Source organism: Exiguobacterium sp. s166, assembly GCF_018618855.1.
In the GTDB taxonomy this organism is placed as follows: domain Bacteria; phylum Bacillota; class Bacilli; order Exiguobacteriales; family Exiguobacteriaceae; genus Exiguobacterium_A.
Genome location: NZ_JACSMU010000004.1, coordinates 172,046 through 229,716 on the forward strand (window position 1 = coordinate 172,046; position 57,671 = coordinate 229,716).

Here is a 57,671-nt window from a genome sequence, read left to right on the forward strand (position 1 = left end):
TGAAGTCGATCGGTTTGTCATCAACGGCCGGACGGAAGGTCGCGTCAAACTGATTGCTGATAAACGCGGAAAACTGATTGGTGCCCATGCAATCGGCGAGCAGGCCGGCGAATGGATGCAGGAAGTCGTTTATGCGATGGCGCGCAAAGATAAGGTCGGTCAGTTATCCCGTGTCGTTCATCCGTACCCGATTCGTGGGGCGGCGGTCCAACGTGCGGCTGATTTATACTGGCGTGAACGTCTCTTTGACGGTCCATTGCCAAAATGGTTAAAACGATACTTTGATTGGAAACAAGGAGAATAATACATGCAACAATCTGCTAAAAAACGTAATTTCGTTCCGGTCGTCATTCTTTTGACGCTCGTCATCAATCTGTTGGTCGCTCTGTTGTTTTTTGCGCCGCCTTTACAAGTCGGTGACGGGTTTGACTGGACGCTGCTTCCTTTTTTAAATGCCATCTTTAACAGCTTTACCTTTATGTTGTTACTCGGTGCCTGGATTTCGATTCGCCGGGGAAACCGGATCAATCACCGCCGTTTCATCGGTGGTGCCATGACGACGACGACATTATTCTTGATTTCGTACGTGACGTATCATGCGGTCAGTGAATCGACGAAATTCGGCGGAGAAGGATTCGTTCGTCCCGTCTATTTCTTTATTCTCATTTCGCACATCATTTTAGCGGCGGTCATCGTACCGCTCGTCTTGATGTCGCTCGCTCATGCGTTGAATCAAAATTTCGAGAAACACAAGAAGTGGACGCGTTTTACAATGCCACTTTGGTTATATGTCAGTCTGACGGGCGTTATCGTTTACGTGATGATTCGTCCGTACTATTAAACAAAATCGTGCATCAAAAAAACAGGTCCATTCCGATTGTTCTCGGAGTGGACCTGTTTTGATTGCCGAATCGTCATACAGCAAAGGATGTTACGGTTTTACCTTCGTTTCATCCAAGACGTTTTGTGCTTTGATATCAATCAGTGGACGGATCAGGACTTCGACACGCCGGTTTTGACTGCGACCGTTTTCCGTATCATTCGAAGCAATCGGTTGATACTCTCCGTAGCCGCTGACCGTAAATCGTTTAGGTGCAAGTTTCGGATTCCGCTGAAGAGCACGCATGAAACTGATGGCCCGTTCTGCACTGAGTTCCCAGTTCGACGGATACTGAACGGTATTGATCGGAATGTTATCAGTATGACCCGAAACCTGGATTTGACGTTGTCCTGCTTTGACAAGCAGGGTACTCATACCTTGAGCGATTTGAATTGCATCGCCTTTTACATCTGCTTGGGCAGGAGAAAAGAGGGCCCGGTCACGGATCGTGAAGACAAGTCCTTCATTCGTGACCTCGACTTTGATATCTTTCTCAAGCTTCTGTTGTTTAATGTAATCATTGGCTTCTTCTTTGATCTTTTCGAGCTCAGCGACTTCGTAGCTTTGTGCTTTTGTTCGGGCATCCGTTTTTTTCGAATCCTCTTCTTCTTGTGAGGTCGATAAGGAACTGTTCGTAATCATGCCGGATCCACCATTGAAGACGGAACTGAACGATTGGGACATGGCTTTCAGTTTGACGGCATCGACGTTACTCGAAGCGAACAGTACGATGAATAAAGCGAGTAATAATGTCAGGAGATCGGCGTAAGGAATCAGCCAGCCTTCAGAGATGTGTTCATCATGCGGCTTCTTTTTCCGTTTCATACGTCGCACGCTCCTTCGGTGTCAGATAGACAAGTAACTTATCCTCCAGGTTTTTAGGAGATTCTCCGTTCTGAATCGATAAGATTCCTTCAATCATCATTTCATAGAGTTGGATTTCAGTAGCTGACTTTTGCTTTAACTTGGTCGCAAACGGGAACCACAAGACGTATCCTGTAAAGATCCCGAACAGCGTCGCGATAAAGGCACCGGAAATCGCGTGACCTAATTTTTCGATGTCTGAGAGATCAGACAAGGCCGCAACGAGACCGACGACGGCCCCGAGAACACCAAGGGTCGGTGCATATGTACCGGCTTGTGTGAAGATGTTGGCATTCGCATGGTGCCGTTCAGTCATGTTTTCAAGGTCACGCGTCATGACGTCTTCAACATATTCTGACGGTTGACCGTCAATGACCATCATGACGCCGCGGCGCATGAACGCATTATCGACTTCTTCGATTGCCGTTTCAAGTGACAATAAACCTTCCTTTCGAGCCTGTGTCGAAAGGGTTAAAAATTGTTGGAGCAACGTTTGTTTTGTCATCAATTGCTGTTCAAAGAAGATGACTTTAAACAAAGCAGGGATGATTTTAAGACGTTCCTTTGGAAATGAAATCATGATTGCTGCCGCTGTACCGACAAAAATGATGACTAGTGCTGCCGGGTTCAGTAATGCAACGGGTGGAGCCCCTTTGAGAATCATTCCTCCGACTAAGGTGATGAGCCCTAGTATAATACCAATAATCGACACGATATCCATTTCATTTGTGCCACCTTTCCCCATGTTGTCTGATCGTGAACGAAAAACAAAAAGAGCAGAAGAGGCGTCTTCTGCTCGGAAATCCAAAAACCGAGAATCACGCGCCGTTTTCATCGATAAGCAACTGAATGCTTTCGTTTCGTTCGTCACGTTCTATATCGGTTAATACATCGTATTTTTTTAATGCAATATACAATTCGTTTAGAATTGATTGATCCACATGTAGCGATAGTAACTCCTCGAATTGATAATATAGCTGTGCGGGCATCCATTGCGATTGGCGTTCAAGCCTTCGCGAGACATCTTCAATCGAATGGTCAGCCGTCCTAGGGTCCACTGTTTCCCTCAACCTCCTTTTATGATTAAACGTCGACTTTTATCTATTTTACCAAAAAAAAACGAAAACGTTTAGTAGATTGCAGATTTAATTGAACTACCTCCACCTATGCTTCACTAAGAGATGGAGGATTCCTGAGTTATCCGACCTAGCGGTCGAAACCTGATCAGGCTAACCCCTCGTCTACGCCGACGGATGAACCGGTCTTCGGCAGTTCGTGGATTTCCTGCTCGACAAGCAGGGAGACGAAGTACTTGCCTGAAGCGTTACGCCGGATCGTGGCGTTCAAGATGCGTCCTGCGACCTGCCTTGAGTTGGCGAAACGCACCCACTTCAGCTTAGGAAGTTTGAGCTTGCTGCCGACGATCGAGACCTCGGAAAGCTGGTTCTTCTTCTCGATATTGGTCTTGTAGGATTGGACGGGATGGCGCTTCGATTTGAATCGAGGCCGTTCGTTCTGCTTCTTGAAGAAGCGGTCATACGCATCGGTCAGGTGTTTGACACTCGATTGAAGCGAATGACTATCGACTTCTTTCAGCCAGTCGAACTCTTGCTTCAGCATCGGGATTTTTTTCGAACAAGAACCGTAAGACAGTCCTTTGCCCGTCACTTTATACGTCTCATCCCACTTCGATAAGAAGTAATTGAAGATGAAGCGCGAACAACCAATGGTCTTCGCGATCAGGATTTCCTGCTCTTTTGTCGGGGATATTCTAAATTTGTAGGCCTTATGCTTCAACATGATTTTCACCTCCGGTTTATACACGAAAGGGAGGGGAGCGATTCACTTCCCACTTTCACTTCGTTTAGAAGTGGGAGTACTTTCGCCTAATTTATATAGAACAAATGTTTTTGAGGGAGTATGATAGATGCAATTGGGTCATTTCATCTTAGGAGGAGTATGAATATGTTTTCACATAAAAGACGTTCACGTCTTGCGAAGTTCGGACGGTTCGGAGAACTGATTTATCATCAGTTATTCGATAAACCGGCCCGATTCATTGCGACCGGTTTTACCTTGACCATCTTACTGGGTGGTTTTTTACTGTGGTTACCTATGTCCCAACAGGCAGGTCAGGATATATCGTTCATCGACTGTTTGTTCGTTGCGACTTCGGCCGGAACAGTGACAGGTCTTTCGACGATCAATATTGCCGAGTCCTTTAATCTGTTAGGACAAATCATCATGATGTTGCTGATTCAGGTCGGGGGACTCGGGTTCATGACGATTGCGCTTGTCTTGTTAAGCGTGACAGGACGAAAGATCGGTATCCGACAACGGATCATCATTCAAGAGATGTTTAATCTCGACAGTCCAGGCGGAACAATCCGTCTTACCCGGAACATCATCTTGACGACCGTCGTCGTTGAATTGATCGGGATGCTGTTGATTGCCCTCGACTTATTCATCCAATATAAGTATACGTTCGGCAAATCACTGTATTATGGACTGTTCCATGCCGTATCGGCCTTCAACAATGCAGGCTTTGCATTATGGGGCGATAACCTGGTCGGGTTTCAACAGGATACGACTTTCATCCTGACGATTGCCGCGTTATTGATGATTGGCGGACTCGGTTTTACCGTTATTGCGGATATCTCTGCGAAACGGAGTTTTAAGAAGATTTCCTTACATTCGAAACTGATGGTGTTGTCGCTTGTTGTCATCAATGGACTTGGGGTCCTTGCGATGATGATTTATGAATGGGTGTCGAACCTCGGATCGCTTCATGACAAATCCTTTTTTGAAGCGTTACACATTGTCTTCTTCCAAGTCGTCACGACGCGGACTGCAGGCTTTCAGACGATTGATTTAACGACGATGGTTCCGTTATCGATCGGATTGATGATGGTCTTGATGTATATCGGGGCAGGTTCTGCTTCGACGGGATCCGGAATCAAGGTCACGACGGCAGCTGTCATCTTGAAAAACGTCTGGACTTATCTGCGCGGACAACGTGAGACCGTCTTGATGCGACGGACGGTTCGGCCGCAGGCTATTCAAAAAGCTTATGCGATTGCCGTGTTTAGTCTCCTGTTCATTGCTTTGATCACGACGTTGCTTGCTTTGTCACAACCGAACATTTCTTTTGTCGGCTTGTTCTTCGAGACGGTGTCCGCATTCGGGACAGTCGGGCTGTCATTGAATGTCACAGCGGAATTAAACGACTTCGGGAAAGCCTTGATTATGTTTATGATGTTGCTCGGCCGGGTCGGATCGTTGACGATTCTGTTTACGTTTGCCGCTCAACACGATCGTTTGATTCGTTATCCGAAAGAAAATATGTTGATTGGTTGATGTTCCGGGAACAACCTGAAAAAGTGTCGTCTGGCCCATGTTTGATAGGGTGGACGACACTTTTTTTATTGGAAAAAGGAGAGACGCTTTGAAATCGGTCGGATAACAACCCGTGAATCGGTCATCCGATCATCGCGCGTCATACGGTTATCTTCGGTAATCTGCCACTTCGACCCATGCAGGATGTTCAAAGCTGTCACGATGTCAAAAAATGAATGACTTGAATTCCCGTTTGCCAGATAAAGACCGGGTGTATACGTCGTGATAATCGTGTAAAGCGTCTGTGCCGTATCCTCTAAAAAAGCACAGGAAGGATACCACTCTGTGCTGGCGGGAATCGGACCTGCAATAGCGTGGCGTTCCAAATAATCAATCATATTATTGGAGCCGGCTGCTTGCCCGATCTGCCAACCGATCCGGACGATGTACGCATCGGGATTGACCGCTTGGATCAGACGTTCGCACGTTCGTTTGTATACACCGTATTCATCCGTTGCTGCCGGCACGACCGCAGGATCATGAGGTCCTTTTTGATTGTCGGAATAGACGGAAGCCGTACTTGTAAAAAGAAACGGAATGTTTCGTTCAAACGACAGACGCGCAAGCGTTTCGGCAAATTCGGATGAACCCATCCCGATATGGAGCAACAAATCGGGTTGGACACGATCGATGAACGCTTCCATGACGGCAGGATCAGTCGTTGAGACGACAGACCGATCCCATGCGGTGATCTCGTAGTGATGGGAACGGAAGACGTCCGCGAGGACAGGAGCGACCGTTCCGTTCACGCCCGTTATTAAAACATTCATATTAGTTCTCCCGTCTGTGGATGTTTTGTTTTGTAATAGGCGACAAGGCGGGGAATCAGTTCCGCTAAATCCGGGCAGATGATACCGGTCCCGTCCAAATCACGCAATGTGTTACTCATATCATACCGGGCCGGATGCACGAAGTAATCAAGCGTCTGTCGCTGCATCTGTAAGCGTTTAGCGACGCGTGGTGTCAGCAGTGATGTGACGAGACGAAACGGGACGACCCCGCGTGGATAGGACCCGTAATAGACGACATGTAACATCTCGTAAATGGCGCGGGCACCATGCGGGAACGGATCGGTCAAGTGATAGGTCGTCCGGATGCCGGCCGGTGCATGACTGAGATATGTCGTCGCATTGACGACATAATCATACGGAACGAGGTTGATGAGTGCGTTCGCTCGTCCGGCATAAGGCAACGGGGCAAAAGGGCTCAAAAACCGTAGCGCATTTAGAACGAAATAGACACCATCCCACTTAGGTGTTTCACCAGTCTTGGAATGTCCGACCACGATTCCGGGACGGATGATCGTATAGGGTAACGCTCCAACTTCTTCGCGGAACCGTACTTCTGCCATGTATTTCGTTTCTTCATAGGCATTTTTAAAGTCTGCCTGATGCAATAACTCATTTTCAGAGATCGTTCCGGTTCGAAGACCGGAAACGTATGCGGTACTGAAGTAAACATAACGCTCCAAGTGAACGAAGGTATGGGCAAGACGTGTCACATGAGAAGTGCCCGTGACGTTAATCCGAAAAGCAGCATCGTAAGAAGTCGCTAAGTCATACAGAGCAGCGAGGTGGAAGAGATGGGTGACGCGACCGGCCACCTCCTGCCGGATTGACCCAGGCAAACCCAGCCCTTCTTTTGTAATGTCGCCTTCAATCAAAATTAACTGTTCTTCCTTGAGCGGAGTCGTCCGCAAAAGCTGTTCTTTTTGCGAAACGGCACTCGCGTGTTCATGTTTAAGATGCAACAGATAAAAGCAGTCAATTTGCTCAGGAACAAGAGCCAAACGTTCGATCAGCTTCGTTGCCAAAAAGCCCGGAAATCCTGTCATCAGATAGGTTCGGTTCATTTTTTTTCAAAATCCTTTCGTGGATCAATTTCTAATACAATCGTGAACGTTGATCCTTGATTTAATTCTGATTCGACGGAGATAGCGCCTCCATGGGATTCTATGATTTCCTTACAGATGGCGAGCCCTAAACCGGTTCCACCGATTTTTCGGACAGCGGAATTGTCAACACGATAAAATTTTGTAAACAGTTTATCAAAAGCGGTGGATGGAATACCAAGCCCGTAATCAGTCACGCTCAAGATGGCTTGATCTGCTGCTTTTTCCAAGCGAACATCAATATGATCAGCGGCAGGTGAATATTTGATTGCATTGGATAACAGATTGATGATGACCTGTTTAACTTTGTCTTCATCAGCAAAAATGACAATCGGATCATCATCCATCGTGGCATGAATCGTATGTGTCTCTGCTGTTTCACCACAGGTTTCAATCGTTTCTGCTAACAATTGGCGTAACGAAAATGGTTTGAAGACATAGTCTTGTTTGCCACCTTCCATTCGCTGGATATCTAAAAAATCATTAAGAAGATTGGTTAGCCGTTTTGCTTCCTCATGAACGATTTCAACATACCGGGTCGTTTTTTCAGGTGTAGGTTGCCGGTAACGCAACAGTTCCATGAAACCAAGGATGGATGAGAGCGGCGTCCGCAATTCATGGGAGACGGTGCTGATCAATTCATCTTTGACGTGATTCATTTTTTGTTCTTCCGTCCGGTCACGGAATACGAATAAAAAGCCGTGACGAGAAAAACGACTGCGTTCTTTTTTGATCGAGGTCGCATAAAATTCAAAGTAGTGATGACTGGATTCATCGGGTTGCTGCAGCGTGAAGCGGAAGGAGATTTCGGAATGTTTCCCTGCCAGTAATTCCTCGACTTGCTGCAACATGGCGTAACGTGTTGCTAAATCGAGATTCGGAATCATACTGATCCGCTCCTGGATTTTACTTGGTGCGATACCAGGAACATCCAGCAGTTTACGTGCTTTAACGTTCATGTAGGTGAAACTGCCATCTTCCCCGGTCAGTAAAAAGCCTTCATTGGAAGCTTGAAGAATCGATTGCGTAATATCACGTTGACGCATGATGGCATTTTTTTCACGCTCCAACATCTTTTCGATTTTCTTTTGTTCGGTGATGTCGCGCACGACAGCGACGCGCATCCGGTTTTTTTCATATGTGATTTCGCGGGGAAACACTTCAATTTCGACAGAAGTGCCGTCTGCCCGCCGTCCGATGACTTCATAAGGTTCTTCATAATGATTCGTGATTCGGCGAATGACGGATTCCTGAAACTCAGGTTGGACAAAATCAAGAATCTGTTGTCCTTTTATCAGTTCGAGTCGGGTCCGGAAAATGATTTCCGCTGCCCGGTTAGCATCGAGAATGACGCCATCATTATGAAAGATGACGGCTTCAAGAACCGATTCGGCAATCAGACGGAATCGCCGTTCACTTTTTGCGAGATGCAGCTCGACTTGTTTTTGAGAACTGATGTCTGTAATGAATAAGAAGAAACCGCCATTTTTGAGACTTGTCATGTATAAGCGGCCATAAAACCGGGAACCGTCTGTTCGATGATACGTCCAGTCGTTTTCTGTACCCCGTCCGTGCAATAGAAGGATATCTTCATCGGACAGGTTTTTTAGATTCAACTGTTCCAGATGTTGTTTCCGGAGCTGGAATTCTTCCGGATCGTGGATCGAGATTGGTGTCATCTCCTGAGGCAGTGCGGCCGGATCGACACCGAACATGGTCCCGGCTGTTTCGTTAATGGCTGTGATACGGAAATTTGGATCCGTCACGAGAACAGCGGCATCGATGGTGGAATCCAATAATTGATGGAGATCAAGAGACTGGATTGTCACTAAAAAGAAATCCGTTTGTTCGACTGGGGAAATCGTCAACGTGTAAGGAAGAGAAACGATCTGAACCCGAGTTGAAATCGGAAAAAGTGTGTCTTCTAATAAAAAGAATGAAGAAAGCGATGTATCAGCTGATGACAGCCGGAACTGTTGATGAAATGCAGGATTCGCAAAGTCGATGATACCGAATCGATCCACTAGTACAACAGGCTCTTCGAGAGCGCGCAACGTTGCATGAATGACTCTGCTGAAAGAAGGAGATGAATGTTCTGCCATGAGCTACCTCCTTAAAAGGAATGAACGATAAACGGATGTGTGTAAAAAAGTCAGCAGGGTGACGTATTCTCTATATATTCTCCGTCTGATGACGTCGTTCCTATCACCTGCGCAAGAGAAGCTTGAATTTAGTATGATGAATTCAGAGAACAATCATGATTAAAGAGGGTATCACATAGAATCAGAAGGGTGGAAACAGCACGATGCAAAAACAAACAAAACGAAGAATGATTGCCTTCTTATTCGCAGTGAGCGGAGGAGCCGCTGCTTATTTTTTTTCGAGTTCTTGGGAACCTTTAATCTTGATTGTCAGTATAGTAGGGTGTACACTCTTTTTGATCCTTTCCTTCCTGACTCCATCATTAGCAAATCGACTGGACCGGATGGAAGGACGAGAGTTTGAGGAATGGTTGGTCGAGCTTTTTGAAAGAGCCGGGTATCGTGTCGAGTTGACACCGGCCTCACGTGATTTCGGAGCAGATTTATTGATTGAAGACGCACAAGGGTATAGGATTGCGATTCAAGCGAAACGGTATGGTTCAGTCGTAGGACTCGAAGCCGTTCAACAAGTGGCAGCTGCCGTCCCGTTTTACGGCATGGATGAAGGATGGGTCGTGACGAACTCGACCTACACGGAAGCCGCTTATCGTCTGGCAGAACCGAATCGGGTTCGGTTGATTGATCGGAACGAATTACTGGAATTTGCTCATGAAATTGGCTTTCGCTAATGTTGTCGAATGATTGTCGACAAAAGGGGGTTGTCAATTTGTTCAAACGGTGCAATAATCATTTTCGTTAACGAAATATCAGTCAGATAAAGAAAATCAAAATTATACGGAATGTCTAAATATACTGGGGACGAAATACCAGCACTTTTTAGCAGTGAGAGGAGAATTTCTGTTGCGCAAAGTTGTCTATGTGCAGGGTTGCGTTTTTTCGCAAGGTCATGCCGCGATTTATGATGAATCGCACCAAATGATTGGTGCAGTTCAACACGACGAAACCGGTCGTGTCCAAGTAATGAATGGTGAAGGTAGAGGGGTAGCGTTTGGTAAGTTCATCCCGACATGCAAGAAATGGGTCGTGATGAACCATGATGGTCAAGAAGTAGGTCAAATGCGTGAGAAATTTTCACTCTTCTCGAAGAAATGTGAGTACAATGTTTACGAACGTGGTACGTACACAATTTCCTTCGACCTGACAAAAGGAAAATTCTCAGTACGGAGTTCAGCGGGAGAAGTCGTCGCAGAATTGCTGCAAGACGGCGATGAATACCGTCTTGTCAAAGATGCGGATAAACTTTCGATGTACGAGTTACTCTCGGTTCTAAAAAGCCTGACGAATAACGTCAACTATAAATCACTTACAGCAGTTTAAACAAAAAAGATGTCCGGCCATCGCTTTGATGGTGGGACATCTTTTTTTGTTAAGTTTGTAAGACATGTTGAAGACGTTGCTTTGCTTCATGCGTCAGGTGCGATATACGGCGTGCGTAGAGGCAGAGCTGGAGGACATGGACCGTTTCAGGGCGATAAGCATTGATGCGCTCTAAGGACCGTCTCAAGCGTTTTTCCGTCAATTCGATTGGACCGCTTGTTTCCGCATGCTGGGTATACACAAGATAGAAATCGAGCGGACTGATCAAGTCATCTTCATCGATGTTTGGATTCTTAAAGACGATCGTCAATAATTCACGTGTTTCTTCCAGCGAAAACAGATGTTTTAAATCATCAAGTAAGTAAATGATAGCAGCCTGGTTAATGGAATACTTTTTACCACGATGCGGAACACCGATGATGTCACGGACTTCACGTTTCGTCCAATTTTGAATCGTCGTTGCCGACATATGCTCCCCGATCAATGCATTGGCAAGGTGGACGATTTCATTAATGGATAAGCCATTTTTGGAAGGGTCGAACTGTTTGAGGCGGGTCATTACTTTTGGCAGATCGGCTTCCTCTTCAGATGCGAGTGTTCCGATTCCTTTGCCTTCTTTCAAACGAAGCAGGCAACTGGATAACGTTTGTACAGCTTGAGCATCATACATGCAGAATACTTCCTCTCTAGAACGTCATTTGACCTTATGTTAACAAATGGAGGTTCGAAAGAGCAAACGCCAATCGAACAAAGTACAATGAAACTATCAGAAAAAGGGGGATTCGTATGGAGTGGATTGCGGCAATCGGAACAATCGTCGTCGTTGGAATCGTCTTAGCCCTTCTCGAATGGTTGGGAAAGAAACGACAGGCGCAACCCGAGACGATTCGAAAGTGGATTCATATCGCGGTCGGGCACTGGGTGTTTCTCGCGCTTGCCTGGATGGAGCATTGGTATGTAGCAACTACACCATTGCTGTTCTTTACACTGGTTAATCTGGTCACCTTAAAACGAGGGACCGGACAGATGAATCAGGTAGAACGGATTTCATATGGAACGGTGTATTATCCAATTTCCTTAGCCTTATTAGTTCTGTTTTTCTTTGAACAGGAGCCGATGGCACTTATTGCAGGAAGCATGGTCCTTGCCTGGGGAGACGGAGTAGCTGCACTCGTCGGAAAACGGTTCGGGAAAACATTTTACACCCGTGGAAAAATCCGTCGCTCGTTTGAAGGAAGCATTGCGATGTTTTTAGCTTCGTTCCTTGTCTTGACGGTGACGTTCTTATGTTATGAAGTACCGACCTGGCTCGCTGTCAGTTACGGCTTTTTACTGGCGAATATCGCAGCTTTGATTGAAGCAGTGTCTTACCGGGATACCGATAACCTGTTGATTCCGCTGACGATTGGAGCTCTTGTCGCCTTTGCCTTGTAAATTACGGACGGTGCAACAGACGACGGACGAAATAACGGCTCCGGATCGACAGGTAGAGCGGAATGGACCGGATTCCAGCATGGCGATACGTCAAATCGCGGCAGATGGTCTTGAAAACAGTCTGATACATCCGTTCCTCTGATTGATCATAAACGGCTGCCCACATGCTGTGTTCAATCATCAAGGAAAGCATGGAATCGAGCTGGAAGACGGTGTCTTCATCCGGTTCGCCGTCCAGTGTCTTACAGAACAGGTCATAACGCATTTCCGCATTGTTGGCAGCGATTGCATGGAACATCATATCGTGACGGTGATCCGGAATCTCGAGCAGCATCGCATACAAGGATTCGAGCACATAGTCGTCATGACCCGGCATGGTTTGCATCATATCGATGGTCATCAAGGTACCTTCTCCGCCAGGACCAATCTTTTTTAAGTACTGAAGAGCATGGGAAGCGGCCTCACCATAAAATTCCCGGTCATAATAATGGACGGCCAGATGCCGGTGGACACTCGGTTCATCCGGAAAAAGCGACAAAGCGGCCAAAAAATGCTGTTCCGCTTCGTGTTGAAATTGTTCGACTTCACTCATCAAGCCGAGCAGCAAGTGAGCCCGGACATGATCGCCGGTTTTAGCACGTGTCTGCTCCAGTTGCCGACGGGCGGCTGAAAAATTTTGCTCATGAAACAACGCATAGGCTTCTGCAATTCCTGGGAGGGGATGGTTCGGTGCTAGCTGCCGAAGTCGCTCAATTTTTTGCTGAAACAGCGTTGGTTCGAATTCAACTGTTAAATGATGTAACAAATCGACTTCCGCAAATGGAATCGTGATCTCGTTTGATTGTGCGTGTAGCGTATGTACCATGTTAAAACCACCTTATATCGTGTTATGTGTTCATCATAAGGGAAATGGAAGACAAGAAACAGTCCGTTGCACGGAGCAACGGACTGTTTCCGGTCATATAGAATGGACTTAAGCGTGTAAGTGAAGAACGTCTTCAACCGATTTGTACGTATATCCGAGATCGCGGGCGACAGCTTCGTACGTGACAAATCCTTGCGCGACATTCAGACCTTTTTCAAGCGAGACGTTTTCGGCGAGTGCACGGTGTGTTCCTTTGTTTGCGAGTTCCAATACATAAGGAAGCGTTGCATTCGTCAAAGCGAGTGTTGATGTGCGTGGAACCGCACCCGGCATGTTAGCGACAGCGTAGTGAACAACACCGAACTTTTCATACGTCGGATCATCGTGTGTCGAAATCCGGTCAACTGTTTCGAAGATTCCGCCTTGGTCAATCGCAACGTCAACGATGACAGAACCCGGTTTCATGCGTTCGACCATTTCAGCTGTGACGAGTTTCGGCGCCTTTGCTCCAGGAATCAAGACGGCACCGACAACAAGATCACTTTCGGCGACAGCTTCTGCAATCGTATATGGATTTGAAATCAGCGTGTTGATTGAATTACCGAAAATGTCATCGAGTTGACGGAGACGTTCCGGACTGACATCGATGATGGTGACATCTGCACCGAGACCAACGGCAAGTTTTGCTGCGTTTGTTCCAACGACTCCACCGCCGATGACCGTTACTTTACCGCGACGGACACCAGGAACACCTGCAAGCAGGATGCCCATACCACCATGCGGTTTTTCAAGAAACTGAGCACCGATTTGTGACGCCATCCGACCGGCCACTTCGCTCATCGGTGTTAAGAGTGGTAACGTCCGGTTTTTTTCGACCGTTTCGTATGCGATTGCTGTAATTTTTGAATCGACGAGTGCACGTGTCAACTCAGGTTCTGCAGCCAGATGAAGGTATGTGAACAATGTGAGTTCCGGACGGAAGTATTGATATTCCGAAGCAACCGGTTCCTTAACTTTCAATGCCAACTCGGCAGTAGCCCAAACTTCAGCCGCTGTCTCGATGATTTGTGCCCCTGCTTGCGTGTATTCTTCGTTTGTAAAGCCGCTCCCCATACCAGCAGTTGTTTCGACGATGACCGTATGTCCTTGACCCGTTAAAGCCGCTACCCCAGCAGGCGTTAACGCGACACGATTTTCATTGTTTTTAATTTCCTTTAATACTCCGATGATCATAAATGCGATCCCCTTTCGCGAATAAACAAACAGTGTGTCACTTCTCCTTCAGTATACGAGAAATGAAAGCGTTCTACTTTATCGGCGATTTCAAAAATACAAGCAATCCTTTGTGAAAAATCACAAAGGATAACGGTCTGCTTTTAAATACAGGTAAAGAAGGGCACGTTCCGGAAGCGACTCCATCCGGATACCGGCTTCTTCCTCGATTCTTCGCATCCGATACAAAATCGTATTCGGGTGGACATGCAGGTGGGAAGCGACCTGTTTGACGTTTCCATCATAATGAAGGAACCACTCCAACGTCTCACATAACGAAGCGGCATGTTTCCCGTCATAGGCGCGTAATCGCTCAATCTCTTCTAAACGAACGGTCCTTCTGCGCAGACGTTCGGAAAAAATCGGTAACAGCTGGAATAAACCAAGACGCTCATATCGTGTGACGGTATTTAACTCAAACGGAAATGCATCTTTTAACCGGAGAACGATCCCCGTTTCTTCGTAACGTTCCGGAATCGACTGAACGCCGGTAAATACTTCACTGCTGGCAGAGATGAATTTCGTGTAATTAAATCGTTCGGCAAGCATTTGTCGGAAAGATTGAATGAAGGCATCAAATTGTAATCGTTCGTGGTGGGCATCTTTATCATTTGTGCTGATCCACAAAATAAAATCGGTTTCATCGTACGCGTACAAAAGCGGTCGGACGGTTTGTTGGATAGTCAGCAAATAACGTAACCGATCAGCAAGTCGCGGTGTGATGGCTTCTGAAAACCGGATCACCATCAGGCGACTGATTCCGGGTGGAGCAATGTGTAGTTTAGAGAAGGTCTTTAAAATTTCCGACTCGGACATGTCTTCGTGAAGTAATTCAAAAAAGAATTGTTCGGATTTTTCTTCTTGGCGTTTCTTTTGCATATCGATGGCGAGTAACTGCCGTTGAGCCAGCAAAGCTCCTTTTTTTAAGTCGGATAACTCGGTTTCTGAAAAGGGGATGCTGCGGGCGATTGACCAAATGTACCCTAAAATTTCTGTATCTTGCTTGATCGCAATCGCGACACGGTCATTCAAACCGACACCTGTACGGGCTGAAATGATCAACGGTTCATTTTGTGCCGCAAGATTCTGAATGACTTCGTCTTTCCACAGTTGATCAATGACCGATTCAGGGACGCGTCGCCCGATAATCGTTGCAATCCGGGCCGGGTCCGTATCGGCAGTGTGTGTACTATAAGCAAGCAATCGGTGATTACGATCCTCGATGGTAATTGGAGCACTCAGTGCGACACCAATCGCTTCCGCTAAGTCCTCAAGGGAATGATACGTCGCTTCCAACATAAAAATCAGACCTTCTTTCTCTATATAAAATATTGTTGAAGTAAGTATATCTTTGGTTGTGCATAAGAACAAAGAGTTTTCCGATAAGTTGTAAGTTTTAACAAAATATAAAGAACGGATGAATATGAAAACCAGGCACAAAAAAGACCTCCCGACCGTTATCCGGATCTGCCGGGGAACGGTCGGGAGGCGAAATTATAGGGAGAATCAGCGTCGGACACAGCGTTTACGACTGTAGACGACGAGTGTCAGTAAGAAAACAAGACTGAGGGCAATCAAGACAATCAGTGAAGCCGTATTGAAATGAAGGACTTCAAGAAGGACGCTTGTTGCAACTGTCAGATAAAAAATACCGAGATATTTTTTGACGAAAGGACTGTCGAAATGACCCAACTGTTTCGCGCCGATTGGAGCACCAAGTAATGCTCCGATGATTAGCATGACCCCGACGAGGAGATCGACATCTGTACTTGCGACCGTATAGTTGACGAGGCCGGACAAGACGATCAGTAGGGCCGAAGCAATACTCGTTCCGACTGCCCGTTTCAATTCATATCCGGCGATACCGACGAGTAGTGGTGTAATGATGAAACCACCGCTGACACCAAGCAAGGACGAGATGAATCCTGCGAACAGCCCAATGAAACCAAGTGCCAGATACCGGTTTTTCCAACCGGTTTGTGCACCTGACGAGGACTTTGGACGTAAAAACTTATTGGCAAAGTATAATAATAAACCGATATACACAACCGAGATGACGAGATGGGCACCGTTCACTGCCTCTAATCGGAGAACGATCGGAGTCGCGATGGTAGAACCGATGATACCGACTAAACCGACGACCAGGCTGTCACGCCAGACCACATTTTTCAGGCGGAGGTGTGATAGGGTACCGGATACGGTTGAACCGAGCGTCAACATTAAACTCGTCGCGATAGCGACGCTTGGGGAGAAGCCGAGAATCAGTAAAAGCGGTGTTAAGATGATGCCGCCGCCGATTCCAAAGAAACCAGAGATGATACCAATGAAAAAGCCGAGTGGTAAAAAATAATAAAATTCCATGTAAGACATTCCTTTCACATTACATCATACGGTTAGTATGGCAATCCGTTCGTAAAATGTAAAAGGGAACGGCTCCTTCAAGGGGGTTGAAGGAGCCGTTAAGGGGATTATTCTTTTGATGCAGCAACTTCAGTTGCTGCATCAATACCGGTATTGGCTTTGACAAGAATACGTTCGAAGTTACCGGCCACTTCGTCCGATTTCGTAACAAGTGTTCCGATAATCGCACCTAGAAAACCAAGTGGAATCGAAACAATTCCCGGATTCGACAGTGGGAATAATGCTTCCCCGACGAATAAGGCTGAACCGTCAACTGCCCAGATATTAGGACTGAGCGCGACGAGAAGCAGTGAAGAGAAAAGACCGACGACCATACCTGTGACAGCTCCGCCAGTATTGAAACGGCGCCAGAAAATCGTCAGCAAAATGACGGGCAAATTGGCACTGGCTGCCACTGCAAAGGCCAGTGAAACAAGGAAAGCGACGTTCATTGATTGTGCAAATAACGCCAGTACCATCGAAACGAGTGCGACGGCAATGGAAGCGAGGCGCGCAGCCGTCATTTGTTCTTTTTCCGTTGCTTGTCCTTTACGCAGAATATGACTGTAAAAATCATGGGCAAAGGCGGAAGCAGCCGATAAAACCAGTCCGGCCACAACGGCAAGGATGGTCGCAAAAGCAACAGCCGCAACGAAGGCGAACAGTAAGTCTCCACCAAGCGCCTGCGCAAGGAGAGGTGCCGCCATATTACCGGCTGCATTCGCAGCGATGATGTCATCTGCTCCAACGAAGGCAGCGGCTCCAAAGCCGAGGAAAATCGTTAAGATATAAAACGCACCGATGATCCAGGTCGCATAAACAACGGATTTCCGGGCAGTCGGTGCATCTTTAACCGTAAAGAAGCGGATTAAGATATGCGGCAAGCCGGCTGTTCCGAGAACAAGTGCCAAATTTAAGGAAATCGTATCGAGCGGTAACTTAAACTTATTACCGGGATTCAAGAAGGAGTCACCGAGCGGTGTGGCTTGTTTCACTTCCGAGAACATCTTCATGATCGAGAAGTCGAATTTGGCAAATACCATGAAGGAAATGACGGCTGTACCGGCCATCAGCAAAATCGCTTTGATGATTTGCACCCATGAGGTGGCCGTCATCCCGCCAAACACAACGTACACAGTCATCAGAATACCGACGATGATGACACTTGTCGTATATGGAATTCCGAGTAACAACTCAATCAAAGCACCGGCTCCGACCAATTGCGCAATCATGTAGAAAATGGAAATAACAATCGAGTTCATCGCTGCGACACCCCGAACTTTCGAGGCATTAAAACGGGCAGCAATCATATCAGCCATCGTGTATTTTCCTAAGTTGCGCAACGGTTCGGCAACGAGATAGAGAACAACGAGATAGGCAACGAGAAAACCGATCGAATAAAAAAATCCGTCGAATCCGGCCAGGGCGATCATTCCGGCAATTCCGAGGAAGGAAGCCGCAGACATATAGTCACCGGCAATGGCGATACCGTTTTGAGCACCGGTCAAGCCACCGTCCGCAGTATAAAAATCATTCGCCGTCTTTGTTTTACGGGCAGCGAAATATGTAATGACGAGTGTTAACCCGACAATCGCAGCGAATAGGGCGACAGCGGTATAGTTCATCGTGATTCCTCCTTGATCTGTTCGACCAATCGATCAAACGAACGTGCTTTTTTGTTATAAAGCGTACAAAACGTCCACGTCATGATGAACTGCAGGAAAGCAAATAACCAAGCCCCTGTGATATCACCAAGTAATGGCCGATTCAAGAAGGTAAAATAGCTGGTCATGATGGGAAGCGTAAAATAAAAAATGAGACAAAATACAATGGCCGGTAAGATGAATGCATTTTTTTCGCGCATCAATTGTTTAAACGATGCACTTTCGACGATTGTCTGGGCAGAGCGTGTCGTTTCCGTCTTCGCTGTTTCAGATACCTGGTGCATGAGACGCCTCCTTTGAAAATGAATTTAAATTCATTATAGAGACAGTTCCTTTGGAAAATCTATCCTAATTTAGAAGGGGGAATTCGAGATATTATATTAATATTGGTCTTACCATTTTATTGTAAGCGTTTTCAATGTTGGACAAAATGTGAACGTTATTTTAAAAACATATTAATATGAAAAAATGATTCAAAAGTCCTGCCTGGAAAAATAAAGGGAAATGAATAAAAAACGTTGAAATCCGCATAATTAAAAGACACACCCTGATGGAGGATGTGCCGACAGTTGGTTGTATCATTTGTTATTGTCCCCGATTTCCTGTTCAAGATCACGTAGTGACTTCGAACGTCGTGCTAGGGCGCGCCGTTTGATGATTTCTTCGACGCCACGACTGACTCCCCAGATGGCGAGTAAAATCAGAAACAGAAAAACAAGACGGATCGGTCGTTCCAAAAATGTTGACCATTCTTTACCGATTAACGAGAAGATGATGACGACGATCAGTCGACCCGCTCCAGCGGCAATCAAATACGTCCGAAGTGACAGTTGAATCATTGCAGAAATCGCTGTAATGATAAAGGCCGGCATGAACGGAAGTGAAAAGAAAAAACCAAGCGAAATCGGACTCATATGGCGAACCCGTTCAATCCACTGCTGGGCGGCTTTATGTTGTTCAAGCCACCTCGTGACGGGGCGGCGAAATAAATAACGGATACAGGCAAAGACGACAAGGGAACCGAGCATACTACCGACCCAAGAGACGAGTACACCCATCCAAAAGCCATAAGTCGCTGCATTGGCGGAAATGATAAGAACAAGCGGGAGGAACGGAAAAAGTGATTCCAGAAAAGGAGCAATCAATCCGGTCGATGCACCACCCGGAAGATCCTGGAGAAACGTAATCATTTGTTCAATCCACTGACGGACGGTTTGGAGCATTCGGAATCCTCCTTACAAAATAAACTGCTAATTTCTATTTTAACTCTTTCCCCGTCAGAAAGGAAAAACTTTATCGTGCTGTCCGCTGAACTGGCAATTGTACAATTCAAATGAAGTTGGTATTATACTTAAATGGGTGCGTTTTGCAGGCGTTCCCAGCTAGCTAATAGCTATGACGCTTCGTTCGCCAACGTTCGTTTTACTGCAAAAAACTGACATGGGGGCCAATGAGGATTATGAAACCTTATCGCGTACTATTATTTTATAAGTATGTTCCGATCGACAATGCGGAACAATTAACAAAAGAGCATCTTGCCTATTGCAAAGAGCTTGGCATCAAAGGAAGAATCCTGATTGCACCAGAAGGAATCAATGGCACACTGTCTGGAACAGTCGAACAAACCGATCAATACATGCAGGACCTGCTTGCCGATCCACGGTTTAGTGACATCGAGTTCAAAATTGATGAGGTCGACGAACATGCCTTCAAAAAAATCTTCGTTCGTTATAAAAACGAACTGGTCACATGGCGTTTTGAAGATGAGTTCAACGTGCCGGAAGAAAATGCCGCGTATCTTGAACCGGCCGAGTGGAAAAACATGATGCAAAATGAAGATGTCGTCATTCTGGATGTCCGGAACAACTACGAATACGATCTCGGTCATTTTAAAAATGCCGTCAAGGTCGATGTCGATGCCTCACGTGAATTTCCGCAATGGCTCGATGAAAATGAACACTTGTTTGAAGGAAAAAAAGTTCTGACGTATTGTACGGGCGGTGTCCGTTGTGAAAAATTCACGGCGTATTTCCGTAAACGTCAAAACAGCGATGATATCTTCCATTTAAAAGGCGGCGTCGTCATGTACGGGAAAGATGAAGCAACGCGTGGAGAAGACTGGGAAGGGGAATTGTATGTGTTCGATGAACGCATTCAAGTACCTGTTAACGAAGTCAATCCAACGGTCGTCTCGACTTGTTATTACTGTGGAAAAGACGAAACACGTTACGTGAATTGTGCAAATCCGGAATGTAATCGTCAACACTTCTGCTGTGAAGAATGTGAACCGAAAGTGATGCGTTCTTGTTCAGACGAATGCCGGGAACACCCGCGCAACCGTTATGTAAAAGAACAAATGGAAGAATTGGTAAAGTAATCATGGATGAATAAAAGCAGGCTGACAAAATCCGAATCCGGGATTTCGTCGGCCTGCTTTTTTAGGATGGAAATAAGAAACGAAGGATTTCTGGCATCCGTTTTGCCCATTCGGTCTCGTGATGGATCGCACCGGGAATGATTTCGTAAGTCGCTTGTTGGACTTTTTTTTGAACGGCTTTCGCAAGAACCTCGTTTGTATGAAGATAGTCATTTTCCGTCATCGGTCCGCTCGTTTCTTTCGTACCAACATCCATATAACAACGCTGGTGCTCGGATAAACGTGGACTGCGCTCAATGAATTCCAGTAAAGAAGAAAAATTCGCCCAACCGGCCGTTGATAAAGCAGCGACACGTGTGAAGATTTCCGGATAAGCGAACAAGCCATACAATGAAATGACACCCCCCATCGAACTGCCGATCATCGTCGTATCCGTTGGAATCGTCGCATACTGCGAGTCAATATACGGTTTTAGTTCATGAACGATCCAGTGCATGTATTGCTTTCCGTTGCCGCCAATCGTCTTGCGATGAGACGGATAGGCCGTGCGCATTAAAAGGGCTTCGTCCGTCCAAGGGGCATACTCATCGTAGCGGTCCATTCCATCATCCGGACTGTCGATGGCGACGATCATCGCATGCAACTGAACAGTATGGAGTGCATGATGGACTTCCCAGCCTTTTCCGAACGAAGCGGTCTCACCACTGAAGACATTTTGACCGTCATGCATATAAATGACTGGGAGCGCTTCGTCGACCGGGAGTTCGGTCGGACGATAAATCCGGATTGTTCGAGGCGAGGCTAGAGTCGAAATCGTTCGTTCAATTTCAGTAATTGACAAGATAGTCACGACCTTTCAAAGGTTAGCGTAATGGGCAGTACAATTCCGACCGTTATGTTTGCCACCGACATAGAGAGCATGATCCGCTTGCCGGAGCGATTCTTCGAACGATCGTTCCGATGGAAATTCGACGGTATCGACGCCAAGACTGATGGTGATGGATAAGCGATGTCTATCGACGACGAACGGCCGGTCGAGGACGGCATGCCGGATTTCTTCGGCGAAATCGATGGCTTCGTTCTGTGGAGCTTGATGAAGTAACAGGACAAATTCTTCTCCGCCGTATCGAGCCGCGAAGACGTTCTGCTTTTTCTGTTGCACGGCCCGGATCCTGCGACCGAGTTCACGCAGAACAAGGTCACCGACCTTATGTCCATACGTATCGTTAACATGTTTGAAGTGATCGATATCAAATAAGATGATCGACAAGGGATAACGGTCAGAGGCAAATTGCTGTGCCCCTTCCTCGTAAAAGGCACGACTGTTGGCGAGCTCCGTCAAAGCATCAGTCCGGCTCTCGGCGTACAGTTGGTATGTTTCCCGTGAACGGTGCAACACCCGACAAAAAATACGTAACAAACGCGAAATCTCGTCCGCACTTGTCGCATCATAGGCATCCGCGGTTTGATGAAATAGGATGATCGATACATCGACATCTTCGTTTGTGATGGATGGAATCGCAATCATCGAATGACGGTCAACGGGTAAGTCAATTTGAATGTCCGTCCCCCAATCGCACCGAAGACCATGGATGATTGGTGTTTGCAGCTGCTCGGCCTTCAGGGAATGGAATAAAGGCAGGACATCGATGATTGTTTTCGTCCGGATATTGTAAATGGTTTGCTTACGCTGTTGCTGAATTGATATCCAACCTTCCGAAAAATCAATCAGATACGGCAAGTCGCGTAATAAGGAGTCAATCGTTTCTTGTTCGAACTGGGAAATCAGCAGATGTTCTTTGGCGTCATCAAACCGTTTGGCTTTTTCATTCGCTTCGATTGTTTCCCCATGCTGTTGGAGCAATCGTTTGAATAAAAATAAGATCAGCGTCGAGACGGAAGCGGCGATGAGCGGGTTCTCATCATAAAACCAGATTCCGAGTAGAGCGCTTAAGATACTGATACCGTAGACAAGTGTCTGCAGACGGACAAGGCGTACCCAATCATATTTCAAATATAAGATGCGGTTGACGAACCGGCATTGGAGGTAGGAAACGATCATGACGGTCGTTAAATAGCTGAGAAGCGGAAGGAGTGCTCTCGAGTAAGTAAAGTCAGTTCCAATCGGTCCGCCGAGTACTAAATAGACGAGTGACGGAGAGGCGAGATAAACTAAATCAAACAGGGCGTTGATTGGATACAAGTAGAAAAAACGTTGACGGCGAATTTCTTTTTTATGAGAAAAAAACTGAAAGACGAAGATCCCGATTTGGCTGAGAAGGATGGACGGCCATAATCCGTAATTAAGAAAGATGAATAAAATGATCCCTTCCTGAAACGTATAATAAATGCCTCCGCGACGGACGTTGTCGAACTGGAACAAGATGATGAGTGCTAGAAGATAAGTGGCATTGCCAAATGAGAGCGGAAAGTCGATGAGTGTCGGATATGTCAGTAAAATGAAGGTAAGCAGACCAGCAACGAGACACAAGGCAAGCCAACTGTTTCGTGCGACTTTTTGATAGTAGACCATGATGCGTCTCCCTCCTTTAACAGTCCTCCCCTACTTATACCCGTTTTGTGGAAATTATGATAAGGGATTTACAAAAAAATAAGGTTGAGAGAATGCAGTGAATTGCGTATAATGTGAAAGATATCAAACAATCGATGACGAAGAAAGTAGCGATATGATTTAATCGACCAGCGAATCAGGGAACGGTGAAAGCCTGAACAGATTAGACCATCGTGAAACGCACTTCCGAGATGCTATCCGAATCCATGTGATCAGGCCTAGCCGGGGGAACCCCGTTATCCCCGTTAAAGTGGGTGTCGTACCGTCGACACCAAGAAGAGTGGTACCGCGGTCATTCCGTCTCTTTGCGTGTTGCGCAAAGGGCGTTTTTTATTGGAAAAAATAAACTGTTTGGAGGAAAAAAAATGAGCTACAAGCAACAATATGCCCAAGTATTACATGATGTGATTGGTGATGCCCTGTCACAAGAAGAGATCGAACAGTTGATCGAACAACCAAAACATGAGGATCACGGCGATCTGGCATTCCCATGTTTCCAACTCGCAAAAGCCTTCCGGAAAGCACCGATGATGATTGCAACGGAACTGGCTGAGAAAATCAATAATCCACTGTTCTCGAACGTGCAGGCAGCGGGACCGTACGTGAACGTCTTCTTAAACCGGGAAGTGGTTTCGCGTGAAATCATTAAACGTGTTTTAGAAGAACAACAAGCTTACGGATCAAGCGAAGCGAACGGCAAAACGATCGTGACTGACTTCTCATCACCAAACATCGCGAAGCCGTTCTCGATGGGACATTTACGTTCGACAGTCATCGGAAATGCGCTGAACCAGATTTCACGAAAAAAAGGATATGATGTCGTCGGCATCAATCACCTCGGAGACTGGGGAACACAGTTCGGGAAATTGATGGTCGCCTACAATATGTGGGGCAAGGAAGAAGATGTCCGGGCTGAGCCGATCAAAGAATTGCTCAAACTGTACGTGCGTTTCCACGAAGAAGCGGAAGAAAATCCGGCTCTTGAAGATGAAGGTCGTGCCTGGTTCAAGAAACTTGAACAGGGTGACGAACAAGCGACAGCACTTTGGACATGGTTCCGTGAAGTTTCGCTCGTCGAGTTCAACCGTGTCTATGAAATGCTTGGTGTCAGTTTCGACAGTTTGAACGGTGAAGCCTTCTATAATGATAAGATGCAGCACGTGATTGACTTATTGGAAGAAAAAGAGTTGCTCGTCGAGTCGGAAGGTGCAATGGTCGTCGATCTCGAAGCCGAAGGAATGCCTCCTGCCTTGATCAAGAAAAAAGACGGAGCGACATTGTATGCAACACGTGACTTGGCGGCTGCCGTCTATCGTCTTGAGACATACGGTTTCGAGCAAGCCTTTTACGTTGTAGGCGGTGAACAGGCCCTCCACTTTAAACAGCTGTTTGCTGTTCTGAAGAAACTTGGCTTTGAAAATGTCGACGGTATGCACCATGTCCCGTTTGGCCTGATCATGAAAGACGGGAAAAAGATGTCGACGCGTAAAGGACGGATTGTCCTTCTTGAAGAAGTGCTTCAAGATGCGATCAATGTCGCGAAACAAAACATCGCCGAGAAAAATCCGAACCTTGCCAATGCCGAACAGACGGCACGCGAAGTCGGTGTCGGTGCTGTCATTTTCCACGATTTAAAAAATGAGCGCATGAACAACATTGAATTTGATCTCGAACAAATGTTGAAATTTGAAGGAGAAACCGGTCCGTACGTCCAATATACGAATGCACGTGCAAATTCATTGTTACGTAAAGGCGAATACGATGGATCAGCGTTTGCGGGTAGCGCAGACGACTATTCATGGGGTGTCGTGTCGATGCTGAACCAGTTCTCGGCAGTGATTGACCGGGCGTTTACACGTCGCGAACCATCAATCATCAGCCGTTATGTCCTTGATTTGGCTCAAAGTTTCAACAAATATTACGGGCAGGTTCGTGTCCTCGAAGACGACGCGGAAAAACAATCTCGCCTCGCACTCGTAAAATCGGTTACGATTGTATTGACGGAAGGATTACGCCTGCTCGGTGTCGGCGCTCCTGAAGAAATGTAAGATAAATCAATTAAAGATGGGGTTATCATATGAACAAAGAGACAATGGAACGGTTACAGCACGCATCTACACAAATGAATCAGGAAGATTTGGCTTCATCCATCGCTTTTATTGCTGATTTTCATGGAAAGGTGGCGGCATGGCTTCCAGGTGAATCAGTCGATTTCATCTTAGATTTCGTGACAGCACCAGGAGCCGATCAAATTGCTCCGATCAGCGGTGACGCACTCGATACGAAAAGTAACTTCGAGTTCTTCATGGAAAAAAAACAGACGCGCAAAAAACTCGGTGAGTTATTGGCGTTATGGAAAGCACCCCGTACGAAAGAGACATTGAATCAAATTGATGCCATCGGTCTAAAAAAATGGTTGGCGCGCAATGAATTTCGTTCGGAAGACAAGCCATGGGATTACCTGAACCGCCTTCATGTCCTGTTATTCCTCGATCAAATGACTACGGTCATCGATGATCATCAGTTGACGACATTGTATGAGCAACTCGTCCGGAAGACACCGGTACCGACGAGCTTCGTCCGTCGTCAAGGGGAAGTCCGCCGTGTCGTGAATCAGTTCGCCGATAAAACAGAATTTACACAAGTGGATTTAGTTCGTGCTTCACTCGTGCGTTTTCTATAAGCGAGATGACATCAAAATCCCCCGTATCCTTCACAAATCGTGAAGGATACGGGGGATTTTGTCATGTCAGACATTCATTTGACTTGCTGAAAGGTGATGGTTTCGGTGGTTGTGTCGTACAGCAACCATTCACGTTCGACCAAAACCGGTCCGACGTTGATGGCGTAACGGCCACGTTTGATGGAGATCGGGATATCATGATGAATCGCCAGACGTTTACCCTCTTTGAATAGTCCGTGCACATGACTGTGTCCAAAAAATAAGAGACGGTCGGGATAAGTGGATGTATCGGGTGTCAAATCATAGCTCCATTTCAATTGGTCGCCGTGAATGAACAAAGCAGACGCAATTTGTTTTGTCCGATTTGATGTGCGCAGTTGATCGAGATAACTGGATATCCCTGCTGGAATCAAGGAAAACAACCGTTCTTCCTGATTTCCGAGCAGCGTCTCAAAAAACAGCAACTTCAAAAAATCCGGATCAAGCGTCACGATTTGTTCGATTTCTTCAAATGTATACCGTTTGGCCCGCTTTTTTCCGATGTGACACTCATGGACATCTCCAAGCGAAAAAACAATGGCTTGCGGAGCTGTCTGTTGAATATCTGTCAACACAGCACGTGTATCGGATAATGAACTGTGCAAATCCGTGATGAGTGCATACTGCATCTGGCATCGCTCCCTTGTACTAAGAGTATACCCCGCGTTTCATGCGGCTCATCCTATTTTTAATTAAGCCGGGTCGACCGTGATCCCGCGCTCGGCAAAGACCACTTTTGCGACTTCGAGTGCATTGAGGACACGCGGGAAACCGGTGTAAGGGACAAGATGCATGATGGCTTGACGATTTCATTTCCTGTCAATCCGGCGGTTAAGCCGGTATTGATATGAAGGACAAGCCGTTGTCCTGGATGGTGGATATACAGCGAAATAAGCATGAAAAAAATCCCTTTCTCCAATCGGAGTAAGGGATTTTTTATACTTAACGGAAATTGAGGAACTGGACGTCGACCGATAATGGTAATTCACGGACGATTTGCATGACTTGTTGCAAGTCGTCGCGCGATTTGCCAGTGACACGGATTTGATCGTCTTGAATCTGAGTTTTGACTTTGAGTTTGGATTCCTTGACGGCATTGTTAATTTTTTTAGCATCATCACGATCGATGCCGCTTTTGAGAATGACGCGTTGACGGACCGTGTTTCCGGCTGCCTGCTCGACTTTTTCGTATTGCAGGTTTTTCGTCGGGACTTCGCGCTTGATGAGTTTAGCTGTCAGGACATCTTTGACTTGATCGAGTTTAAAATTATCATCTGAAATCAGAATCAAATCTTCTTTCTCGAGTTTCATGTCGCTTTTTGATCCTTTGAAATCAAAGCGGTTTGTGATTTCCTTTAAAGCGACCTGCATCGCGTTTTTGACTTCCTCGATGTTGATTTGTGACACGATATCAAATGAATTGTCTTTTGCTGCCATAAGAATCTCCCCTTTCGTTCCACAACCATTTTAACATATTTGTCCGCAGATGCTTTGACTTCGTGCTGAAGTTTCGGCAAAAGAAAATGGAAGAGAAACAGTCGAATCGTTCATCTGTATGAAATTTTGTTATAATGAAAACCATGAAATGAAAGGGGTGCATGGCTTTGAAACAAACAGCAGATATGTTGACGCTCACACCAGAAGAACTGGATGAGCGGTATGCCTATAAAGGATCAGATTTAGGAGCAACATTTGATGAAAAAACGATACGGGTCCGTTTATGGGCCCCGACGGCTGAACGTGTCGTGATTCGTTTGTACCGGACATTGCGGGCAAGGAAAGTTGAAGAACTTGAATTGGCGGCGGATCAGCAGGGGACATTCGTCGTCGAACTCGATCGTGCTGTGTATGAAGGTTACTTTTATACGTTTCAAGCCAGCATCAACGGACAGAAGGTCGAAGCGGTCGATCCGTATGCAAAAGCAGTCGGGACAAACGGTAAACGGGGAGCATTAATCGATCCATCCACCACGCAACCCGAGCGTTGGATTGAAGAACGCCCTCTCTTCCATTCGTCACAAGATGCCGTTATCTATGAATTACACGTTCGGGACGCGACGAGCCATTCGGCGAGTGGGGTCATCGAGCGGGGAACGTTCCGCGGATTGACGGAAGCCGGGACACGAACACCGGCAGGCGGATTGACAGGTCTTGATTACCTGACGGATTTAGGTGTGACACATGTCCAATTGCTTCCGATTTATGATTTCGGTTCAGTGAATGAAGCCGCACCGAACGATCCGGATAACTACAACTGGGGATACGATCCCGTCAATTATTTTGCGCCGGAAGGATCCTATTCATCGAATCCGGATGATCCGGCAGCACGGATCCGTGAATTAAAAGCCTTGATTCAAGCCTTGCATGACCGGGGCATTCGTGTCGTGATGGATGTAGTCTTTAATCACGTCTATGATGCGGAAACGGCACCACTTGGCCAATTCGTTCCGGGTTATTTTTTCCGTCAGGCAGCAGACGGAACACTTTCGAACGGGAGTTTTTGTGGAAATGACACAGCATCAGAACGTTTCATGATGCGTAAGTTCATTCTTGATTGCGTGACGTACTGGGCGAAAGAGTATCATCTGGACGGATTCCGGTTCGACTTGATGGGCTTGCATGATATCGAAACGATGAATCAAGTCCGGCATGCACTCGACCGGATTGATCCATCGATCTTGATTATCGGGGAAGGATGGGATCTTGACACACCGCTTGCAGCCGATCAAAAAGCCAACTACTTTAATGCGCCGCAGATGCCGGGAATCGCTCATTTCAACAACGGATTACGTGACGGTGTCAAAGGTGACGTTCAGACACCGCTTGACCGCGGATTCATCAGCGGAGCTTTCGAGCGGACAAATGAAGTCAAACGGGGCATTGCCGGAAACGTCTCTTCGCAAGGATTTGCGGATGAACCGAATCAAGTCGTTTCTTACGCGGAAGCCCATGATGATTTAACGATTTGGGACAAATTGTCCGTGTCACGGCCGGAAGATACGGATGAAGTCCGCCGAAAACGACAAATGCTTGCGAATGCCATTATCTTAACCGGACAAGGGATTCCATTTTTACATGCGGGACAGGAGTTTTTCCGGACAAAAAACGGCATTCGGGACAGCTTCAACTCCGGAGAAGTCGTCAATCAACTCGATTATGAACGGGCAGAAGAGTTCCGGTTCGGCGTCGAGTATGTCAAAGGATTGATTGCGCTGCGGCGTCAGTATCCGATGTTCCGTCTCGAAAACACCGCCATGATCCGCAAACATCTCCGCTTCCTCGAAGAAGGAGAAGGCATCATTGCTTACGAATTGAAGCGGACATATGAAGGGTATGTTGAACGTCAGCGGGTGTATCACAATGCGACGGAACACGATGTGACAATCGAGTTACCGGGCGGCGAGTTCGAAATTCTCGTCGAAGAAGGGGTTGTAAAAATCCATGCCCCTCGTCTGCATGAAGAAAAACAGCTTGTCGTGAAGGCTTTGTCGACGACAGTCATTGCCGAACGGAAAGCAGACTATAAAAAATATGCAGTGGCAGGCGGCGCCGCACTGACGATTCTTGGTTTGTTGTATGCAGCGAACAAACGGCGTAAAAATAATAAATGATGAGTCTTAAGCAACGAGGCAATTAGAAGAATCGGAGTTCACTGATGTGGGCTCCGATTCTTTTTTTTTAGAGCCGCATCCCGCAACGTAACAGTCATGTTGCGGTGTCATCATAATGACTTAATGATTTTTCATGTTTGCTGTTTTAATTCAGAGCTTCCGGGAACATACTATAAGTAGTATTTAGAGTGCTGGTTTTTTTGAAAGGATGTATTTTATGTTTGGCTTCAATGATATCTGGAAATTTTTCTTCTCGTTTTTTTTGTTATTACCAATCGTCACGTTAATTCATGAGATAGGTCATTACTTTTTCGCACGTCTGTTTGGCGGGAATATGGAAATCAATATCGGATCGGGGAAATCGTTGTTACGTGTTGGCCCCATCCGCTTGAACCGTATCTATTTCTGGGACGGATGGTGTCAGTATGAGGCACTTCGTCATGAAAATAAATTTACGAACATTACCGTCTATGCCGGTGGAGCTATTTTTAATCTGGCGAGCATCCTGATTGTAAACGGTTTGATTTATGCGGGTGTCTTCGAAGCTTCGATTTTTACGTATCAATTCGCCTATTTCTCGTTCTACTTCATTTTCTTCTCGCTGTTTCCGATTGATCATCCGAACGGTTATCCGAGTGACGGAAAAGCGATCGTTAATGTATTCCGTTATGGAAAGTCAGAATATAACCCCCAATCGTAATCATAAGCAAAATATGCCCTTCTTTTATGCGACCAGCGCACGAAAGAAGGGCATATTGCATCATTTGTCTTCTGAAGATGTATCATCCGCAGAAGAAGAGTCGGATTGTTCTGTTTCTAATTCGACCAGTTTTTGTATCAAAATATGCCGTGGCATGTGCATTAACTGTTCGAGCGGCACATTGAGACGTTTCGAAAGTTCAACAGCTGTATCAGCAGACAGTTGTAGGGGTTTCATAGTGTGTGTACCTCCTTTTTGTTTCCTTTAAGTATACAGGACATGCTCTTCGAGCGCATCGACAGTAGCTAGAAATGAAGAAGGTTGATACCGTAGGGAGTAGGAAGTGATGCGTATGTATAAACCAGCCGCTGAGCTGTTGTTCCATGAATCTGTTTCACTTTTTGACCGATTTGGCGATGATCTGATTTTATACCGGGATCAAGGCGGATTTACAAAATGTGATTTGGATTTGAGAATACGGTGGGAGACAGCATGTGCGTATGTTCCGTTCACGTGGTTCTTTGAGCCGGACGGATACCGTGTGTTCATCGTTTTTGAAGTAACTTCATTGTTTGGTTTACTCGATTTAAGAGACGGACGTCTCCAATATATGAATCGCCCCATCCTCTTTGCTGATGCCTGGTTCAGTAATCTGTATGAATGGCGAGACAATCAGATTTTTATGTACTCGGCTGAGACCGATGTCGTGCGTTATTGTTTTGAAAAACAGGAAGGAACTTTTTCGGATTATGACGAAGCTCCTCTATTAGGACGTTTGATTGAACGGGGGTATCATCCGCAGTATGCGTTCGAACGTCTGCTCGCACCTGGAACGATGATTTCCTATGATGTGAATCAATCACGTTATGTCATTTGGGATGCGTTTACGGAACAGGAACAGTTGATTCCGTTTTCCGAGTATGACGACTATTTGTTGGTCGACAGCCGGAAAAATCTGTTTTCTGTCACGGATGCTAATCGATTTTATCTGTACGAAAAAGAGCAACTGAAATTTAAATTTGATGGGTGCCAGTCATCGATCCTGTTAAAGACGGTTTTACTGGATGAATCGGCGCAACGTCTGGCCATCGTCTCGACGTCGGCGAATTTCGGAAATACGTGGCTCCAGATTTTTCAAAAGACGTAAACACATCCTTTGTCGTAGCGGGCGAAGGATGTGTTTCTTGTATAGAGAGAGGAAGATGACAGATGGAACGTTTTGGTCAATACGTAGTGCGTTTTCGAAAAGGCATCAGCGTTACCTGGGTGGTGCTGTTGCTGATTCTTGGTTATTTTGCGGTGCAACTCCCGGATCAGCTGAAGGGAAACGGCTTTACACGGGACGGAGAGTTTCAACAAGTCGAACGCACGTTAGAAAAAGAATTTAAGCAGGACCCACACCAAATCATCGTTTTGTTTGAAGGGAAAACAGAAACCATCCGGCAGGAGATGCAGCGTCACGTCACGGCGTTTCGGACCATCCAAGGAGTGGGACAGGTTATCGGTGTCCAGGAAAATCCGGAAGCTTTAAAAGACGGAAAAGGATATGTCTCGATCGGGATACCGGACATTGACCCTTCCTGGGTGAAGGCGGTGCAGGAAAAACTGGATCCGCAAGACGGCAATACGATTCGACTGACAGGAGAGCCGTTGATCGTCGACGATTTGAATACCGCATCGAAAAATGATTTGGTCCGGGCGGAATTGATTGGCGTACCGGCAGCGTTACTTGTCTTATTTCTTGTTTTCGGGACGCCGCTTGCTGCCATCTTGCCGCTCATCATGGGACTCGTCACGTTCATCTTTGGAGCCGGAACGTTGTATTTCATCGCCGGACAACAGGAATTGTCCATCTTTGTCTTAAATGCCGTAGCGATGATTTCACTGGCCCTCGGAATCGATTTTTCCCTGCTTTACGTCAACCGGTTCCGGGAAGAACGGGCAGCCGGAAGGTCGATTACGGCAGCAGCGGAAGTTTCGGTTGCGACGGCCGGACGATCGATTTTATTTTCCGGGATTTGTGTGTTCGTCGGACTGGCGGGCTTACTTGTCATTGATGTCGATGTGTTTCAAGCAGTTGCGATCGGCACGCTGGTTTCGGTACTGGGCGCCGTCATCAGCGCTGTGACCTTACTTCCGGCCCTGCTCGCACTACTCGGGGGCAGTCTGGAAACAGGGCGGATTTTTAAAGCGGATTCGGAGCAGGGGGAAGTCCGATGGCGTAAGCTCGCCCGGTTCGTCATGAAACGTCCGGTTGCCATCACCCTTTTTTCACTCCTTCTTCTTTTGCCGTGTTTAATTCCGTTGCGCGATTTGGAACTGAACATTCCGCAAGCAAGCGCGTTACCGGAAGATTATGAATCACGCCTCGCTTTTGAAGCGTGGGAAAAAACCTTTGGCGACGATGGGACCGATGCCGTCGTCTTGCTAAAAGCTGATTTTCAAACGGAACAAGGTGTCGAAAAACTGGAAGCGTTGACGACACGACTCGAAGCAGATGACGGAGTAAGCAGTGTCATTTCAGCGACGGCGCTGGCGGAAGCGAATGGACAGACCGTGACCCAGCTTGCTGCGAACGAACAGGGAAAAGAACAGTTGGCGCCTTTGATTACGTTTGATCAAGGAGTTGCCCGGATCAATGTCAAGCTGACGGGAGATCCGGGAGACAAGAGTTCACAAAAATGGGTCCGCGACGTGCGAGACCAAGGATACCAGGTCGGGGGACCGGCAGCCTTTAATCAGGAAATCTATGATGAAATTTACTCAAAAATGCCGCTCGCGCTAGGTCTTGTCTTACTTGCGACATTCATCATCCTGTTGTTTGCGTTCCAGTCGATTTTGATTCCGATCAAAGCCATCTTGATGAATCTACTCAGCCTCGGAGCAACATTTGGTCTGCTCGTCATTTTATTTGAATCGGGCTGGGTTTTCCCGGCCGAAACAATCGGTATCTTAACCCCTGTGTTCATCTTCTCGCTTGTTTTCGGATTATCGATGGACTACGAAGTATTCCTCGTCTCACGAATGGAAGAATACTACGATGAGACCGGGGATAATGACCTCGCAACGGAAATGGGACTGGCGAAGACGAGTAAAATCATCACCTCCGCCGCCTTGATCATGATTGTCGTCACCGGTGCATTTGCGTTTACCGGCGTCAGTCCGATTAAACAGCTTGGTGTCGGAATTGCTTTGGCGATTTTCATTGACGCGACGATCGTCCGGATGTTCCTTGTTCCGGCACTGATGAAGCTGTTCGGACACTGGAACTGGTGGTGGCCGGGCGGACGGCGAAAACGAAAATACCGGATCTGATCATCGTTCAGAACATCAGTGAAGCACATCATTAGTCATTTAAAGCAGGGCGGGCGTATACTGACGATATTCAAGTTAAGATTTCAGAGGAGGATATGCTTCAATGGCTAATGAAAAGATGTTTGATACGTTTACACTTCCAAACGGAGTGACCCTTAAAAACCGGATTATGATGGCGCCGATGACGAACTACGCGGCGGAAGAAAACGGTGAAGTTTCAGAAGCGGAGCTTGCATACTACGCAGCACGTTCAGGTGGAGTCGGTGCAGTCATTACAGCATGTGCCAACGTCACAGCAGACGGTCAAGGATTCCCGAACGAGTTTGGCGCAGAGCGCGATGAATTGATTCCGAGCCTGAAACGTCTCGCTACAACAATCCAAGATCAAGGCGCAAAAGCGATTCTGCAAATTTTCCACGCGGGTCGTATGGCACCACCGGAACTCGTCGGCGGACAAACAGTCAGCGCAAGTGCAGTAGCACCAGAACGTGAAGGCGCAATGACACCACGTGCACTGGAAGCAGCAGAAGTCGAAGCGATCATCGAAGCATTCGGTCAAGCAACACGCCGTGCGATGGAAGCCGGATTTGACGGAGTGGAAATTCATGGTGCGAACACGTACTTAATTCAACAATTCGTTTCTCCGCACTCGAACCGTCGTGAGGACAAATGGGGCGGAAGTCTTGAAAAACGTCTTGCTTTCCCATTAGCTGTCGTCGATGCCGTCGAAGCCGTTGCAAAAAAAGATCCATCGTTTATCGTCGGTTATCGTTTCTCACCGGAAGAAGTTGAAAATCCGGGAATTACACTCGATGATACGATGCAACTCGTTGATGCACTTGCGAAAAAAGATCTCGACTACCTGCATGTTTCCGTCATGGACTTCTTTGCAGGATCGATTCGTGATCAAAACGAAACACGTTCGCCAATCAGTCTCGTACAAGAACGTGTCGGTCAACACGTTCCGGTCATCGGTGTCGGTTCACTCCATACACCGGAAGAAGTCGAGCGTTCACTTGAAGTCGTGCCACTCGTCGCTCTTGGCCGTGAGTTAATCATGGAACCAAAATGGGTTGAAAAAGTAGAAGCTGGCGAAACGGAATCGATTCGGACAGAACTCGATCCGTCGGCACAGTCTGAACTCGTCGTGCCGGATGCACTATGGCAGGGAATCACGAGCCGTCCAGGCTGGTTCCCAATCAAACAAACAACAAAATAAGAAATACGAAAAGGAGCAACTCAGAATTCTGAGTTGCTCCTTTTTTAGTGTCAGTAAGCGACTTCACCCATCCGGACACCACAAAAACGGTGCAGTTCAACGGGATGATCCATGTTCGTCCGGTCGAACATATCCTGCAGTAATAACGCACAGATGTAGGCATCTTCCTTCGCATCATGATGCTTAAAAGATACACCTAAAAACTCCGCCATCGTATTTAGCTTATGGTTCGGCAACCACGGATAAAGCTTCCGTGACAATTTGACCGTACAACCATACTGAAATGTCGGCATTTGATATAAGTCATATTTTTGAACCGCTTTTTGGAGCGCACCCATATCGAAAGCTGCATTATGGGCAACGACGAGCTCGGCCTGTTCAATTAATTCAAACAAGCCGTGTGCCGCCATTGCTTCCGGTAAGGCCGGTGCATCCCAGACGTCACTCGGGCGAATGCCGTGGACACGGATATTACCGGCATCAAAGTCTTCTTCCGGATTGATTAAGACCTGCTTGCTTGTGAGGACTTTCCCAGCGGATAAAACAGACCAGCCAAAGGCACAGATGCTGCGGCTGTTCCGGTTCGCTGTTTCAAAATCAATCGCCAGTGTATAACGTTCCATATCATCTCTCCTTTTTAATCAGCATACCGTATTTCGATTTAGAATGCATGTTCGTCTTTTCGTTTAATCAAAAAATCCGTCTGTCTTTGAGACAGGACGGACTTTTTGATTATTTAGCCTGTACCGCTTTTTCTTGTGCTTCAGGTTCCGTATACGCATCGGGCTTAAAGAGCATGATCCGGTCACGGTAGGCAAAAACGACAGCCGTCAAAACGGCCATTAAATCAGCAATCGGGAAGGCGAACCAAACCCCTTGTACTCCAAAAAAGATAGGTAAAATCAGGACGAGTGGAATCGTATATAAGGTCTGCCGCGAGAGCGACAGGAACAAGGCGATCCGCGCCTTGGCAAGTGATTGATACATTCCGTTGATGATCATCTGAATCCCGTAAACGAATGAAATTGCGAATAAAATCCGCATCGCGGTCGAACCTTCATTGAGTAATGTCACATCTTCCGTAAACATTCCGACCCAAAAACGGGGGAACAGCTGGATTAACAGCCAAAGCGTGATCGACAGGCTCAAACCGTAGCGAATGGCCAGTTTGATTGCTTGTGACATCCGATCAAACTGTTTCGACCCGAAATTGTAGCCGACAATCGGCTGCATCCCTTGGACGATTCCCATGATTGGCATTCCGACAAGTGCCATGAACTTATTGATGACGGCAAAGGTCGCAAGTTCCGTCGTACCGCCGTAGCGGACGAGCATATGGTTGACGGTGATGAATAAAATGGACTGTGACACTTGCATGATGAAAGACGATGAGCCGATCTGTCCCATCCGACCGACCAGTTTGGGATCAAACCGAAAGGCTTCACGGTCAAGGACAAGACTTGTTTTTTTCGCTTTCGTAAAGAAAAACCTGAAAATCAGAACGGAACCGACGATTTGCGCGACGACCGTCCCAAGTGCAGCCCCTTGAATGCCCCAGTCGAGTCCGAAAATAAACAGGGGCGTCAAGACGATGTTGATGGCGACTGTCGTCAGCATGACACGCATCTGATAACTGGCACGTCCTTCTGCCCGAAGCATGGCGCTCGAAGCCATCGTCAACATGAAGAACGGGGAACCGAGTAACAGGACACGGAGGAAATCAATACTGTATGGCATGATTTCCGGTGTGGCACCGAACACCTGTAACAACGGTTCGACGAAGATGAATGCCGTGATAATCGCAAGCATACTGACGACGAAAACGGTCATCAGGACATTTGCATAGGCACGACTGGCACCTGCCAGATTTTTTTGACCAAGCCGCTGAGAAGCAATGGCCGCACCGCCGATTCCAATCGAGTTCGAGATGGCCATCAAGACGAGCTGAACGGGGAACGCAATGCCGACAGCCGCGACGGCAACCGTCCCGATTCCTTGTGCCACAAAAATCGTATCGACAATATTATAGAGAGCAGTCACAAGCATCCCGATCATCGCCGGGAGCGACAGGCCGATCAGGAGTTTGTTGATGGGTGCTTCTCCCAAACGAGCCGTATTTTTATTCATCATCAGGAGAGCCTCCTTTTTTTCAAAACAGGGACATGGATTTTTATTCAGATTAGTCGCTTCAACAACCGGATGCAAGTAATCGAATCAGGCAATGTGCAAAACGATCAAAAGACACTCCGCCGATTGAAGACGAAGTGCCTGCTTGAGATAACACGACTGGTTAAGATGGGGTCGGAAGATACCCTTTTGAGTATTCAAAAGCGATGAAGAGAATTGCACCAAGAGCCAGGTAAGCGAACAACGTAATCGTCTGTTGTTTTTTCGGCATTTGATGATACTCAACCGATTTTTCAGCTTCGAGTAACGGTTCAATCCGCTGGTCCAGTCGACGCAACAAGGCATCGTAATCATTAGCCGAATCATATTGGTAACGAAGCAAGTCATCGGCAGCACTTTTCGCTTCTTCCGGACTCGCACTCCGTAAATCCTGGAGGTCGTGTCGGAGTGACCAGGCGATCGGATCATAGGTCGAAACGGGTGCATCGTCCGGTTCGTCGACGGTCGAGTCCGTCACAGTTTCCGTTGCTGCCAATTGTTCCTGTTCGACTTTCGCTTGCAGGACACGGCTGCGTGCAGCACGGTATAACATTAAAATCGATTTATTGTCTTCGTATTGTTTCGCAAAACGGTATCGCTTCCAGACGGCACTTCCGCCGAGAAACGCGATCAATAACAAGATGATGCTGAAGTGTGTCACACCGTATGCAATCAGGGCGGCGAGACCGGCGACCCAAACGACAATCGGCAGACCGGCTAAAATCCGTCCGCCGTCAAGCGGACTGACGGGCAACAGGTTGAACAGGTTCAGCAAGGCCCCTAAATGGAAGATGACAAGCCAAAAATCGTTTCCCGTCACGGCGTATCCGATCAAAAGCGGGATGAGGGAGAGTAATCCGGCAAGCGGACCGCCATATGCCAAAATTGCTTCTTGTTTCGGGGTCCGGAATGTATCCTTGATTCCGATGACAGCTCCCATGAACGGAACGAAAATCGCCGGTCCGGTCTTGAAACCAAGCCGTTTGGCTGCTGCGAGATGCCCCATCTCATGAATGAACAGGAGATAAAGCAATCCGACACCAAACCAGACGCCAAAAATTTGTGCATAAAACAATAACGAGATACCGAACGAGATTAGCGTCCCGCCGAATTTAGAGAACTTTAAGAGAGCGAGCAGCACTTTACCTTTTGAGAGCAAAAATGCTCCGGCGACGGCTAAGCCTCCCCAACGTTTTTTATCCATCGTTCATAACCTTCTTTCATCATCTGACTCCTGTCTCTAGTGTACGCCAAAAGACGGGGGAAGGTTTCATTTCAGGTGTTCAATGGAAGGTGATGTAAAAACAACTTCCGCCACCGGGACGAGCTTCACTGCCAACGGACAGATGATGATGTTCCGCCAGTGCAGCAGCAATCGACAGACCAAGACCGCTGCCGGACCGGTCACGGGCTTCATCGAGCCGGTAAAACCGATCGAACAGACGCTTGCGCTGCTCCGCAGATAATGAGGTTCCACGGTCAAGCACTTCGAGCCGGTCCGGTCGAAGACGGATTTCCGGATCTTTGGCATATTTGATCGCATTATCGATGAAAATCGTCAAAATTCGGACAAGTGCTTCATGATTCGCTGTGACGGTTCCGATGGCATCGACTGGAATAGCAGTGTCATAGGCATGGTGCATCCGGTCCGCGACTTCCGTCCCGAGCTGCTTCAAGTCAACCGTCTCCGTCGTCGTTTCACCATAGCCGAGGCGGGATAATTCGAGCATCGGTTCAATCAGTCCACTCCGCATCGTGTGCGTTTCGTTCAGAATGTTACTGATGGATTCTTCGAGGACATCAGGATTTGTCTTGCCCCAGCGCTTCAGAAGTTTCGCATACCCTTCGATGACGGTCAGCGGCGTCTTCATCTCATGCGAGACATCCGCGACGAACTGCCGTTGCTGTTCCATTGTTTGATCGACACGTCCGATCATCCGGTTAAAGACTTTTCCGAGCTGTCCGATTTCATCATTTTGCTGTTCCGGAACAGTCTCAAGTGTACCGGAGTCGGAAATCCGTTCCATCGTCTGACCGAGTTGACGAAGTGGACGCAACGTTTGATAGGCGATGAAAAAACTGCTGAGAAAAGCGATGATGACGGCGACGATCAGGACGATCGAGAAGGCGAAAATCAGCGTCGAGACCGTATCGTCCACCGTGTCGTCTTCAAACAGATACGCCTGATCTTGATGGACGACGCCAAACCAGTTACCGGATTTGAACGGTTCGTCGCGGTTTGTCGGAATGCCGGGAAGATCGCGTGCCCGGACATCGCCGTTGACCGTCGCGGAATCGTCATCCTCTTCATCGTTTGCAATCACCCAACGTCCGTCGTTACGGGACAGGACGACGGAATCTTCATGAAGTGTCAATAATGCCCGGGTCGTCGAATCATCTTCCATCAGCTCCTCGGCCTGCTCGAGTTGTGTGAAACGGGATTCGATTAAATGGTCACGGACGACATACGTGACGACTAAAAAAGACAACAGCAATAAAAGGGTCGTGAACAACGTCACCGATAACGCAAGTTTGGTTCGTAACTTCATCCTTTCTCCTCCCTTAAAACATAGCCAATGCCACGAACGGTCTGAATGAGGGGAGACTGGCTGCGGTCCATTTTTTTGCGTAAATACCTGATGTAGACATCGACGATATTCGTTTCCCCGAAATAATCATAACCCCAGACCCGGTTAAGGATTTGCTCACGGGTCAAGACGTGTTCCTTGTTTTCCATCAGATAAGACAACAAATCAAATTCACGTGGTGTCAAATCAAGCGGAACATCGCTTCGAAACGCTTCATGCCGGTCCAAATCGAGTAAGACATCGGCGTAATGCAGCTGATTGGTTTCGACCGCTGTACGTATCGTCAAACGGAGTAACCCGCGGATCCGTGCCAACAGTTCCTCGATTTCAAACGGTTTCGTCACATAATCATTGGCACCGAGATCAAGACCGGCAACCTTATCATACACTTCGCCTCGTGCCGTCAACAGGATGACGGGAACCGGATTATTTTTTCCGCGAAGCCGCCGAAGCACCTCGAAGCCGCTGAGCTCCGGCATCATCACGTCAAGTAAGACGAGATCGATGTCGTTCTCAGCAGCTGCTAAGCCATCTTTACCGTTGAAGGCGACCTGCGTCGCGTATCCGGCGTGGTTTAATTCCAGTTCAAGTAGGCGGGCGATTTTTGAATCGTCCTCGACGATTAAGATGGTCGGTGCCATAGACTTCCTCCTTACGACTGTTCGTCGATTTCTGTCACTTGCTTAGATCCGTTCAACTCCAGTTCGACTTGTGAACCAACCTGTACATCATTATCCTGTTCCATGTTTTGCGCACGTTCAAACGTCACGTTTTTACCGTTTTGTTCAATGACGACTTGTGTGTCCGTCACACGGATTAATGCACCACGGATGTCTTGATCTTCCGCATCTTCACGGTCGAGCTCCCGGACGAGACCGGCTGCTGTCAGTTCAAGTTTGACGGTATCACCGGCTTGCGCTTTGTCGATCTCTGCGCGCTCGCTGAAGCGGTACGCTTGATCCGAACCATTTTGAGTCAAGACGATTTGTTCATTGGACAACTCTTTGACGACACCGGTGACTTCATTGCGGTCATCGTCGGATGAATCGTCATTGCGATCATCCCGGTCGTCATTTCGATCATCTTCCCGTTCAAGTTCCCGGACAAGACTGTCCTGATTGAGTTCAAGTTTAATCCAATCACCGGGCGTAGCTTGTTCGATTTCAGCAGATGAGGCAAACGAATACGATTGATCCGAACCATTTTGTGTCAGTGTCACCGATGTGTCGGATACTTCTTTTAACGTTCCTTCTATTTCTTGATCATCATCCCGGAATGAGCTTGGAAGCGACTGTTTGACGTTACTTGATACTTTTGTTGAAGCCGCTTCGACTTTTTGTTCCACTTGTTCTGAAGTTGTGACCGTTGAATTGACGAGAGAATGTCCCGGACCGGTGAAAAGTAAGAAGGCGCCGGCCCCCGTCAAAACGGTTCCTGTGATGGCGATTGAAGCAAGACCGCGTTTTACAAAATTCTTTTTTGGCTTATCCGTACGTTTTTCGTTTGTCATGATGATTTCCTCCTCAGTAGTGGTAGCTGCTTTTCTTATTCTTAGAATAGCGCCCGCAAGTGAAAGGAGACTGAGGATTAGATTAAAATTTGATGAGAAATCAAATCGATTTGATGAAACGGGCAGGATTCCCGCCGACGACAGTGTTTGGGGCGACATCTTTGACGACGACACTTCCGGCCGCGATGACGGCATTGTCCCCGATCGTTACGCCCGGCGTGATGACGGCACGTCCGCCGATCCAGACGTTGTCGCCGATGACAACCGGTTTCCCGAATTCATAACCGCTGTTGCGTTCGACGGGATCTAAAGGATGCGTCGCTGTATAAATGTGGACGCCCGGAGCGAGCATACAGTTGTCGCCGATTGTAATCGGACAAATGTCGAGCAGAACACAATCGTAATTGGCATAAAACCGCGCGCCGAGCGTGATGTTGTAGCCGTAATCACACTTAAAGGACGGTTCGATATAAAAATCTGTCTGCTCAATCTGGAATAATTCCTGGAGGAGCGACTTTCGGGCAGGCAACTCGTTGATGCTGAGTTGGCTAAATTGATGGCAAAGCATCTGGGCCCGTTTCCGGTCAGCGACCAGTTCCGCGTCACCGGCTAAATACAATTGACCTTGAATCATTTTTTCTTTTTCCGTCACATCAATCATCTCCTATCCTATGTATATCTTCATTAGACTAAACCAGGCATGGAGAAGCAACTCATAACAAAAAAACAGCCTTGATGTCGCCATCAAAGCTGCCGGGTTGAAAAAATTGAATTAAGCGAGTTCGATTCCGCCTGTGACACCATAAATTTGCGCCGTCACATAACTGGCATCATCCGAAGCGAGGAAGACATAGACGCTCGACAGTTCTACCGGTTGGCCGCTCCGTTTAAGCGGTGTTTCCTGTCCGAATTCCGGAATGTTTTCGCTTGGTTGACCACCTGAGATTTGCAATGGTGTCCAGATTGGACCCGGTGCGACCGAGTTGACGCGGATGCCTTTTGGCGCGACTTGTTTCGCAAGTCCGCGCGTGAAGCCGTTGATGGCAAATTTTGTTGACGCGTAATCGAGTAAGTTCGCACTTGGGTTGTAGCCTTGAACCGAAGTCGTCGTAATGATGGAAGCCCCTTCTTTTAATAACGGAAGGGCAGCTTTAACGACCCAAAACAGTGAAAAGACGTTGATTTCATATGTTTTGCGGAGCTGTTCCGTCGACAGGTCCATGATGTCCTCGACAGCTTGTTGTTTACCGGCGACGAGTGCCAAAATATCAATTCCGCCAAGAGATTCGTGTGCTTCTTTGACGAGTTGTTGACAGAATGTTTCGTCACTGAGGTCACCGGCAAGTAAGTATGCCTTTTGACCGGCTGCTTCGACGAGTGCTTTGACTTCTTCCGCGTCTTGCTGTTCTTCCGGAAGATAATTGAGGAACACATCGGCACCTTCACGGGCATAAGCAATGGCAGCGGCACGGCCGATTCCGGAATCGCCTCCTGTGATTAAGGCTTTTTTCCCTTTTAATTTACCGGATCCTTTGTAGCTTTCTTCACCACAATCGGGAACGGGTTCCATTTTTGCCTGGACAGCCGGCGCCTCCTGATATTGTTTCGGGAAGTCATCATTGAAATATTGTGTAAGTGGATTGTTAGACTGTGACATGAATTGATTCCTCCTGTGATAGTGGTTTCGTTTGCATAAGAAGTATGTTCCCTGTCACTTCACGTCTAAACGTCAATTGGTTAACCGAGTGAAGTTTTTCTCAGTTGTGGAAGGAGACTGGGCAAAGCAGCCGCAACAGATTATCGGAATCGACCGGATGAACAATAAAAAAATCGGAATCCACAGGTGTGGACTCCGATTTGAAAAGAGAGGGGGAAGGCAATGCATTAAACGCGTTCCGATGTCAGCTCATTCATGCCTTGTAAAGCTGCTTGGTTCAGTAAGTTCCACGGTTTGTTGTAATGGGGCTGGAAGAAGAAGTCGACGAAAGCCAATTCTTCGAGCGTCATGTCGTTTTGAATGGCTACCGATAACGTGTTCATGGCTTGTGTCAAATCAACTTTTGAGATGATCTGCGCCCCGACAAGGCGGTGAGTCGTTGTTTCATAGACGAGTTTCAATTGGACATTTTCAGCTGTCGGCATGAACTCAGGACGGTAGGCATCCTGAACCGTCGTACTCGCTACTTCCAAACCGAAGAATGGAGCGGCATCTTCCGTCAGACCGGTCGAAGCAATGTTCAAGTCATACAAGCGGAGACCGGATGTACCTTGCGTCCCCTGGTAACGGATTGTCGGAGCAAGCAGGTTTTTTCCGACAAGTGTCCCCATACGGACGGCATTCGTTGCGAGTGGAATATATGCATGTGTCCGGGCCGGATTGTAATAGACGGCACAGCTGTCACCGGCAGCAAAGATGTTCGGATTACTTGTCCGCATATAGTCGTCGACGATGATGGCACCGTTCGGTAACATGTCGATTTGTCCTTTTAACAATTCCGTGCTTGGTCGGAAACCAACACAGAGAATGACGAGATCCGTTTCAAACGTTCCTTTATCCGTGACGACTTGTGTGACGTTTCCATCAACACCGGTAAAGCTTTGAACAGTCTGGTTCAGTTCCAAACGAATGCCGCGATCCGTCAATTCGTTTTCGATGATGTCGGTGAATGAACGATCCAGGTATTTATTTAAAATCCGGTCGGCACTGTCGATGAACGTGACGTCTTTACCGTATGCTTCAAACGCTTCAACCAGTTCGGCACCGATATAACCGGCACCGACGACTGTGATTCGCTGGGCATCCGTCGCTTTTTTGATGATTGTTTGGGCATGGTGATAGTTTTTACAAAGCTCGATTTGATTGAGTTCAATACCCGGTAACATCGGAATGATCGGCCATGAACCCGTCGTCATGATCAATTTATCGTACGTATCATAAACGGTTTCACCCGTTACGAGGTTTTTGGCAACAATCGTTTGATTCGTGCTGTCGATTTCGAGAACATCATGTTTTAAGCGCATGTCTGCACCAAGCTCAGCCAGTTCATCCGGTGAAGAATAAAACAGCGACTCCGCATGCTCGACGACGCCACCGACGTGAAGCGCGATACCGCAAGAGAGGAAAGAGACGTTATCGTTTCGTTCATAAACGGTGATATCCAATTGCTCGTGCTGTGAAGTCAATTCTTTAACTGCTGCTGTTCCTGCGTGTGTACAACCGATGACTGCTACTTTCATGAGTAAAGTCCCCTTTTTGTTTTGTTTGTGATAAAAATCACATTCATTTGATATCCTTAGTGTATTACTTCACAAAGTGGTTTTCAAGTTCTTTGTTCAATATTGAGCAAAGATTTGTCTAAAATGTGAATGAGTGAGCAAGTGAGTGTCGTCTATATCAGTTTTGTTAAAAACGTGTAAAACTGTTTCAGTTTCTGAAGTTCAGGTTATAATGAAAGGGACAACAAAACGAAAGGGTGGAAACCGATGGACACCGAGAGGACCGATCATCTATTCAGCTTACCTGATTTTTAGCAGCGCCAATCTTCATTGAACAGGAAGGTAATGGCTTGAAAAAAATCAGGGAGAGCGAAAATAGATGAATACCCAAACGGGACAATTACATCCTCTCCCATGGAAGATACGGGAGAGGACAACACATGAAACGAATTATTACCATCTTAGCCGGAACGCTGCTTATGGCGTTTGGCTACTACACCTTGAATGAACAATTTGGTTTGGCAGAAGGCGGATTTATCGGGTTATCATTGCTCGGACGCTACTTTTTTGACATCAATCCATCGATTTCGATGATTGTACTCGATATTCCATTTTTTATCGGAGCACTCTATTTTAAAGGCAAACGGTTTGTCGGGGAAGCGCTGATTTCAGCAAGCGCCTTGTCTCTGTTTTACGAAATGTGGTACCGACTGGATCTGTTTCATTTTCCGGAACAGGCCTGGCCGGCAACGCTGATTGCGGCCGTCGCAAGCGGTATCGTGACCGGATATGGTCTCGGACTCGTCTTGAAAAGCGGCGCGGCAACAGGAGGCGACGATTTATTGTCGATGGGTCTCAGTAAGCTGACCGGCTTATCGATCGGGACGATTTTATTTAGTCTTGATGCCGTCGTCCTTGTCATCTCACTCGTCTATCTGCCGTTGAGCTTAACGTTATATACGTTGCTTGCCGTCGCGATTGCGGGGCGTGTTGTTTCAGTGATGACGCGTGAACCGGTTGAGGTAGCAATTCCGGTAACAGAGTTGAAATGAACCGAATCAAACCTTCCTGATATCAGGAGGGTTTTTGTTTTAGAATAATAAGAGAAGAAGAAAGGAGCAAAATCAAATGATCAGACAAGCGACTGCGAATGACGCGGATCAAATCGCGCCGTTGATTGAACAGGCGATTCATGAAATTGCCGAGACGCTGACCGGAACGCAGGAGAAGGAATTAATTTTGGAGCGGCTCGCGCTGTTTGTTACGCAAACCGGAAACCGGTTGAGTCACGAGAATATCCTTGTCAAAGAACTCGACGGACGTGTCGTCGGCATCGTCATCACGTATGCCGGATTTGATGCAGCACGGTTGGATGAACCGATTAAGCGTCAGCTCCGCGAGTGGACAGGACAGGACGTGCAAATTGATCAGGAGACGGAAGGTGATGTCTTTTATCTCGATACGTTATCCGTTGATGCAGCATACGGTGGAAAGGGAATCGGGTCTGAACTATTGCAGGCAGCGGCGGACGAAGGCGAACGGCGTGGATTACGGGCCTTTACGTTAAATGCGGATCAGACGAATGCGGGGGCGCAACGATTGTATCGACGTCTTGGATTCGTACCGGTCAAGACGATTGAAATCAGTGGCGGACAATTTGACTATATGGAACGACCGTATTCAACTTGAATGACGAGGGAAGTGCTTCGAATTCGTTTTAAGATTCGTTGATACGCAGACAAGACTTCGCTTTCCGCGGGCGAAACGTGAGCCTCCGCGTCGCCTGCGCGGCTTACGGGGTCTCACCTGTTCCGCTTTTCCCGCAGGAGACTTCGTGTTGTCTGCTTCTCCACGACGTTTTGTTAAGCTGTTAAGATCGATACAATAAGAATCTGGATTCAAAAAATCACTCGCTTCACGCGACTCCTACAGGAAAACGCGTGAAGCGAGTGATTTTTTTACGTTAAGCTTAATTAGGTGGCGATGATTTGTGATTCGTTGGAGTCGACCGGATCCATCACTTTAAAAAACGTTGTAACAGAACGGATTCGACAGGCGTAATCTGCTCTTCCAAACGAGAAGCTGCACACAACCGTAAACAACCCTTAAATCCGGTGACTTTTCTGATGCGCTTAAAGTAACAGATACGGTACAAATGACTGAGGATGAAGCGGGAAATACGTTCTGCCGGGTTTCGTAAAGACATTCGTCCTCCGTAGCGAATCAATAAAAAAGTACGGGCGACGTCCATCAGTGGATTGCCGATAGAGGCATCCATCCAATCGATAACGTACAGTTCTTCTTTTACGAGTAATAGATTATATGGATGAAAATCGCCATGACACAAAGCAGTGCCTCCTACTAGCCCATCATGATCAGGATACCGTTCCTGTAAAAGCGGTAAGCCGGCAATGGATAATGCATGAAGAAGTTTTTGTGATATGACCATTTTTGTCATGTAACGCCAAATCCTAAACGGATGACATTGCATCAGGTCACCGAGCGGTTCCCCTGACAGATACTCCATGCGAATGGATCGATTGACACAGTCATAGACTTGAGGGGTCATCGGAAAATTATGACGAATCCGTTGATGATTTTGAAATTCCTGTTGAATGGCAGCGAATGGAATAGAATCGTGAAACTGTTTTCGAACAATCGTCTCGCTTTCTTTCTGGATCATCGCCGTATTTCCGCTTCCAATAATACTCATCCAAATTCGCTCCTTAACGTAAAATTAACCGATACAACCGTGCATCCGCATCTTCCGGCTCAAACCGCCGATCACTCGTGAAATGGAAAACTTCCGTTGCTTCAAGCGGCACATCCGCTGCCATTAACCGTTCCAGCAATCGACCGGTCAGGTAGACTTCCTGTGATTTCGGCTCTGCCCGCCATTTACTTACAGATCCAATCGGAACGATGGTGGCAGCCGGTCGTTTCATCAAAAACTGCCGGTCCTCTTCGTCGGTGAAGACGGTTGCTGACGCCGGTAACTCGGTGATCGCTTCCGCCAGCTGAAGCGTTGCCGGCTGAGCAGTCGCCTGTTCATACAAGGCAATGCTGCCGATTACCAACTGGATGCATAAAAACGGAACGAGCCACTGGATCGATAAGTGCCGTACGAATAGGATGACGAGAAGCAGGACAAGCGGTAAGACATGCCGCGGCTTGTCGATATTTTGCGCGAACCAGACCCAAAGAAAATAACCGATCCCGGTTACAGACCACCAAAGTGAAAGCGGACGGATCCGTTGAGCGCATAAGAATAAAACAGAGGCAAGACCGAGCCAGGTCGCCAATCCGAATCCATGCCAGATCATTTGTTTTAGTGTTAATCCAAGTCGTTCGAGCAGCGAGGCTTGATCCGTTTGTGCCGTCCCTCCCCAGTCCGAAAAGTGTCCTATCACGAAACTGAGCGACAATTGGGCAAAGGAGGCTGGTCCGCCGACAGAGAAGGCAACCGGCAACAACCAGGCGAGTTGAGCAAGCAGGAGAACGGCGGTTTCCGATACAAATTGCCATGCATCACGACGTGACTGCCACAGTAAAAACAAGAGGATGATGCCGAACGGCGCATATGACAGCCGGGTCGCCATTAACAGTCCGAACAGGAGGTACGGCAAAAGGCGGAAACGGTTCTGCCGGGCCTGTTCAACACTCCACATGAACCAACAGAGTACACCGAGTGCGAGACCGTCCGACATACCGGTTGCAGACAACGTGACAAGCGAAGCAATCGAGACGACTGTAAACGCGCTGAGCAACCGAACGGTGTCGAGGGAACAGCGTTTGAATAAAAGATACAACGGGATGACACCACTTGCGAGACCGAATGTCGAAATCATACCAAATGCACGGACCGGATCGACACCAAGCCGCGCGAGACCGGTCGCGAGCAGGATGAAAAACGGGTATCCGGGGAAGTGCGGTTGCAGATTGGCCAGATCGTATTGACCGACAGCCAGTGTGAAATTCGCAATGTCGTAGCTTGCCACAAACGGACTGACGAATGCCAGACGGATGCCGGTGAACCCGAACAATAACAGACAAGCGATGAAAAAAAGCGATCGTCCACGTCGATGTGGATGACCGCTCCGAACCGTCATGAGACCTCCTGCAGTTTCTTAGCGGTTTTTGACGTCCGATTTTGACGTGTTAACATAAAACCGGCAAAGGCGAAGTATCCCCACCACGCGATGACCTGCTCGATGGATGGGTTGTGGCTGTAGCCGAACATCGCACCCATGAACGTGCCGATTTGTCCGCTGATCAAAGTCGTATTGCCCGTGTCCCGCAAATACTGGACTTGATCGATGTAGTGTTCCGGCATGAAAGCGACGATATTGTAAAGCGCAGCCGGTGTTCCGTCCGCATTCGTCAACAGACTGCCGAGCAAGCCGAGATCCTGGAACCGGCCAATCGTTTGCACAAGCATGCCCGCTGCAATGAATAAAATCAAGACGCCGGTCACTTGGAAAAAGCGCTTGACGGGAATCTTCATCGTCCCGGAAACGAACAGGTAACCGAAAATCAAGGCGAGCAGGAGACCGGAGACGGCACCGTAGCTCGTCAGGACTTTTTCGATTTCACCGCCGGAAATCGCGGCGAAGAAGAAGACCGTTTCGATCCCTTCCCGGACGATGACGAGGAACGAATGGACGATCATCGTAATCGCACTGCCGGTCGAGACGGCAGCCGCGACTTTCGCCTGTGAAGCCTGCTGGTTCTCTTTCGCCTCCTTGCCCATCCAAAGGACCATGTGCGTCAAGAGGAAAACCGAGATGATCATGATTCCAAGACGTAAATACGTATCGCTGCCGAAGCTTGCGAAACTCGTAAAGACGACCTGGAACAGGAAGGCGACACCCAGACTCGCGAGTAAGGCAAGTCCAACACCGGCGTAGACCCATTTTTTATATTGTGGTGCATTGAGCCGATCGAGATAACCGAGAATCAAGCCGACGATCAGGACGGCTTCGAGACATTCGCGAAGGGTGATTAAAAACGCCTGAAAATCCATGTGTCTTCCTCCTTATTGAGCGCGTCGTTTCTTACGCTGACCGATGATGACGATGACGATTAAGATGATGACGAGACTGATGGCGACCGTTTTCCAAATATCGTCCGTTCCGAAAGACTGACCGAAAATCGAGTCTTCTTCATCGAAGACACCGGTCTTTTCCTCACCCGGCAAAATGAATAACGGTGTGACCGTCTCTTCAATCTGTTTGATGTTTTGGTCAAACGCTTTGCGGTCACTTGCTTTTTTACCGACTCCGAACAATCCGGGGTTTCCAAGAGCAGCAAGCGAATCATCAAATGCAGTATACAAGGAATCACTTGTCTTTGCACCCTCGCTTTCCTTAACATAAGGGGCGAGGACGTCATATGTGCCGCGTGCCTTCGCGAGCAACAATTTCGCTTGGCCAAAGTCATCGAATTGTTCCTGTGCGAAATGCAGACGGCGTTCGATATTTTGACGTAAAGCGACGCGATACGCCTGTTTGGCTGCTGCTGCATCTTGGTCTGCCAAAGCGGAATCAATTTTTTCCTTCGCTTCCGGGAAGTAGAGCGTGAATTCTTTATCGTAAGCGTCAATCGTCTCCCGCGCTAATGTGTAATCTTTTTGGTCGAGTTGTTCTTCAAACTGTTTATAGGCTTCCGCGAACGCCTCTTTTCCCGGATCCCCGTAGCTGTAGGCAGATGCCGACAGCGGCGCAGTCAACAGGATTAAGAAGGCAATCATGGTCAATACAAGCGGTTTTTTCATCCAAGATGCTCCTTTCGTTCAAAACGTTCTTCAGCGGATAAGCGGACGACGGGGCGACGCCATTCCCGATAAATCGCAGGTAAGACACGCTGGACATAATTCAAACGGATAAAGGACTTACCGGCTTCGCGCACACGGTAACGAATCGGAACTTCGTGCAACCGGAAGCCTTTCCGGACAAGGTTCAGTGTCAGGACTTGAGCGTAGTTGTAGTCGTGGATGATTTCTGCATGGTTACACGCTGCACGGGAAAAGGCCCGCATCCCGCTTTGTCCGTCATAAATCCGCTGTTTCAGCAACAGACACTGTAACCAGGTGAAAACATGATTTCCAATATAGCGGTACAGGCGCATCCCGTCAACGGTCCCTAAGAAACGGGAACCGAACACATAGTCCGCTTCACCCGCGAGGATCGGTCGGACGACATCCGGAATCTGGTCAGCCGGATATTCATTGTCCGCATCGATCATGACCGCGACGCTTGCCCCATGCTCGTAAGACCGGAGCAGTCCTTCGCGGACAGCCGCACCGAGTCCCTGGTTGTCGGAAAAGCGATAGACGTGTGCGCCGTGGCGCCGTGCAATGTCCGAGGTCGCATCCGTCGAACCGTCATCAATGACGATGGTCTCGACGGGAAGCCCGTCAATTTCAGCCGGAATGCGTTTTAAGACAAGCGGCAAGGAGACTTCTTCGTTATGGGCCGGAAGAAAGACGACGATTTTTTTCATGAGGATTCCTCCTTAAAGGCTTCCGTCAGTAAGACACCGCGGCTGTCGTGCGGGATAGCAGCACCAAGCAACTTCGAGACGGTCGGTCCGAGCGACAGGATATGCCGGTGTGTATCAACTTTCAGACCGGAATGGACGTGTTTGCCGTACATCCAGAACGGGACGAACCGTTCCCCTTCATCCAGATGACCGTGACCGCCGATTCCGTCGGCTTGTCCGTGATCCGCCATGACGATCAGTGTGGCATCGTCGAGCTTACCAAGCCGGTCCAGATCGTCACAAAACTCAGCCAACAAGGCATCCGCCTCTTCGATTTTTTGGACATATTCGGAATAAAGGGTGCCGCGGCTGTGACCGGTCTGATCGGTCCCGATCAGCTGAATCGCCAGTAAATCCGGATCTTCGTCCCGGACGATCTGTTTGGCGCGGTCGATGATGTTCCGGTCGGCGACATCATTATGCATGACGGCTGTCACGGTATGCACGTCTTTAGAACCGAACGCATCGACGAGATGGGCGATACCGAGAATCTTACCGGTCTTGCCGACGTCACGCAGTCGATCGAAGACCGTGTCTGTTTTGACACCGGTCGTGTTCCAGACCATGTTCGAATGGATCCCGTGTTCTTCCGGTCGTGCGCCTGTGAACATCGAGCTGAAGCAGACGACGGTCCGGGCCGGATAGACCGTCTCCATGTTCGTATACTCCGTTCCTTCCTGGCGCAATCGCTCAAGGAAAGGAGTGTCTGCTGCCATATAACGATCTTTCCGCATGCCGTCGACAATCAGGACATAAACTTTCGACGAAGCGGGAACCGGTGCATCGACGGTCGACTCCGTCGGTAATTTCGGTTTCCAATCAAACAGATAATGATGCAGGATCCAGGCGAACAGGAACAGTCCGAGCGGGAACCAAAGATAAGACCAGTCAAGCGTCTGTTCGATTGAAGCCGTTTGCCAATAGGCAAGCAACAATCCGACTTTCGGCAGTTGTTCCTGGGCGTTTCCGCTTGTTGAGTCACTGTTCTTTAGAACGAGCTTCCAAAACCGGGTGAAATTCAACCAGTCGGTCCCGATCCGGAGATGATAATAAATCGTTCCCCAGAAAAAGACGGTAAAGAAGAAGTAGAGACCGGCGCCGTACGCGAATAGCGGGAGCAGACGGGAATCCGTTCCTTCTATAAATAGCCAGACAATCAAAGGCAGCCAAAGATAGTTCCGTAAAAATAACGGGAAATCAAACTTCCAATATAAAACGAGCAGCGGCAGTGTCACGAGGAAACCGAAGCCGGCACCGCTGAGTGAACCTTGAACTAAAAGCGTATAGCTCAGGAAAACACCCAGTGTAAAAATCGGTGTGAAGGGTTTACCTTCATTCAGTAAGTTCCACATCCGTGCGGCAACTTTTTCAAAGCGGGAAGCACTTTTCATGCAGGTCATCCTTTCGTGTTGTGCTTCTTGAACTGGGAAAACAGTAATTGAACCGTCTTAAAATGACGGATGAGTACATAAACCGGCGCTAAAAACGCAAACGCGTATTTAAAGAGATGGGTCATCAAGGCAAGCTCATACGGGTTCGGAACACCGGACAGGTGCAGGACGGTTCCCATGGCAAGTTCATACGTCCCGAGCCCGCCCGGTGTGAATTGGGCGATGCCGGACAGGACCCCGGCGCTCATCGCGACGAGAATGACGGGAAAAGGAACGGTCACTTCGGCGCCTTCGAAAAGACAAGCGACGGCAACGGCTTCAAAAACCCAAGCGAGCAGACCGTATCCGATTAATGCCGGCATCGCTTGGATGAATCTGCGAACGAGCAGTAAGAGGACGAGACCTCCTGTGAGTGCCAAGGCAGCGACCCAAACGGTTTGTCCTAATAATACCCCGGCCGCCACGAAAAGACCGAGTACGGATAGGTCGATCCCGCGTTGTGCGACCAAAATGGCGGTCGTCCGTTTGAGAGGACTGCCAATGGCACGGGCTGTCAACAAGCGGACCGCTTCCCCAAGCTTGACGGGGGATAGATGATTAACAGCCAGTCCGATATAGAGACTCGTCAGATAGACAGCTGTCGGAGCCGTTTTTTCATCGGCTGTCCGCCAGGCAATCGCCCGGACATAAAAAGCAAGTGCGTAGCTGAACGTTGCGGCCAGCGTCCAGTAAGAAGTCGTCAATGTTTTGATATAGCGCCAGGCAGTCGGCAGTTCCAAGCCGAATCGCAGAAGTAAAAAAAGAGCTGCCAACGTCAAGAAGACGCTCGCAACTCCACGGATCACCGACGTTCGAGATGCCATGTGATCATCCGTTCGATTCCATCAGCGAGCGTAAAGGAAGGAACGTAACAAAACGTCTGCCGGGCCGCCTCGGTATTACTCCAAGTCATTGAGACATCGCCTGGTCGGGCCGGTGCCGAAATGACAGGTACGTTAAACCGTTGGCCAAGTAACATGGCGATATCATGAACCGATTCCGGACGATTGGCACCGAGATTGAAGAGGCCTGTCGCGTTTGCTTCAAGCGCCTGTTCCATGCCCCGGGTAATGTCATCGATATAGGTGAAGTCACGGACCGGATCGCCGAAAACGGTAATCGCTTGACCGTCCAACGCTTGTTCAATGAAGCGGAACAATGCCATATCCGGTCGACCGGACGGACCATATACCGTGAAAAATCGGAAGATCGTCATGTTCAGGTCATACAGATTTTGATAGGTCCGGCAAAACGTTTCCGCACTGTACTTAGCTGCTGCGTAAGGACTCATCACATTTCCCGTCGCTTGATGTTCAAGCAAGGCGCCGGTCTGTTCACCATAAACGGAAGAGGAGGAAGCAAAAAACACATGCGGAATACCGTGGGTCCGAGCTGTTTCGAGGACAGTCACCGTCATCGCGATGTCATCTTCGATGTAGCGATGGGGTTCAGTTAAAGAGCCCGGGACACCCGGCAATGCTGCCAAATGAAACAGGGCAGCAAACGAGTGGGAGGCACACCACGTTGCCAAATCTTCGTGGACGTTGCCGTCAAAGACGTCAATCCCGTTAGCCTGTAACTGCTTTGCCCGTGTCCGCTTCAATTCGACATCATAATAGTCGGTAAAAGCATCGATGACATAGACGGTGTGACCGCTTGCTTGAAGACGTAGTGCAAGCGCCGCCCCGATAAAGCCGGCTCCTCCTGTAATTCCGATTTGCATAGCGCATTCCTCCGATTTTAAACGATTAGTTGAGCGGCTCTAACGCGTCAGTGATTTGATCACCTGTTTCTTCTGCCTTCAGATCACCTTTTTCGACAAGAGCATACCAGGCACTCGCATCTGCCAAAACTGTTTGTGCTGTTTCTTTGCCTAAACGATTTTCGAGTGTCGGTTTCATGGCAATGACGAACATGTTAGCTTCCATCGCTTCGACGCGTGCTGTATCAATATCTTTTTTCTCGAGTGCTTCTTGTGTTTCTTCGTGGTAGCCGTCAATCTTTTCCGTTAGTGCTTTGGCGAACAAGCTCTCGATTTCTTTGAACTTAACGTCTGCCGGTTTTGTTTTTGAGAAATCATAGCGTTCTTTTAATGTAGCGACGGCTTCTTCATCGCCGCCGGCAAGTGATTCTTCGATGGCCAGCAGGAATCCGTATCCTTCAGCTTGTTCCATCTGCAATTCTTTTTCGTCTGTGCCGGCTTTGACACCGTCTTCGATTTTTTGAGCGTATCCGAGAGCGGCGAGATAGAACGACCGGTAAATCGATTTATCCGTCAATTGTTTCGCAACATTAAAATCGGCGATGTTTTTTGCCGTAATCGCTTCTTCCTGCGCTGTCAATCCGGAGTTGATGGCTTGAGCGATCGAGTCTTCGTTTTTAAAGCCGTAACTGGCATCCCGTTTTTCAGCCGTCGGAATGAAGACTGTCTCTGACATGTCTTGAATGTCGTTGAGTGCAGCTGTCGCTTCGTCCGTTTTTCCGGCCTTAACGGCTTCTTCCGCCGTTGCTTGTGTTGATTTTTGAAGTTTATAGAAATAAGACTGAATGCCTTTATCCACGAGTTGGCGGGCAATATTCTCATCAAGTTCTTTGGATTCGACACCTGCTAATGCGGAACTGATGACTTCATCAATTTCAGGAGCAGCTGTCGTGACGCCGCCTTTTAATTTTGAGTCATAGCTCGTCTGAACCATTTTCCAGTCAATCGCTTGATTTTCTTTTGCTTTGTCGAGCTCCGCTTTGATGGAACTGAAGATCGTCAGTTCATCTTTTAAGGTCGTAGCGGCGATACCGGCGTTTGTTTTCGTCTCAGATGTTTGCTCCGTTTTTTCTTTTTTAGGAGCCGTCGTCGTCTCTTCGCTGTTTCCACAGGCCGCAAGCAGTCCTGCAGTCATAAAGAGTGATGCTACTTTTAAGCTTTTTTTCATAATCTATTCCCCCAGAATAAGATGATTGTGTTAAAAATGATGTCGTTTTCACAAATCTAACTATAGCGAGAATAATTCTCATTGTCAATTGAACCTGAAAATGAAAAAAATGGCTCCCGAGTTGTCTCGAGAGCCATTTTTAAGCGATATTTTACTGAACTTGGTCATACAATTTCGTAAGATAAGCAAATACTTCGTCGGAAGCTTGGAACATCATGACAGAGTGTCCGAAGATTGCTGCCGGATTAAAGCCGTGATCGAGGTCAATCGTTGAAGCAATCGTGACATCACGGTCGCTGTCGAGGACAACACGGAAGTATTTGAATTCTTGGTTAAAGTCATTGATCGCATTTAAGATTGGGAGATCTTCGACACCGTCTGGCACGTGTGTGATTGTACGGGCGAATAACTCGACATCCGTCGCCGTTTTGCTGAAGACGATCATCATCATCGGTTCTGCGCCTGATGGTGTTTTTTCTTGCGTCATAAAGAAAACGTGTGTCTCGTTTTCACGTGCTTCCATCGGGATGCCTTTTTCGACTAAGAATGCTTGGAACTCTTCCAGATATTGTTGTTGCACAGCCGTTACCCCGTTTTCATTTGTTTCGGGCTGACTGTTTTGGTTGATCGGTGTGACTTTGTTATCGTTCGTGTCTTTCGAGTTACGATCCTGGTCCATTTTAAAATCCCCCTTATAAATACTGTAATCTCAGTTTCAAGCATTTTAGATGGAATTGCAACTAATGTCCGTTATCATCGAAGGAACAATTTTAATCTGAAGTTCCGACAAGTTTGTGAATCAACGAATAGATAACTTGAAAAGATATACCTGAATGGGTATATTGGTACACATAGAACATTGGAGATCATTGGAGGAGGAAACCGGAATGAAAACGATTATTGTAGGTGGAGTAGCTGGTGGAGCAACTGCGGCGGCGCGATTACGTCGATTGGACGAAACAGCAGAAATCATTCTTTTAGAACGTGGAAAAGAAATTTCTTTTGCAAACTGTGGACTTCCGTACTATATCGGAGACGTCATTAAAGACCGGAATAAATTGCTGGTTCAAACTCCGGAAGGGATGAACGCACGCTTCAATCTGGACGTCCGGAATTTATCGGAAGCGATCCGGATCAACCGCGAGCAAAAAACGGTGACGATTCGTAAAGTGGATACGGGAGAAGAGTATGACGAAACGTACGATCAGTTGATTTTGTCACCCGGCGCAAAACCGATCCGTCCAGGCATTCCGGGGTTAGCGGAAGCAACAAATGTCTTTACGTTACGGAACATTCCGGATACCGATAAGATGCGTCAGTATGTCGACGAAGCGCGTCCGGCACATGCGACGGTCATCGGCGGCGGATTCATCGGTCTTGAAATGGCGGAAAACTTAGTCGAACGCGGAGCACGCGTGACGTTGATCGAGATGTCGGATCAAGTCATGGCACCGGTCGATCCGGAAATGGCAGCCATCGTTCATGAACACTTACGGGCGAAAGGCGTCGAGTTGATTTTAGCGGACGGTGTGTCACGCTTTGAAGAAGCGGGGAACCGTGTGGTCTTGACGAGCGGAAAAACGATTCAGACAGAAATGAACATCTTATCCATCGGGGTCATGCCGGAAAGCAACTTGGCTTCGGAAGCTGGACTGAAGCTCGGCATCAAACAAACGATTCAAGTCGATGAGACGTTGCGGACATCTGATCCTTCCATCTTTGCGATTGGTGATGCGATCGAAGTCAAAGACTATATTACGGGGGAACCGGTTCATGTCCCGCTGGCTTGGCCGGCAAACCGTCAAGGACGTCTCGTCGCCGACATCATTGCCGGACGAGATGTCCGTTACACGGGGACACTCGGAACAGCAGTCGCAAAAGTGTTTGATTTGACGGTTGCTGCAACCGGAAACAATGAAAAACGTCTCCGTCAGTCAGGACGCCGTTATGAAGCGATTCACCTGCACCCCGGTTCACATGCCGGCTATTATCCGGGAGCGAGTCCGATTTCGATGAAACTGTTATTTGATCCGGTGGATGGAACGATTCTCGGAGCACAGGCGATTGGGATGACAGGTGTCGAAAAACGAATCGACGTTTTGGCAACGGCGATTAAAGGTGGACTGACAGTACTTGATCTTCCGGATCTTGAATTGTCGTATGCGCCTCCTTATAGTTCAGCAAAAGATCCGGTCAATATGGCAGGTTACATTGCCTCGAATATCGTACTCGGAGACAGCGAAAACGTTCATTGGCATGAGATCGACCAAATTGTCGCGGACGGCGGATTATTGCTCGATGTTCGCGAACCTTCGGAAAATGAACTCGGTTCGATTCCGGGATCAGTCAACATCTCATTACCGACGTTACGTCAATCGCTTGACGAATTGCCGAAAAATCAGACGATTTACGTGACGTGCCAGGTCGGACTCCGTGGATATGTCGCGAGTCAATTGCTGAAACAGAACGGATTTACCGTCAAAAATTTGAGCGGCGGTTATAAGACGTGGGCGACGGTCAACCGTGACCGCGAAGCGAGAAGTCAAGTACAGGAGGAAACAGCTGTGACGACGATAAAAAGTGAGCCGAAACAAGTGGCGAAAGAACAGATTACGTTACTCGATACATGC

At 47.7% G+C, this 57,671-nt stretch carries 55 protein-coding genes, 2 pseudogenes and 1 other annotated feature (2 of these 58 running past the window's edge); of the genes and pseudogenes, 17 read left to right on the forward strand and 40 right to left on the reverse strand.

Annotated features, from left to right (window positions below; all coding sequences use genetic code 11):
* Window positions 1-304: the 3' portion of a dihydrolipoyl dehydrogenase family protein gene (locus tag KNP93_RS11025; RefSeq protein WP_131503498.1), read on the forward strand. It extends 1,124 nt beyond the left edge of the window; only the last 304 of its 1,428 coding nucleotides appear in the window; its start codon lies beyond the left edge, outside the window; it ends in the stop codon at window positions 302-304.
* A gap of 3 nt (window positions 305-307) precedes the next feature.
* Window positions 308-841: a DUF420 domain-containing protein gene (locus KNP93_RS11030; RefSeq protein ID WP_114596650.1), complete on the forward strand. Its 534-nt coding sequence runs from the start codon at window positions 308-310 to the stop codon at window positions 839-841.
* A 90-nt stretch (window positions 842-931) separates the two neighbouring features.
* On the opposite strand, the gene KNP93_RS11035 is transcribed toward KNP93_RS11030, so the two are convergent.
* The 4 genes and pseudogenes from KNP93_RS11035 to KNP93_RS11050 form a co-directional block, all read right to left on the reverse strand.
* Entirely contained in the window at window positions 932-1,705 is a 774-nt protein-coding gene (locus KNP93_RS11035) for a flagellar motor protein MotB (protein ID WP_131503496.1), read from the reverse strand.
* A complete protein-coding gene (gene motA / locus KNP93_RS11040; protein ID WP_131973501.1) occupies window positions 1,680-2,465 on the reverse strand; it encodes a flagellar motor stator protein MotA in 786 nt (261 codons plus the stop codon). Before motA ends, KNP93_RS11035 begins: the two co-directional genes overlap by 26 nt.
* A gap of 97 nt (window positions 2,466-2,562) precedes the next feature.
* Window positions 2,563-2,802 carry a hypothetical protein gene (locus KNP93_RS11045; protein WP_012371741.1) on the reverse strand — a complete coding sequence of 80 codons (240 nt, stop codon included), beginning with the start codon at window positions 2,800-2,802 and terminating at the stop codon, window positions 2,563-2,565.
* Between the two features lie 172 nt (window positions 2,803-2,974).
* Window positions 2,975-3,544: pseudogene (locus KNP93_RS11050) on the reverse strand (RNA-guided endonuclease TnpB family protein); the annotation flags it as partial.
* A 165-nt stretch (window positions 3,545-3,709) separates the two neighbouring features.
* Between KNP93_RS11050 and KNP93_RS11055 the strand changes: the two are divergent.
* Window positions 3,710-5,101 carry a TrkH family potassium uptake protein gene (locus tag KNP93_RS11055; RefSeq protein WP_131973500.1) on the forward strand — a complete coding sequence of 464 codons (1,392 nt, stop codon included), beginning with the start codon at window positions 3,710-3,712 and terminating at the stop codon, window positions 5,099-5,101.
* Between the two features lie 65 nt (window positions 5,102-5,166).
* On the opposite strand, the gene KNP93_RS11060 is transcribed toward KNP93_RS11055, so the two are convergent.
* Genes KNP93_RS11060 through KNP93_RS11070 form a run of 3 tightly spaced genes read right to left on the reverse strand, consistent with a single transcriptional unit; the run spans window position 5,167 to window position 9,133 of the window.
* Window positions 5,167-5,910: a sugar nucleotide-binding protein gene (locus tag KNP93_RS11060; protein ID WP_131973499.1), complete on the reverse strand. Its 744-nt coding sequence runs from the start codon at window positions 5,908-5,910 to the stop codon at window positions 5,167-5,169.
* Window positions 5,907-6,992 carry an SDR family oxidoreductase gene (locus KNP93_RS11065; protein ID WP_131973498.1) on the reverse strand — a complete coding sequence of 362 codons (1,086 nt, stop codon included), beginning with the start codon at window positions 6,990-6,992 and terminating at the stop codon, window positions 5,907-5,909. Before KNP93_RS11065 ends, KNP93_RS11060 begins: the two co-directional genes overlap by 4 nt.
* The gene (locus KNP93_RS11070) at window positions 6,989-9,133 is read right to left on the reverse strand and encodes a PAS domain-containing sensor histidine kinase (protein WP_131503491.1); all 2,145 of its coding nucleotides are present in this window, start codon (window positions 9,131-9,133) and stop codon (window positions 6,989-6,991) included. The genes KNP93_RS11065 and KNP93_RS11070 overlap by 4 nt, the downstream gene beginning before the upstream one ends.
* Window positions 9,134-9,336: 203 nt before the next feature.
* Between KNP93_RS11070 and KNP93_RS11075 the strand changes: the two genes are divergently transcribed.
* Both KNP93_RS11075 and KNP93_RS11080 read left to right on the forward strand, forming a co-directional pair.
* Window positions 9,337-9,861: a restriction endonuclease gene (locus tag KNP93_RS11075; protein ID WP_131503490.1), complete on the forward strand. Its 525-nt coding sequence runs from the start codon at window positions 9,337-9,339 to the stop codon at window positions 9,859-9,861.
* 172 nt (window positions 9,862-10,033) lie between these two features.
* Window positions 10,034-10,510 (forward strand): LURP-one-related family protein, encoded by a 477-nt coding sequence (locus tag KNP93_RS11080; RefSeq protein WP_026827182.1) that lies wholly within the window; start codon window positions 10,034-10,036, stop codon window positions 10,508-10,510.
* 49 nt (window positions 10,511-10,559) lie between these two features.
* Here KNP93_RS11080 and KNP93_RS11085 read toward each other — a convergent pair whose 3' ends face one another.
* Window positions 10,560-11,180: a DUF1836 domain-containing protein gene (locus tag KNP93_RS11085; protein WP_131973497.1), complete on the reverse strand. Its 621-nt coding sequence runs from the start codon at window positions 11,178-11,180 to the stop codon at window positions 10,560-10,562.
* Between the two features lie 116 nt (window positions 11,181-11,296).
* Here KNP93_RS11085 and KNP93_RS11090 point away from each other — a divergent pair, with 116 nt between their 5' ends.
* Window positions 11,297-11,944, forward strand: coding sequence for a diacylglycerol/polyprenol kinase family protein (locus KNP93_RS11090; protein ID WP_214855319.1), 648 nt, complete (start codon window positions 11,297-11,299; stop codon window positions 11,942-11,944).
* A 1-nt stretch (window position 11,945) separates the two neighbouring features.
* Here KNP93_RS11090 and KNP93_RS11095 read toward each other — a convergent pair whose 3' ends face one another.
* The 7 genes from KNP93_RS11095 to KNP93_RS11125 all read right to left on the reverse strand — a co-directional run bounded on the left by KNP93_RS11095 (window position 11,946) and on the right by KNP93_RS11125 (window position 19,368).
* Window positions 11,946-12,809, reverse strand: a complete 864-nt coding sequence (locus tag KNP93_RS11095) for a tetratricopeptide repeat protein (RefSeq protein WP_214855321.1) — start codon at window positions 12,807-12,809, stop codon at window positions 11,946-11,948.
* A 108-nt stretch (window positions 12,810-12,917) separates the two neighbouring features.
* Entirely contained in the window at window positions 12,918-14,042 is a 1,125-nt protein-coding gene (gene ald, locus KNP93_RS11100) for an alanine dehydrogenase (RefSeq protein WP_131973494.1), read from the reverse strand.
* A 120-nt stretch (window positions 14,043-14,162) separates the two neighbouring features.
* A complete protein-coding gene (locus KNP93_RS11105; RefSeq protein WP_131973493.1) occupies window positions 14,163-15,380 on the reverse strand; it encodes a PucR family transcriptional regulator in 1,218 nt (405 codons plus the stop codon).
* A gap of 207 nt (window positions 15,381-15,587) precedes the next feature.
* Window positions 15,588-16,442: a sulfite exporter TauE/SafE family protein gene (locus KNP93_RS11110; RefSeq protein WP_214855323.1), complete on the reverse strand. Its 855-nt coding sequence runs from the start codon at window positions 16,440-16,442 to the stop codon at window positions 15,588-15,590.
* A gap of 107 nt (window positions 16,443-16,549) precedes the next feature.
* A complete protein-coding gene (locus tag KNP93_RS11115; protein WP_188004880.1) occupies window positions 16,550-18,106 on the reverse strand; it encodes a solute symporter family protein in 1,557 nt (518 codons plus the stop codon).
* Window positions 18,103-18,429 (reverse strand): DUF485 domain-containing protein, encoded by a 327-nt coding sequence (locus KNP93_RS11120; protein ID WP_114596635.1) that lies wholly within the window; start codon window positions 18,427-18,429, stop codon window positions 18,103-18,105. The genes KNP93_RS11115 and KNP93_RS11120 overlap by 4 nt, the downstream gene beginning before the upstream one ends.
* 294 nt (window positions 18,430-18,723) lie before the next feature.
* Window positions 18,724-19,368, reverse strand: a complete 645-nt coding sequence (locus KNP93_RS11125) for a TVP38/TMEM64 family protein (protein WP_114596634.1) — start codon at window positions 19,366-19,368, stop codon at window positions 18,724-18,726.
* A 236-nt stretch (window positions 19,369-19,604) separates the two neighbouring features.
* Here KNP93_RS11125 and trhO point away from each other — a divergent pair, with 236 nt between their 5' ends.
* Window positions 19,605-20,522, forward strand: coding sequence for an oxygen-dependent tRNA uridine(34) hydroxylase TrhO (trhO, locus tag KNP93_RS11130; protein WP_188004878.1), 918 nt, complete (start codon window positions 19,605-19,607; stop codon window positions 20,520-20,522).
* Between the two features lie 61 nt (window positions 20,523-20,583).
* Here the strand turns inward: trhO and KNP93_RS11135 are convergent, their stop codons facing one another.
* Both KNP93_RS11135 and KNP93_RS11140 read right to left on the reverse strand, forming a co-directional pair.
* The gene (locus tag KNP93_RS11135) at window positions 20,584-21,363 is read right to left on the reverse strand and encodes an alpha/beta hydrolase (protein ID WP_214855325.1); all 780 of its coding nucleotides are present in this window, start codon (window positions 21,361-21,363) and stop codon (window positions 20,584-20,586) included.
* A gap of 15 nt (window positions 21,364-21,378) precedes the next feature.
* A complete protein-coding gene (locus tag KNP93_RS11140) occupies window positions 21,379-23,055 on the reverse strand; it encodes a GGDEF domain-containing protein (RefSeq protein ID WP_214855327.1) in 1,677 nt (558 codons plus the stop codon).
* 125 nt (window positions 23,056-23,180) lie between these two features.
* Window positions 23,181-23,402 (forward strand) — a binding site (T-box leader).
* Between the two features lie 57 nt (window positions 23,403-23,459).
* On the opposite strand from KNP93_RS11140, the gene argS reads away from it, so the two are divergent.
* Window positions 23,460-25,142, forward strand: a complete 1,683-nt coding sequence (gene argS / locus KNP93_RS11145; RefSeq protein WP_214855330.1) for an arginine--tRNA ligase — start codon at window positions 23,460-23,462, stop codon at window positions 25,140-25,142.
* 29 nt (window positions 25,143-25,171) lie between these two features.
* Window positions 25,172-25,777, forward strand: coding sequence for a hypothetical protein (locus tag KNP93_RS11150; RefSeq protein WP_214855333.1), 606 nt, complete (start codon window positions 25,172-25,174; stop codon window positions 25,775-25,777).
* 74 nt (window positions 25,778-25,851) lie between these two features.
* Here the strand turns inward: KNP93_RS11150 and KNP93_RS11155 are convergent, their stop codons facing one another.
* The 3 genes and pseudogenes from KNP93_RS11155 to KNP93_RS11165 all read right to left on the reverse strand — a co-directional run bounded on the left by KNP93_RS11155 (window position 25,852) and on the right by KNP93_RS11165 (window position 27,253).
* Window positions 25,852-26,445 carry a metallophosphoesterase family protein gene (locus tag KNP93_RS11155; protein ID WP_214855336.1) on the reverse strand — a complete coding sequence of 198 codons (594 nt, stop codon included), beginning with the start codon at window positions 26,443-26,445 and terminating at the stop codon, window positions 25,852-25,854.
* Between the two features lie 63 nt (window positions 26,446-26,508).
* Window positions 26,509-26,678: pseudogene (locus tag KNP93_RS11160) on the reverse strand (carboxymuconolactone decarboxylase family protein); the annotation flags it as partial.
* 80 nt (window positions 26,679-26,758) lie between these two features.
* Window positions 26,759-27,253, reverse strand: coding sequence for a YajQ family cyclic di-GMP-binding protein (locus KNP93_RS11165; protein WP_026827201.1), 495 nt, complete (start codon window positions 27,251-27,253; stop codon window positions 26,759-26,761).
* Window positions 27,254-27,414: 161 nt separating this feature from the next.
* Here KNP93_RS11165 and pulA point away from each other — a divergent pair, with 161 nt between their 5' ends.
* Both pulA and KNP93_RS11175 read left to right on the forward strand, forming a co-directional pair.
* Window positions 27,415-29,427 (forward strand): type I pullulanase, encoded by a 2,013-nt coding sequence (gene pulA, locus KNP93_RS11170; protein ID WP_214855339.1) that lies wholly within the window; start codon window positions 27,415-27,417, stop codon window positions 29,425-29,427.
* 217 nt (window positions 29,428-29,644) lie between these two features.
* Window positions 29,645-30,127, forward strand: a complete 483-nt coding sequence (locus tag KNP93_RS11175; RefSeq protein ID WP_214855342.1) for a hypothetical protein — start codon at window positions 29,645-29,647, stop codon at window positions 30,125-30,127.
* Window positions 30,128-30,187: 60 nt separating this feature from the next.
* Here the strand turns inward: KNP93_RS11175 and KNP93_RS11180 are convergent, their stop codons facing one another.
* Window positions 30,188-30,364, reverse strand: coding sequence for a YycC family protein (locus KNP93_RS11180; RefSeq protein ID WP_114596622.1), 177 nt, complete (start codon window positions 30,362-30,364; stop codon window positions 30,188-30,190).
* A gap of 115 nt (window positions 30,365-30,479) precedes the next feature.
* On the opposite strand from KNP93_RS11180, the gene KNP93_RS11185 reads away from it, so the two are divergent.
* From KNP93_RS11185 to KNP93_RS11195, 3 genes are all read left to right on the forward strand, one after another.
* A complete protein-coding gene (locus KNP93_RS11185) occupies window positions 30,480-31,274 on the forward strand; it encodes a hypothetical protein (protein WP_251138790.1) in 795 nt (264 codons plus the stop codon).
* 62 nt (window positions 31,275-31,336) lie between these two features.
* Entirely contained in the window at window positions 31,337-33,442 is a 2,106-nt protein-coding gene (locus KNP93_RS11190) for an MMPL family transporter (protein WP_214855346.1), read from the forward strand.
* Between the two features lie 103 nt (window positions 33,443-33,545).
* On the forward strand, window positions 33,546-34,661 hold the full coding sequence (locus KNP93_RS11195) for an NADH-dependent flavin oxidoreductase (RefSeq protein ID WP_131503475.1): 1,116 nt from the start codon (window positions 33,546-33,548) through the stop codon (window positions 34,659-34,661).
* Window positions 34,662-34,711: 50 nt separating this feature from the next.
* On the opposite strand, the gene KNP93_RS11200 is transcribed toward KNP93_RS11195, so the two are convergent.
* The 9 genes from KNP93_RS11200 to KNP93_RS11240 all read right to left on the reverse strand — a co-directional run bounded on the left by KNP93_RS11200 (window position 34,712) and on the right by KNP93_RS11240 (window position 44,162).
* Window positions 34,712-35,284: a 3'-5' exonuclease gene (locus tag KNP93_RS11200; protein ID WP_131503474.1), complete on the reverse strand. Its 573-nt coding sequence runs from the start codon at window positions 35,282-35,284 to the stop codon at window positions 34,712-34,714.
* A gap of 109 nt (window positions 35,285-35,393) precedes the next feature.
* Entirely contained in the window at window positions 35,394-36,791 is a 1,398-nt protein-coding gene (locus tag KNP93_RS11205) for an MATE family efflux transporter (RefSeq protein WP_131503473.1), read from the reverse strand.
* Between the two features lie 160 nt (window positions 36,792-36,951).
* On the reverse strand, window positions 36,952-38,031 hold the full coding sequence (locus KNP93_RS11210; RefSeq protein ID WP_131503472.1) for a site-2 protease family protein: 1,080 nt from the start codon (window positions 38,029-38,031) through the stop codon (window positions 36,952-36,954).
* Between the two features lie 79 nt (window positions 38,032-38,110).
* Window positions 38,111-39,376 (reverse strand): sensor histidine kinase, encoded by a 1,266-nt coding sequence (locus KNP93_RS11215; protein ID WP_131503471.1) that lies wholly within the window; start codon window positions 39,374-39,376, stop codon window positions 38,111-38,113.
* A complete protein-coding gene (locus KNP93_RS11220; RefSeq protein ID WP_131503470.1) occupies window positions 39,373-40,056 on the reverse strand; it encodes a response regulator transcription factor in 684 nt (227 codons plus the stop codon). The genes KNP93_RS11215 and KNP93_RS11220 overlap by 4 nt, the downstream gene beginning before the upstream one ends.
* An 11-nt stretch (window positions 40,057-40,067) precedes the next feature.
* Window positions 40,068-40,925, reverse strand: a complete 858-nt coding sequence (locus KNP93_RS11225) for a hypothetical protein (RefSeq protein WP_214855348.1) — start codon at window positions 40,923-40,925, stop codon at window positions 40,068-40,070.
* A gap of 100 nt (window positions 40,926-41,025) precedes the next feature.
* Window positions 41,026-41,577 (reverse strand): maltose acetyltransferase domain-containing protein, encoded by a 552-nt coding sequence (locus KNP93_RS11230; protein WP_371819916.1) that lies wholly within the window; start codon window positions 41,575-41,577, stop codon window positions 41,026-41,028.
* A 120-nt stretch (window positions 41,578-41,697) separates the two neighbouring features.
* Window positions 41,698-42,582: an SDR family oxidoreductase gene (locus tag KNP93_RS11235; protein WP_114596612.1), complete on the reverse strand. Its 885-nt coding sequence runs from the start codon at window positions 42,580-42,582 to the stop codon at window positions 41,698-41,700.
* A gap of 227 nt (window positions 42,583-42,809) precedes the next feature.
* Window positions 42,810-44,162: an FAD-dependent oxidoreductase gene (locus tag KNP93_RS11240; protein WP_131973480.1), complete on the reverse strand. Its 1,353-nt coding sequence runs from the start codon at window positions 44,160-44,162 to the stop codon at window positions 42,810-42,812.
* Between the two features lie 419 nt (window positions 44,163-44,581).
* Between KNP93_RS11240 and KNP93_RS11245 the strand changes: the two genes are divergently transcribed.
* Together KNP93_RS11245 and KNP93_RS11250 are read left to right on the forward strand one after the other, a co-directional pair.
* Window positions 44,582-45,193 (forward strand): YitT family protein, encoded by a 612-nt coding sequence (locus KNP93_RS11245; protein WP_131973479.1) that lies wholly within the window; start codon window positions 44,582-44,584, stop codon window positions 45,191-45,193.
* Window positions 45,194-45,269: 76 nt separating this feature from the next.
* A complete protein-coding gene (locus KNP93_RS11250) occupies window positions 45,270-45,830 on the forward strand; it encodes a GNAT family N-acetyltransferase (RefSeq protein WP_214855350.1) in 561 nt (186 codons plus the stop codon).
* Window positions 45,831-46,158: 328 nt separating this feature from the next.
* Here the strand turns inward: KNP93_RS11250 and KNP93_RS11255 are convergent, their stop codons facing one another.
* From KNP93_RS11255 to KNP93_RS11300, 10 genes are all read right to left on the reverse strand, one after another.
* A complete protein-coding gene (locus KNP93_RS11255) occupies window positions 46,159-46,854 on the reverse strand; it encodes a phosphotransferase family protein (protein ID WP_214855352.1) in 696 nt (231 codons plus the stop codon).
* A 13-nt stretch (window positions 46,855-46,867) separates the two neighbouring features.
* Window positions 46,868-48,250 (reverse strand): hypothetical protein, encoded by a 1,383-nt coding sequence (locus KNP93_RS11260; RefSeq protein WP_214855354.1) that lies wholly within the window; start codon window positions 48,248-48,250, stop codon window positions 46,868-46,870.
* Window positions 48,247-49,164 carry an FTR1 family iron permease gene (locus KNP93_RS11265; protein WP_131503463.1) on the reverse strand — a complete coding sequence of 306 codons (918 nt, stop codon included), beginning with the start codon at window positions 49,162-49,164 and terminating at the stop codon, window positions 48,247-48,249. The genes KNP93_RS11260 and KNP93_RS11265 overlap by 4 nt, the downstream gene beginning before the upstream one ends.
* Window positions 49,165-49,176: 12 nt before the next feature.
* The gene (locus tag KNP93_RS11270; protein ID WP_131973476.1) at window positions 49,177-49,914 is read right to left on the reverse strand and encodes a hypothetical protein; all 738 of its coding nucleotides are present in this window, start codon (window positions 49,912-49,914) and stop codon (window positions 49,177-49,179) included.
* The gene (locus tag KNP93_RS11275; protein WP_214855356.1) at window positions 49,911-50,642 is read right to left on the reverse strand and encodes a glycosyltransferase family 2 protein; all 732 of its coding nucleotides are present in this window, start codon (window positions 50,640-50,642) and stop codon (window positions 49,911-49,913) included. The genes KNP93_RS11270 and KNP93_RS11275 overlap by 4 nt, the downstream gene beginning before the upstream one ends.
* Window positions 50,639-52,072 carry an alkaline phosphatase family protein gene (locus tag KNP93_RS11280; RefSeq protein WP_214855358.1) on the reverse strand — a complete coding sequence of 478 codons (1,434 nt, stop codon included), beginning with the start codon at window positions 52,070-52,072 and terminating at the stop codon, window positions 50,639-50,641. The genes KNP93_RS11275 and KNP93_RS11280 overlap by 4 nt, the downstream gene beginning before the upstream one ends.
* Window positions 52,073-52,077: 5 nt before the next feature.
* Window positions 52,078-52,935, reverse strand: coding sequence for a lysylphosphatidylglycerol synthase transmembrane domain-containing protein (locus tag KNP93_RS11285; protein WP_214855360.1), 858 nt, complete (start codon window positions 52,933-52,935; stop codon window positions 52,078-52,080).
* Window positions 52,914-53,834: an NAD-dependent epimerase/dehydratase family protein gene (locus KNP93_RS11290; protein ID WP_214855362.1), complete on the reverse strand. Its 921-nt coding sequence runs from the start codon at window positions 53,832-53,834 to the stop codon at window positions 52,914-52,916. The genes KNP93_RS11285 and KNP93_RS11290 overlap by 22 nt, the downstream gene beginning before the upstream one ends.
* Window positions 53,835-53,859: 25 nt before the next feature.
* Window positions 53,860-55,041 (reverse strand): hypothetical protein, encoded by a 1,182-nt coding sequence (locus tag KNP93_RS11295; RefSeq protein ID WP_131503457.1) that lies wholly within the window; start codon window positions 55,039-55,041, stop codon window positions 53,860-53,862.
* A 151-nt stretch (window positions 55,042-55,192) separates the two neighbouring features.
* Window positions 55,193-55,720 (reverse strand): type III secretion system chaperone family protein, encoded by a 528-nt coding sequence (locus tag KNP93_RS11300; RefSeq protein ID WP_012371690.1) that lies wholly within the window; start codon window positions 55,718-55,720, stop codon window positions 55,193-55,195.
* Window positions 55,721-55,928: 208 nt separating this feature from the next.
* On the opposite strand from KNP93_RS11300, the gene KNP93_RS11305 reads away from it, so the two are divergent.
* Window positions 55,929-57,671, forward strand: partial view of a CoA-disulfide reductase gene (locus tag KNP93_RS11305; RefSeq protein ID WP_214855364.1) — the 5' portion only. It continues 705 nt past the right edge of the window; 1,743 of the gene's 2,448 nt are visible here — the first part of the coding sequence; its start codon is at window positions 55,929-55,931; the stop codon falls past the right edge of the window.

Coding starts and splice junctions, on each gene's coding strand:
- KNP93_RS11215 (WP_131503471.1), bottom strand. CDS start 39,376: ATGAAGTTACGAACCAAACTTGCGTTATCGGTGACGTTGTTCACGACC.
- KNP93_RS11205 (WP_131503473.1), bottom strand. CDS start 36,791: ATGATGAATAAAAATACGGCTCGTTTGGGAGAAGCACCCATCAACAAA.
- KNP93_RS11085 (WP_131973497.1), bottom strand. CDS start 11,180: ATGTATGATGCTCAAGCTGTACAAACGTTATCCAGTTGCCTGCTTCGT.
- KNP93_RS11035 (WP_131503496.1), bottom strand. CDS start 1,705: ATGAAACGGAAAAAGAAGCCGCATGATGAACACATCTCTGAAGGCTGG.
- KNP93_RS11065 (WP_131973498.1), bottom strand. CDS start 6,992: ATGAACCGAACCTATCTGATGACAGGATTTCCGGGCTTTTTGGCAACG.
- KNP93_RS11210 (WP_131503472.1), bottom strand. CDS start 38,031: ATGGATAAAAAACGTTGGGGAGGCTTAGCCGTCGCCGGAGCATTTTTG.
- ald (WP_131973494.1), bottom strand. CDS start 14,042: ATGATCATCGGAGTATTAAAGGAAATTAAAAACAATGAAAATCGTGTC.
- KNP93_RS11115 (WP_188004880.1), bottom strand. CDS start 18,106: ATGAACTATACCGCTGTCGCCCTATTCGCTGCGATTGTCGGGTTAACA.
- KNP93_RS11260 (WP_214855354.1), bottom strand. CDS start 48,250: ATGACGGTTCGGAGCGGTCATCCACATCGACGTGGACGATCGCTTTTT.
- KNP93_RS11300 (WP_012371690.1), bottom strand. CDS start 55,720: ATGGACCAGGATCGTAACTCGAAAGACACGAACGATAACAAAGTCACA.
- KNP93_RS11280 (WP_214855358.1), bottom strand. CDS start 52,072: ATGAAAAGTGCTTCCCGCTTTGAAAAAGTTGCCGCACGGATGTGGAAC.
- KNP93_RS11220 (WP_131503470.1), bottom strand. CDS start 40,056: ATGGCACCGACCATCTTAATCGTCGAGGACGATTCAAAAATCGCCCGC.
- KNP93_RS11190 (WP_214855346.1), top strand. CDS start 31,337: ATGGAACGTTTTGGTCAATACGTAGTGCGTTTTCGAAAAGGCATCAGC.
- KNP93_RS11055 (WP_131973500.1), top strand. CDS start 3,710: ATGTTTTCACATAAAAGACGTTCACGTCTTGCGAAGTTCGGACGGTTC.
- KNP93_RS11155 (WP_214855336.1), bottom strand. CDS start 26,445: ATGCAGTATGCACTCATCACGGATTTGCACAGTTCATTATCCGATACA.
- KNP93_RS11285 (WP_214855360.1), bottom strand. CDS start 52,935: ATGGCATCTCGAACGTCGGTGATCCGTGGAGTTGCGAGCGTCTTCTTG.
- KNP93_RS11180 (WP_114596622.1), bottom strand. CDS start 30,364: ATGAAACCCCTACAACTGTCTGCTGATACAGCTGTTGAACTTTCGAAA.
- trhO (WP_188004878.1), top strand. CDS start 19,605: ATGAAACCTTATCGCGTACTATTATTTTATAAGTATGTTCCGATCGAC.
- KNP93_RS11095 (WP_214855321.1), bottom strand. CDS start 12,809: ATGGTACATACGCTACACGCACAATCAAACGAGATCACGATTCCATTT.
- KNP93_RS11150 (WP_214855333.1), top strand. CDS start 25,172: ATGAACAAAGAGACAATGGAACGGTTACAGCACGCATCTACACAAATG.
- KNP93_RS11240 (WP_131973480.1), bottom strand. CDS start 44,162: ATGAAAGTAGCAGTCATCGGTTGTACACACGCAGGAACAGCAGCAGTT.
- KNP93_RS11120 (WP_114596635.1), bottom strand. CDS start 18,429: ATGCACCAGGTATCTGAAACAGCGAAGACGGAAACGACACGCTCTGCC.
- KNP93_RS11250 (WP_214855350.1), top strand. CDS start 45,270: ATGATCAGACAAGCGACTGCGAATGACGCGGATCAAATCGCGCCGTTG.
- motA (WP_131973501.1), bottom strand. CDS start 2,465: ATGGATATCGTGTCGATTATTGGTATTATACTAGGGCTCATCACCTTA.
- KNP93_RS11175 (WP_214855342.1), top strand. CDS start 29,645: ATGTTTGGCTTCAATGATATCTGGAAATTTTTCTTCTCGTTTTTTTTG.
- pulA (WP_214855339.1), top strand. CDS start 27,415: ATGGCTTTGAAACAAACAGCAGATATGTTGACGCTCACACCAGAAGAA.
- KNP93_RS11165 (WP_026827201.1), bottom strand. CDS start 27,253: ATGGCAGCAAAAGACAATTCATTTGATATCGTGTCACAAATCAACATC.
- KNP93_RS11225 (WP_214855348.1), bottom strand. CDS start 40,925: ATGACAAACGAAAAACGTACGGATAAGCCAAAAAAGAATTTTGTAAAA.
- KNP93_RS11195 (WP_131503475.1), top strand. CDS start 33,546: ATGGCTAATGAAAAGATGTTTGATACGTTTACACTTCCAAACGGAGTG.
- argS (WP_214855330.1), top strand. CDS start 23,460: ATGAGCTACAAGCAACAATATGCCCAAGTATTACATGATGTGATTGGT.
- KNP93_RS11185 (WP_251138790.1), top strand. CDS start 30,480: ATGTATAAACCAGCCGCTGAGCTGTTGTTCCATGAATCTGTTTCACTT.
- KNP93_RS11270 (WP_131973476.1), bottom strand. CDS start 49,914: ATGAAAAAACCGCTTGTATTGACCATGATTGCCTTCTTAATCCTGTTG.
- KNP93_RS11200 (WP_131503474.1), bottom strand. CDS start 35,284: ATGGAACGTTATACACTGGCGATTGATTTTGAAACAGCGAACCGGAAC.
- KNP93_RS11075 (WP_131503490.1), top strand. CDS start 9,337: ATGCAAAAACAAACAAAACGAAGAATGATTGCCTTCTTATTCGCAGTG.
- KNP93_RS11140 (WP_214855327.1), bottom strand. CDS start 23,055: ATGGTCTACTATCAAAAAGTCGCACGAAACAGTTGGCTTGCCTTGTGT.
- KNP93_RS11275 (WP_214855356.1), bottom strand. CDS start 50,642: ATGAAAAAAATCGTCGTCTTTCTTCCGGCCCATAACGAAGAAGTCTCC.
- KNP93_RS11265 (WP_131503463.1), bottom strand. CDS start 49,164: ATGGATTTTCAGGCGTTTTTAATCACCCTTCGCGAATGTCTCGAAGCC.
- KNP93_RS11255 (WP_214855352.1), bottom strand. CDS start 46,854: ATGAGTATTATTGGAAGCGGAAATACGGCGATGATCCAGAAAGAAAGC.
- KNP93_RS11090 (WP_214855319.1), top strand. CDS start 11,297: ATGGAGTGGATTGCGGCAATCGGAACAATCGTCGTCGTTGGAATCGTC.
- KNP93_RS11060 (WP_131973499.1), bottom strand. CDS start 5,910: ATGAATGTTTTAATAACGGGCGTGAACGGAACGGTCGCTCCTGTCCTC.
- KNP93_RS11105 (WP_131973493.1), bottom strand. CDS start 15,380: ATGTTGGAAGCGACGTATCATTCCCTTGAGGACTTAGCGGAAGCGATT.
- KNP93_RS11030 (WP_114596650.1), top strand. CDS start 308: ATGCAACAATCTGCTAAAAAACGTAATTTCGTTCCGGTCGTCATTCTT.
- KNP93_RS11235 (WP_114596612.1), bottom strand. CDS start 42,582: ATGTCACAGTCTAACAATCCACTTACACAATATTTCAATGATGACTTC.
- KNP93_RS11110 (WP_214855323.1), bottom strand. CDS start 16,442: ATGGAATTTTATTATTTTTTACCACTCGGCTTTTTCATTGGTATCATC.
- KNP93_RS11295 (WP_131503457.1), bottom strand. CDS start 55,041: ATGAAAAAAAGCTTAAAAGTAGCATCACTCTTTATGACTGCAGGACTG.
- KNP93_RS11290 (WP_214855362.1), bottom strand. CDS start 53,834: ATGCAAATCGGAATTACAGGAGGAGCCGGCTTTATCGGGGCGGCGCTT.
- KNP93_RS11070 (WP_131503491.1), bottom strand. CDS start 9,133: ATGGCAGAACATTCATCTCCTTCTTTCAGCAGAGTCATTCATGCAACG.
- KNP93_RS11125 (WP_114596634.1), bottom strand. CDS start 19,368: ATGCTCCAAACCGTCCGTCAGTGGATTGAACAAATGATTACGTTTCTC.
- KNP93_RS11245 (WP_131973479.1), top strand. CDS start 44,582: ATGAAACGAATTATTACCATCTTAGCCGGAACGCTGCTTATGGCGTTT.